The sequence below is a fragment of the Streptomyces sp. NPDC037054 genome, assembly GCF_055606745.1.
In genome coordinates this window covers 115343-172584 of record NZ_JBVJSJ010000006.1, presented here as the reverse complement: position 1 = coordinate 172584, position 57242 = coordinate 115343, and the positions used below count along the sequence as shown (strand labels likewise).

At 72.7% G+C, this 57242-nt stretch carries 49 protein-coding genes (2 of these 49 running past the window's edge); 17 read left to right on the top strand and 32 right to left on the bottom strand.

Annotated elements, in window-relative coordinates:
- From ACZ7D7_RS16475 to ACZ7D7_RS16420, 12 genes are all read right to left on the bottom strand, one after another.
- Positions 1-140 carry the 5' end (the start) of a polyprenyl synthetase family protein gene (locus ACZ7D7_RS16475; RefSeq protein ID WP_470825343.1) on the bottom strand. It extends 994 nt beyond the left edge of the window, so the window shows 140 of its 1134 coding nt (coding positions 1-140); it begins with the start codon at positions 138-140; the stop codon falls past the left edge of the window.
- On the bottom strand, positions 140-1567 hold the full coding sequence (hpnE, locus tag ACZ7D7_RS16470) for a hydroxysqualene dehydroxylase HpnE (protein ID WP_470824996.1): 1428 nt from the start codon (positions 1565-1567) through the stop codon (positions 140-142). Before hpnE ends, ACZ7D7_RS16475 begins: the two co-directional genes overlap by 1 nt.
- Positions 1564-1710, bottom strand: a complete 147-nt coding sequence (locus tag ACZ7D7_RS16465; RefSeq protein ID WP_470824995.1) for a DUF6380 family protein — start codon at positions 1708-1710, stop codon at positions 1564-1566. The genes hpnE and ACZ7D7_RS16465 overlap by 4 nt, the downstream gene beginning before the upstream one ends.
- Positions 1710-2660 (bottom strand): presqualene diphosphate synthase HpnD, encoded by a 951-nt coding sequence (gene hpnD, locus ACZ7D7_RS16460; protein ID WP_470824994.1) that lies wholly within the window; start codon positions 2658-2660, stop codon positions 1710-1712. Before hpnD ends, ACZ7D7_RS16465 begins: the two co-directional genes overlap by 1 nt.
- Complete coding sequence (hpnC, locus tag ACZ7D7_RS16455) at positions 2657-3580, bottom strand: squalene synthase HpnC (RefSeq protein WP_470824993.1); 924 nt, start codon at positions 3578-3580, stop codon at positions 2657-2659. The genes hpnD and hpnC overlap by 4 nt, the downstream gene beginning before the upstream one ends.
- A gap of 369 nt (positions 3581-3949) precedes the next feature.
- Positions 3950-4738: an ABC transporter ATP-binding protein gene (locus ACZ7D7_RS16450; RefSeq protein WP_470824992.1), complete on the bottom strand. Its 789-nt coding sequence runs from the start codon at positions 4736-4738 to the stop codon at positions 3950-3952.
- The gene (locus ACZ7D7_RS16445; protein WP_470824991.1) at positions 4731-5666 is read right to left on the bottom strand and encodes an ABC transporter permease; all 936 of its coding nucleotides are present in this window, start codon (positions 5664-5666) and stop codon (positions 4731-4733) included. The genes ACZ7D7_RS16450 and ACZ7D7_RS16445 overlap by 8 nt, the downstream gene beginning before the upstream one ends.
- A 96-nt stretch (positions 5667-5762) precedes the next feature.
- Positions 5763-6635, bottom strand: a complete 873-nt coding sequence (locus ACZ7D7_RS16440) for a glycosyltransferase family 2 protein (RefSeq protein ID WP_470825341.1) — start codon at positions 6633-6635, stop codon at positions 5763-5765.
- A 5-nt stretch (positions 6636-6640) separates the two neighbouring features.
- Positions 6641-7420, bottom strand: a complete 780-nt coding sequence (locus tag ACZ7D7_RS16435) for a CDP-alcohol phosphatidyltransferase family protein (protein ID WP_470824989.1) — start codon at positions 7418-7420, stop codon at positions 6641-6643.
- On the bottom strand, positions 7398-8459 hold the full coding sequence (locus tag ACZ7D7_RS16430; RefSeq protein ID WP_470824987.1) for an iron-containing alcohol dehydrogenase family protein: 1062 nt from the start codon (positions 8457-8459) through the stop codon (positions 7398-7400). Before ACZ7D7_RS16430 ends, ACZ7D7_RS16435 begins: the two co-directional genes overlap by 23 nt.
- Complete coding sequence (locus ACZ7D7_RS16425; RefSeq protein WP_470824986.1) at positions 8447-9199, bottom strand: phosphocholine cytidylyltransferase family protein; 753 nt, start codon at positions 9197-9199, stop codon at positions 8447-8449. The genes ACZ7D7_RS16430 and ACZ7D7_RS16425 overlap by 13 nt, the downstream gene beginning before the upstream one ends.
- Positions 9196-11010 (bottom strand): DUF5941 domain-containing protein, encoded by a 1815-nt coding sequence (locus tag ACZ7D7_RS16420; protein WP_470824984.1) that lies wholly within the window; start codon positions 11008-11010, stop codon positions 9196-9198. Before ACZ7D7_RS16420 ends, ACZ7D7_RS16425 begins: the two co-directional genes overlap by 4 nt.
- A gap of 439 nt (positions 11011-11449) precedes the next feature.
- Between ACZ7D7_RS16420 and ACZ7D7_RS16415 the strand changes: the two genes are divergently transcribed.
- Both ACZ7D7_RS16415 and idi read left to right on the top strand, forming a co-directional pair.
- Positions 11450-12388: a cation diffusion facilitator family transporter gene (locus ACZ7D7_RS16415; RefSeq protein ID WP_470824982.1), complete on the top strand. Its 939-nt coding sequence runs from the start codon at positions 11450-11452 to the stop codon at positions 12386-12388.
- 209 nt (positions 12389-12597) lie between these two features.
- A complete protein-coding gene (idi, locus tag ACZ7D7_RS16410) occupies positions 12598-13191 on the top strand; it encodes an isopentenyl-diphosphate Delta-isomerase (RefSeq protein WP_470824980.1) in 594 nt (197 codons plus the stop codon).
- 6 nt (positions 13192-13197) lie between these two features.
- On the opposite strand, the gene ACZ7D7_RS16405 is transcribed toward idi, so the two are convergent.
- Together ACZ7D7_RS16405 and ACZ7D7_RS16400 are read right to left on the bottom strand one after the other, a co-directional pair.
- Positions 13198-13704, bottom strand: a complete 507-nt coding sequence (locus tag ACZ7D7_RS16405) for an ATP-binding protein (protein WP_470825340.1) — start codon at positions 13702-13704, stop codon at positions 13198-13200.
- Positions 13705-13878: 174 nt separating this feature from the next.
- A complete protein-coding gene (locus ACZ7D7_RS16400; protein ID WP_470824979.1) occupies positions 13879-14538 on the bottom strand; it encodes an HdeD family acid-resistance protein in 660 nt (219 codons plus the stop codon).
- Between the two features lie 161 nt (positions 14539-14699).
- On the opposite strand from ACZ7D7_RS16400, the gene ACZ7D7_RS16395 reads away from it, so the two are divergent.
- Positions 14700-15446, top strand: a complete 747-nt coding sequence (locus tag ACZ7D7_RS16395) for an enoyl-CoA hydratase/isomerase family protein (RefSeq protein ID WP_470824977.1) — start codon at positions 14700-14702, stop codon at positions 15444-15446.
- Positions 15447-15465: 19 nt separating this feature from the next.
- On the opposite strand, the gene ACZ7D7_RS16390 is transcribed toward ACZ7D7_RS16395, so the two are convergent.
- The gene (locus ACZ7D7_RS16390) at positions 15466-16101 is read right to left on the bottom strand and encodes a DJ-1/PfpI family protein (protein ID WP_470824975.1); all 636 of its coding nucleotides are present in this window, start codon (positions 16099-16101) and stop codon (positions 15466-15468) included.
- Positions 16102-16127: 26 nt separating this feature from the next.
- Entirely contained in the window at positions 16128-17087 is a 960-nt protein-coding gene (locus tag ACZ7D7_RS16385; protein WP_470824973.1) for a GlxA family transcriptional regulator, read from the bottom strand.
- 124 nt (positions 17088-17211) lie between these two features.
- Between ACZ7D7_RS16385 and ACZ7D7_RS16380 the strand changes: the two genes are divergently transcribed.
- The 4 genes from ACZ7D7_RS16380 to ACZ7D7_RS16365 all read left to right on the top strand — a co-directional run bounded on the left by ACZ7D7_RS16380 (position 17212) and on the right by ACZ7D7_RS16365 (position 22227).
- The gene (locus ACZ7D7_RS16380; protein ID WP_470824972.1) at positions 17212-18078 is read left to right on the top strand and encodes an SCO6745 family protein; all 867 of its coding nucleotides are present in this window, start codon (positions 17212-17214) and stop codon (positions 18076-18078) included.
- A gap of 51 nt (positions 18079-18129) precedes the next feature.
- Entirely contained in the window at positions 18130-18261 is a 132-nt protein-coding gene (locus ACZ7D7_RS16375; RefSeq protein ID WP_010042827.1) for an LPFR motif small protein, read from the top strand.
- A 101-nt stretch (positions 18262-18362) separates the two neighbouring features.
- A complete protein-coding gene (locus tag ACZ7D7_RS16370) occupies positions 18363-20747 on the top strand; it encodes a Tex family protein (protein ID WP_470824970.1) in 2385 nt (794 codons plus the stop codon).
- Between the two features lie 289 nt (positions 20748-21036).
- Positions 21037-22227: a serine hydrolase domain-containing protein gene (locus tag ACZ7D7_RS16365; protein WP_470824969.1), complete on the top strand. Its 1191-nt coding sequence runs from the start codon at positions 21037-21039 to the stop codon at positions 22225-22227.
- Here ACZ7D7_RS16365 and ACZ7D7_RS16360 read toward each other — a convergent pair.
- Both ACZ7D7_RS16360 and ACZ7D7_RS16355 read right to left on the bottom strand, forming a co-directional pair.
- Positions 22224-23858: an ABC-F family ATP-binding cassette domain-containing protein gene (locus ACZ7D7_RS16360; RefSeq protein WP_470824968.1), complete on the bottom strand. Its 1635-nt coding sequence runs from the start codon at positions 23856-23858 to the stop codon at positions 22224-22226. The genes ACZ7D7_RS16365 and ACZ7D7_RS16360 overlap by 4 nt on opposite strands.
- A 13-nt stretch (positions 23859-23871) precedes the next feature.
- Positions 23872-24942, bottom strand: coding sequence for an oxidoreductase (locus ACZ7D7_RS16355; protein WP_470824967.1), 1071 nt, complete (start codon positions 24940-24942; stop codon positions 23872-23874).
- Between the two features lie 67 nt (positions 24943-25009).
- On the opposite strand from ACZ7D7_RS16355, the gene ACZ7D7_RS16350 reads away from it, so the two are divergent.
- Positions 25010-25963 (top strand): FAD-dependent oxidoreductase, encoded by a 954-nt coding sequence (locus ACZ7D7_RS16350; RefSeq protein ID WP_470824966.1) that lies wholly within the window; start codon positions 25010-25012, stop codon positions 25961-25963.
- A 76-nt stretch (positions 25964-26039) separates the two neighbouring features.
- Here the strand turns inward: ACZ7D7_RS16350 and ACZ7D7_RS16345 are convergent, their stop codons facing one another.
- The 4 genes from ACZ7D7_RS16345 to ACZ7D7_RS16330 all read right to left on the bottom strand — a co-directional run bounded on the left by ACZ7D7_RS16345 (position 26040) and on the right by ACZ7D7_RS16330 (position 32660).
- Positions 26040-27764 carry a BCCT family transporter gene (locus ACZ7D7_RS16345; protein WP_470824965.1) on the bottom strand — a complete coding sequence of 575 codons (1725 nt, stop codon included), beginning with the start codon at positions 27762-27764 and terminating at the stop codon, positions 26040-26042.
- 102 nt (positions 27765-27866) lie between these two features.
- Entirely contained in the window at positions 27867-29138 is a 1272-nt protein-coding gene (locus ACZ7D7_RS16340; protein WP_470824964.1) for a M14 family metallopeptidase, read from the bottom strand.
- Complete coding sequence (locus ACZ7D7_RS16335; protein ID WP_470824963.1) at positions 29135-31114, bottom strand: Xaa-Pro dipeptidyl-peptidase; 1980 nt, start codon at positions 31112-31114, stop codon at positions 29135-29137. The genes ACZ7D7_RS16340 and ACZ7D7_RS16335 overlap by 4 nt, the downstream gene beginning before the upstream one ends.
- A gap of 67 nt (positions 31115-31181) precedes the next feature.
- Entirely contained in the window at positions 31182-32660 is a 1479-nt protein-coding gene (locus ACZ7D7_RS16330) for an amino acid permease (RefSeq protein ID WP_470824962.1), read from the bottom strand.
- A 209-nt stretch (positions 32661-32869) separates the two neighbouring features.
- On the opposite strand from ACZ7D7_RS16330, the gene ACZ7D7_RS16325 reads away from it, so the two are divergent.
- Entirely contained in the window at positions 32870-33562 is a 693-nt protein-coding gene (locus ACZ7D7_RS16325) for a MerR family transcriptional regulator (protein ID WP_470824960.1), read from the top strand.
- Between the two features lie 42 nt (positions 33563-33604).
- Here ACZ7D7_RS16325 and ACZ7D7_RS16320 read toward each other — a convergent pair whose 3' ends face one another.
- Genes ACZ7D7_RS16320 through ACZ7D7_RS16310 form a run of 3 tightly spaced genes read right to left on the bottom strand, consistent with a single transcriptional unit; the run spans position 33605 to position 38213 of the window.
- On the bottom strand, positions 33605-35776 hold the full coding sequence (locus ACZ7D7_RS16320) for a 3-hydroxyacyl-CoA dehydrogenase NAD-binding domain-containing protein (RefSeq protein WP_470824958.1): 2172 nt from the start codon (positions 35774-35776) through the stop codon (positions 33605-33607).
- 50 nt (positions 35777-35826) lie between these two features.
- On the bottom strand, positions 35827-37041 hold the full coding sequence (locus ACZ7D7_RS16315; RefSeq protein WP_470824957.1) for an acetyl-CoA C-acetyltransferase: 1215 nt from the start codon (positions 37039-37041) through the stop codon (positions 35827-35829).
- A 35-nt stretch (positions 37042-37076) separates the two neighbouring features.
- Positions 37077-38213: a CaiB/BaiF CoA transferase family protein gene (locus ACZ7D7_RS16310; RefSeq protein WP_470824956.1), complete on the bottom strand. Its 1137-nt coding sequence runs from the start codon at positions 38211-38213 to the stop codon at positions 37077-37079.
- A 336-nt stretch (positions 38214-38549) separates the two neighbouring features.
- Between ACZ7D7_RS16310 and ACZ7D7_RS16305 the strand changes: the two genes are divergently transcribed.
- The gene (locus ACZ7D7_RS16305) at positions 38550-39728 is read left to right on the top strand and encodes a saccharopine dehydrogenase family protein (RefSeq protein WP_470824955.1); all 1179 of its coding nucleotides are present in this window, start codon (positions 38550-38552) and stop codon (positions 39726-39728) included.
- Between the two features lie 82 nt (positions 39729-39810).
- On the opposite strand, the gene mmpA is transcribed toward ACZ7D7_RS16305, so the two are convergent.
- Together mmpA and ACZ7D7_RS16295 are read right to left on the bottom strand one after the other, a co-directional pair.
- Positions 39811-39951 (bottom strand): morphogenic membrane protein MmpA, encoded by a 141-nt coding sequence (gene mmpA / locus ACZ7D7_RS16300; RefSeq protein WP_470824954.1) that lies wholly within the window; start codon positions 39949-39951, stop codon positions 39811-39813.
- Between the two features lie 62 nt (positions 39952-40013).
- On the bottom strand, positions 40014-40760 hold the full coding sequence (locus ACZ7D7_RS16295) for an endonuclease V (RefSeq protein ID WP_470824953.1): 747 nt from the start codon (positions 40758-40760) through the stop codon (positions 40014-40016).
- 205 nt (positions 40761-40965) lie between these two features.
- On the opposite strand from ACZ7D7_RS16295, the gene ssgD reads away from it, so the two are divergent.
- On the top strand, positions 40966-41379 hold the full coding sequence (ssgD, locus tag ACZ7D7_RS16290; protein ID WP_470824951.1) for a spore wall synthesis regulator SsgD: 414 nt from the start codon (positions 40966-40968) through the stop codon (positions 41377-41379).
- A 19-nt stretch (positions 41380-41398) separates the two neighbouring features.
- Here ssgD and ACZ7D7_RS16285 read toward each other — a convergent pair whose 3' ends face one another.
- Positions 41399-42040, bottom strand: coding sequence for a GOLPH3/VPS74 family protein (locus ACZ7D7_RS16285; RefSeq protein WP_470824950.1), 642 nt, complete (start codon positions 42038-42040; stop codon positions 41399-41401).
- Positions 42041-42340: 300 nt separating this feature from the next.
- On the opposite strand from ACZ7D7_RS16285, the gene ACZ7D7_RS16280 reads away from it, so the two are divergent.
- From ACZ7D7_RS16280 to ACZ7D7_RS16265, 4 genes are all read left to right on the top strand, one after another.
- On the top strand, positions 42341-43963 hold the full coding sequence (locus tag ACZ7D7_RS16280) for an ABC-F family ATP-binding cassette domain-containing protein (protein ID WP_470824949.1): 1623 nt from the start codon (positions 42341-42343) through the stop codon (positions 43961-43963).
- 10 nt (positions 43964-43973) lie between these two features.
- Positions 43974-46235: an ATP-binding cassette domain-containing protein gene (locus ACZ7D7_RS16275; RefSeq protein WP_470824947.1), complete on the top strand. Its 2262-nt coding sequence runs from the start codon at positions 43974-43976 to the stop codon at positions 46233-46235.
- 361 nt (positions 46236-46596) lie between these two features.
- Positions 46597-47373, top strand: coding sequence for a dimethylargininase (gene ddaH / locus ACZ7D7_RS16270; protein WP_470824946.1), 777 nt, complete (start codon positions 46597-46599; stop codon positions 47371-47373).
- A gap of 218 nt (positions 47374-47591) precedes the next feature.
- On the top strand, positions 47592-48569 hold the full coding sequence (locus ACZ7D7_RS16265) for an acyl-ACP desaturase (protein WP_470824945.1): 978 nt from the start codon (positions 47592-47594) through the stop codon (positions 48567-48569).
- A 43-nt stretch (positions 48570-48612) separates the two neighbouring features.
- Here the strand turns inward: ACZ7D7_RS16265 and ACZ7D7_RS16260 are convergent, their stop codons facing one another.
- The 3 genes from ACZ7D7_RS16260 to ACZ7D7_RS16250 all read right to left on the bottom strand — a co-directional run bounded on the left by ACZ7D7_RS16260 (position 48613) and on the right by ACZ7D7_RS16250 (position 51405).
- Positions 48613-48858, bottom strand: a complete 246-nt coding sequence (locus ACZ7D7_RS16260) for a WhiB family transcriptional regulator (protein WP_470825339.1) — start codon at positions 48856-48858, stop codon at positions 48613-48615.
- A 407-nt stretch (positions 48859-49265) separates the two neighbouring features.
- Positions 49266-50303 carry a LacI family DNA-binding transcriptional regulator gene (locus ACZ7D7_RS16255; protein ID WP_470824943.1) on the bottom strand — a complete coding sequence of 346 codons (1038 nt, stop codon included), beginning with the start codon at positions 50301-50303 and terminating at the stop codon, positions 49266-49268.
- Positions 50304-50454: 151 nt separating this feature from the next.
- Entirely contained in the window at positions 50455-51405 is a 951-nt protein-coding gene (locus tag ACZ7D7_RS16250) for a multicopper oxidase domain-containing protein (RefSeq protein WP_470824942.1), read from the bottom strand.
- Positions 51406-51639: 234 nt separating this feature from the next.
- On the opposite strand from ACZ7D7_RS16250, the gene ACZ7D7_RS16245 reads away from it, so the two are divergent.
- Both ACZ7D7_RS16245 and ACZ7D7_RS16240 read left to right on the top strand, forming a co-directional pair.
- The gene (locus tag ACZ7D7_RS16245) at positions 51640-54123 is read left to right on the top strand and encodes a ThuA domain-containing protein (RefSeq protein WP_470824940.1); all 2484 of its coding nucleotides are present in this window, start codon (positions 51640-51642) and stop codon (positions 54121-54123) included.
- 53 nt (positions 54124-54176) lie between these two features.
- Positions 54177-56327 (top strand): OmpL47-type beta-barrel domain-containing protein, encoded by a 2151-nt coding sequence (locus tag ACZ7D7_RS16240; protein ID WP_470825338.1) that lies wholly within the window; start codon positions 54177-54179, stop codon positions 56325-56327.
- A gap of 37 nt (positions 56328-56364) precedes the next feature.
- On the opposite strand, the gene ligD is transcribed toward ACZ7D7_RS16240, so the two are convergent.
- Positions 56365-57242, bottom strand: partial view of a non-homologous end-joining DNA ligase gene (gene ligD / locus ACZ7D7_RS16235; RefSeq protein ID WP_470824939.1) — the 3' portion only. Its footprint extends 151 nt past the window's final position; 878 of the gene's 1029 nt are visible here — the last part of the coding sequence; its start codon lies off the right edge, out of view — the gene reads right to left on this strand; its stop codon occupies positions 56365-56367.

Genomic DNA, 57242 nt, shown 5'->3' with positions numbered 1-57242 from the left:
GTGCGGCCGCGCTCCAGGAGCGCGGTCACGTCCACCGTGGTCCGTCGGGCGGCCGTGGAGGCCGGGGGCGCTGTGGGCACTGTCTCTCCTCTTGTTGCGGTACCGGGGGTGCGGGGGGCCGCGCCGTACTGTCCGGGCATCACGCCGCCTCCTCGAACGCGAAGAGACGACGGGGGCGGGGCCGTCCCAGGGCGCGCAGCGCGGCGTCCGCCGCACCCACTCCGCTGCGGACCGCACTCTCCATGGTCGCGGGCCACCCGGTGGCGGTCCACGCTCCGGCCAGGTACAGGCCGGGTGCCTTGGTGCGGGCGCCGGGCCGCAGACGCCCGACGCCGGGGGCGGGAGCGAACGTGGCGGCGCGCTCCCGGGTGACGAAGAAGTCCCGCACGCGCGCGCCGCGCGCGAGGGGCAGCAGCCGCTCCAGCTCGGGCAGGTACCGTTCGCGCAGCTCGGCCACGGGCCGGTCGATGTCGCCCTGCGCGGCGGACTGGGACACCGCCAGGTACTGGCCGTCCCGCAGCCCGGAGGCGTCGGTGCGGTCGAAGACCCACTGCACGGGGGTGCCGAGCGCCGCGAAGAACGGGCTGGTGAGCACCTGCCGGTCGTAGACGACATGGACGTTGAGGATCGGCGCCGTGCCGATGTCCAGCAGCCGCTCCGGTGCGTCGAGAGCGCCCGCGGGCAGCAGGTCGTACGCCTCGCGCTGCGGTACGGCGAGCACGACGGCGTCCGCCCGGAGGCTCTCGCCGGACAGGTCCACGGTCCATGGGCCGTCGCCGTCGGCGCGGACGGAGGTGACGCGGGCGCGGACCTCGGTGCGCACGCCCGCGGCGTCGAGCGCCTCGCGGGCCAGCCGGTCGTGCAGGTCGCCGAGCGGGACGCGCGCCCAGCCGATGTCGGCGGCGCCCGGGTCGGACAGCAGACCGGTCTTGAACACCATCGCGGCGAGCCCCAGGGAGGAGTCGCCCGCGACCGCGTTGAGGGTGGCGACGCCGACCAGGTCCCACAGGGCCTCGACGGCGCGCGCCGACTGGCCGTGCGCGGTCAGCCAGCTGCCGAAGTCCTGGTCGTCCAGGGCCGGATCGGCGAGGTCGAGCGCCTTGAGGGCGAGCGCGGCGCGGCCGACGCGGGCGCGGTCGGCGAGCGACAGGTGCGGATAGGTGGTGAGGCTGCGCCCCAGGTGCAGCGGCACGGGCAGCGCGTCGCGGCGCAGCCTGCCCAGCCGGCGTCCGGCGGGGCGGGCGGCGTCGACGACGGGCACGTCGAGGCGGTCCTGCAGCGGGGCGAGCGCGGCGGCGTCGATCCGGTCGAGGAACCAGCGGTAGGCGGTGCAGCAGCGCAGGTAGACGTGCTGGCCGTTGTCGACGGTCAGCTCGCCGCGCCGGAAGGAGAAGGCGAGCCCGCCGAGGCGCGGCCTGCCCTCCAGCAGGGTCACGCGCACGCCCGCGTCGGCGAGCGCGAGCGCGGCGGTGACGCCGGCCAGCCCTCCGCCGACCACGACGGCGTGCCGCGCGGCGCGGGCCGGGGTCTGCGCGTGCGGTCCGTGAGGCCGGGTGCCGTCGGTCATCGTGCAGCCTCCCCTGCGCGGCGGCCGTGCTGGAACGGTGCACGACCGACCGTCTCAGTCAGGGACGCGGACCGCCACCGGAGGGTTGCCCGCCGCTTCTGCCGGGTGTCGTCTCGGGTGACCGGTTCCTCCGCCGGGACCATCAGACGCGCCTCCTGACGGTCCGCCGGGACACGTGCCGGGCGTCGAGACCGGACAGGCCGCGCACGGCGACGTACGCCTTCTCGGGTCCGGGCAGCGAGACCCGGCCGCGCAGCACGACCTCCGGGTCGCGCTCGATGCGGTCCAGCAGCCGGCGGTAGATGCCGGCCATGGCGGCGACGCAGGCGCCGCTGCGCCGGTCGAGCATGGGCAGCAGGCGGTAGCCCTCGGCGAACAGGGCGCGGGCGCGGCGCACCTCGAAGTGGACCAGGCCCGCGAAGTCGGAGCCCTCGGGGGGCGTCGGACCGCTGAACCCGGCCGAGCAGCCGAACTTGGCGAGATCGTCGGCGGGCAGGTAGGTGCGCCCGCCCTCGGCGTCCTCCCGGACGTCCCGCAGGATGTTGGTGAGCTGGAGGGCGAGGCCGAGCGTGTCGGCGTACTCGGGTGCGCGCTCGGCGCCGCGCGCGCCGGGTTCGGTGCCGAACACGCCGAGCGAGAGGCGTCCGATGGCGCCCGCCACGCAGCGGCAGTAGGCCTTCAGGTCGTCCCAGGTCTCGTAGGTCTCGCCGCGGACGTCCATGAGGACGCCGTCGATCAGTTCGTCCAGGCCGCCGAGCGGGATCGGGAACCGCTCGGCCGCGTGGGTGAGGGCGACCGCGACCGGGTCGGTGTCGTCCTCGTCGACATCGCCCTCGCGGACCCGGGTGAGCAGCGCCCGGGTGTCCTCGAGGCGGGCGATCTTGACGTCGTCGCCGAGGGCGCCGTCGCCGATGTCGTCCACCCTGCGGGAGAACGCGTACAGCGCCGACATGGCGCGGCGCTTGGGCGTCGGCAGGAGCCGGATGCCGTAGGCGAAGTTCCGGGCCTGCTGTCCGGTGACGGCCTCGCAGTAGCTGTAGGCGGCGAGTACCGGCGCGGACACGTGCGGTGCGGCCTCCACGGTCCGGATCACCCCTCTCCTCGCAGGGTCACGCCCACCTCGCGCAGCAGCCGGAGCCTGCCGGACTTGGGCGGGCCGGGAAGGACGTCGTGGTGGGCCGCGGCGATCGCGTGCAGGGCGGCGCGTCCGCCGGCCACGAATCCGGCGAGCAGCAGCCGCAGTCTGCCGTGGACGCTGCTCACCAGGGGCGCGCCGTCGTCCAGGAGGGCGCGGGCGCGGGCCGCCTCGAAGGCGACCAGGGCGCGCACCGACGCGCCCGCGCTCCGCGCGGCGAGGTCCGTCTCGGTGACGTGGAAGCGCGCCATGTCCTCGGCGGGCAGGTAGACGCGGTCGCGGGCGAGGTCCTCGGCGACGTCCTGGAGGTGCTCGACGATCTGCAGGGCCGTGCAGATCGCGTCGGAGCGGCGGATCCGCTCGGGTGTCGCGGTGCCGGTGACGGCGAGGACCAGGCGGCCGACCGGGTTGGCGGACAGTTCGCAGTACGCGAGGAGGTCGTCGTAGGTCTCGTAGCGCTTGACGAGCTGGTCCTGGCGGTTGGCGGCGATCAGGCCGAGGAACGGCTCGGGGGTCAGCGAGCGGCGGCGGACGGTGGGCTGGAGGCGGCGCAGCAGCGGATGACGGGGCGTCGATTCGAACACCCTGTGAAGGTCGGCCTCGAAGGCGTCGAGGAGCAGCAGCCGGTCCCCGGCCCGCTCCGGGTCGACGCCGAGCAGGCGGGCGTCGGCGCCGCCGGGGGCCAGGTCGCCGTCGCCGATGTCGTCGACGAGGCGGGCGAATCCGTAGACGGCCATGAGGTCGGCGCGCCAGGCCCGGGGCAGGAAGAAGGGGGCGACGGGGAAGTTCTCGCCCGCGGCCTTGTCGAGCGTGCCGCGCTCCGTGTCGAGGGTGCCGCGCCCGGTGTCGCGGACGCGCGCCGTACCGGTCACCGTCACCGCCGGACGCCCTCCGCGCGGACGGCACACGCGTCCCGGAGCTGGGGAGTTTCCGTAACCATTGCCGTCACATCTCCCGTTCTACACTGCCGACCTGAAGCACACTATTTCGGACACGCCGCCCGGACTCCCGCGCCACTGCCCTTATGGAGGGTGTCGGGCATTATCGCCCCACTTGCCGCGTTTAGGGGACCGGTACAGCTTACGTTGTACAGCGCACACCGGCCCGCGGGGGTGTCCGGCGCATCACAACAACGCACCGATCGGTCCCAAGCTTCCTGCGGGCGAACGGAGTTGGCGTTTCCTTTGCAGACGCGGGGCCCCGCCGGGAAGTTCCGGCAGGGCCCGGCAGGTTCCGGCAAGTCCCGGCTACTTGCCGCTGAACTTCTCGTACTCCTTCAGGACCTCGTCCGTCGGGCCGTCCATGCGCAGTTCACCGCGCTCCAGCCACAGGACGCGGTTGCAGGTGTCGCGGATCGACTTGTTGTTGTGGCTGACCAGAAACACCGTGCCGGCTTCCTTGCGCAGCTCCCGGATCCGTGCCTCGGAGCGCTTCTGGAACTTGCGGTCGCCGGTCGCCAGCGCCTCGTCGATCATCAGGACGTCGTGGTCCTTCGCGGCGGCGATGGAGAAGCGGAGCCGGGCCGCCATGCCGGAGGAGTAGGTGCGCATCGGCAGGGTGATGAAGTCGCCCTTCTCGTTGATGCCCGAGAAGTCGACGATCTCCTGGTAGCGCTCCTTGATCTCCTCGCGGGACATGCCCATGGCGAGCCCGCCCAATATGACGTTCCGTTCGCCCGTGAGGTCGTTCATCAGGGCCGCGTTGACACCGAGCAGCGAGGGCTGGCCGTCGGTGTAGACCTTGCCCTCCTCGGCGGGGAGCAGACCGGCGATGGCGCGCAGCAGCGTCGACTTGCCGGAGCCGTTGGAGCCGATCAGGCCGATGGCCTCGCCCCGGTAGGCGACGAAGGAGACGCCCCGCACGGCGTGCACCTTGCGCACGCCCCGCGCCGCGTCGTCGGAGCCCCGCTTCAGGATGCGGCTGAGGGCGGCGGTGGCGCTGCCCTTGCCGGACTTGGCGCCGTTGACGCGGTAGACGATGTGCAGGTCGTCCGCGATGACGGTGGGGACCCGTGCCCCGGTGTTCTGGTCAGCCACGGCCGTACCTCTCCTCCGCCTTCCAGAAGTACACGAAGCCGAAGACACCGGCCAGCAGCGCCCAGCCCGCGGCGAACGCCCACACGTGCGGCGGCAGGTACGAGGAGCCGTAGCCGTCGATCATCGCGAAGCGGACCAGGTCCATGTAGATGGCGGCCGGGTTCCACTGCAGGACGTCGGAGACCCAGCCGGGCACGTCCTTGTCGGCGAGCATCGCCGGGATGCTGAACATCACGCCCGACGCGTACATCCAGGTACGCAGCACGAACGGCATGAGCTGGGCGAGGTCCGGGGTCTTGCTGCCCATGCGCGCGAACAGCAGCGCGAGCCCGGTGTTGAAGACGAACTGGAGCAGCAGCGCCGGCAGGACCAGCAGCCAGGACAGGTCGGGCATGGAGCCGAACGCCATCGTGATCACGACGAGCACGATCATCGAGAACAGCAGCTGCTGGAGCTGCTGGAGCGCGAAGGAGATCGGCAGTGAGGCCCGCGGGAAGTGCAGGGCGCGCACCAGGCCCAGGTTCCCGGAGATGGCGCGCACCCCGGCGAGCACCGAGCTCTGGGTGAACGTGAACACGAACACGCCGGTCACCAGGAACGGCACGTAGATGTCGTGCGGGATGCCCTCGCGGGCGCCGAGCAGCAGACCGAAGATGAAGAAGTACACGGCCGCGTTGAGCAGCGGCGTCGCGACCTGCCAGAGCTGGCCCAGCTTGGCCTGGCTGTACTGGGCGGTCAGCTTCGCCTGGGAGAAGGCGAAGATGAAGTGCCGCCGTCCCCAGAGCTGACGGACGTACTCGGGCAGGGACGGCCGGGCGCCGCTCACGGTCAGCCCGTACTTCGCGGCGAGCTGCGCCGCCGGGAGGCCCTCGTCGGGCGACGGAGGCGCGCTCACCGCGATTCCGCCGTCGTGCGTTGTCTCACTCACCAGTTGAAACTTTCGTCTTCGAGATGCGCAGCCTGTGCGGGCATGGCATGGCTCCGGGACCTCGGTGCGGCCCGGACACTCGTCGGAACGAGCTTGTCAGATCACCGGAGGCCGGCCCAGTCGGGTCAGCCGCCACACCGTACGCCACTTCATCGGACGGCGGGGTCCGCACGGGGTCGACCAGCCTTCCCTGAATCCACCGAACCACGCCTTCAGGGCGGGGCGCGAGGGCCGGCGCAGCAGGGTGAGGAGCAGCCACGTGCCGAGGTAGACGGGGACGAGGGGTGCGGGAAGGTTCCGCCTGGCCAGCCAGACGCGGTTGCGGGCGACCATGCGGTGGTAGACCGCGTGCCGGGACGGCGCGGTCGTGGGGTGGTACAGCACCATGTCGGACCGGTAGTCGATCATCCAGCCCGCGTCGAGGGCCCGCCACGCCAGGTCGGTTTCCTCGTGCGCGTAGAAGAACTCGTCCGGCAGGGTGCCCGCGTCGGCGAACACCTCGGTGCGTACGGCGTTGGCGCCGCCGAGGAAGGTGGTGACCCGGGAGGAGCGCATCGGGTCGGAGGCCCGCAGCCGCGGCACGTGGCGCCGCTGGGTGACGCCGGTGTCCGGGTCGGCGATGCGGAAGCTGATGATGCCGAGCTCGGGGTCGGCGGCGAACGCCTCCCGGCACAGCTCGGCGGTGTCGGTCCGGGCGAGCAGGCCGTCGTCGTCGAGGAAGAGCAGCACGTCGACGTCCCGGCCGGCGGGGCCGAAGGCCTCGATGCCGACGTTGCGGCCGCCGGGGATGCCGAGGTTCTCGGGCAGCTCGATCGTGCGGACGCCCTCGGGGACGTCGGGCACCGGGGAGCCGTTGCCGACGACGACCACCTCGACCCGGTCGCCGTCCTGCTTGGCGACCGAGTCGAGGAGGGCGCGCAGCTCGTCGGGGCGGTTGCCCATGGTGATGACGACCGCGCCGACCTTCATGCCGCTCACTTCAGCCTGCTGGAGGCGAGGATGGACACGAGGTGCAGCACGGTCTGGAGCAGCGCGATGCCGGCCAGCACCGCGACGCCCAGCCGGGTGAAGAACAGGTCGCCGCGGACCTGGTCGGCGAGGGCCAGGACCAGGATCAGCAGCGACGCCTCGATGCCGAGGATCAGCCGGTGGAACTTGAGCGCGGCGGCGGCCCGGCGGGCCAGCGCCATGCCGGAGGAGCGCATCTCGGCGGCGGCCTCCTTCACCGGCGGCTTGCCGGCCTGGTGGCGGGCGACGCCGACCAGGTCCGTCTCGGCCTTGATCAGGATCGCGCCGAGGGCGGCCAGGGTGCCGAGGAACGCCCACAGCCAGTCGACGCGGCCCGTGCCCCACAGGTCGGCGGCGCGCAGGCCGAGGCCGACGAGGACGGCGGCGTCGGTGAGGTAGGCGCCGACCCGGTCCAGGTAGACGCCGCCCAGGGAGTACTGCTTCTTCCACCGCGCGACCTCGCCGTCGACGCAGTCCAGCAGCAGGTACAGCTGGACGCAGACGACGCCGAGCACGGCGCCCGTGATCCCCGGCACCAGCAGGGCCGGGGCCGCGAGCACGCCGAAGACGGTCATCAGGTACGTGAGCTGGTTGGGCGTGACCCTGGTGTTCACCAGATAGCGGTCCACCCGCAGGGACACCTCGCGCATGTAGAGGCGTCCCATCCAGTGCTCACCGCTGCGCCGGTCCTTGACCCCCGCGGGGTGCACGACCGGACGGAGTTCAGCTACCGATGGCCTTGACATAGTCGGCGTAGATGTCCTTGATCTGGTCGGTTTTCAGGTCGAGGTGTTCGAGGATGGTGAAGCGGCCGGGCCGGGTCTGCGGGGCGAACTCCACGGCCGCGACGAACTCGTCCGTCGTGAAGCCGATCTCGTCCGGCAGCACCGGAAGTCCGTGCCGGCGCAGCACCTCGGCCATGAACGCCGACTCCTCGTGCGCGCCCCGCAGGTACATCGCGAAGGCCGCGCCCAGTCCGCACTGCTCGCCGTGGGCGGCGGCCCGCTTGGGGTAGAGCAGGTCGAAGGCGTGGTTGATCTCGTGGCAGGCCCCGGAGGACGGGCGGGAGTCGCCCGACACGGACATGGCGATGCCGCTGAGGACCAGCGACTCGGCGAGCACCTGGAGGAAGTCGTTGTCGCCGATGCCGCCGGGGTGGCGCAGTACGGCCTCGCCTGCCTGGCGGGCCATGGCGGCGGCGAGGCCGTCGATCTTCTCGCCGTTGACGCGGTTGGCCAACTCCCAGTCCGCGATCGCGGAGACGTTGGAGACGGCGTCGCCGATGCCGGCGCGCACGTAGCGGACCGGTGCCTCGCGGATCACGTCGAGGTCGATGACGACCGCGATCGGGTTCGGCACGCCGTACGAGCCGCGGCCCGCGTCGTTGTCGAGGGTGGCGACCGGGGAGCACAGGCCGTCGTGCGCGAGGTTCGTCGGCACGGCGACCAGGGGCAGGCCGACGCGGGCCGCGGCGAACTTGGCACAGTCGATGATCTTGCCGCCGCCGAGGCCGACGACCGCGTCGAAGTGGCCGCTCTTCATCTCGCCGGCCAGCCGGATCGCGTCGTCCAGGGTGCCGCCGCCGACCTCGTACCAGGTGGCGCCGGGCAGCAGCGGGGCGATGCGCTCGCGCAGCCGGGCGCCGGAGCCGCCGCTGACGGCGACGGCCAGCTTGCCGGAGTGCGAGACGCGTTCGTCGGCGAGGACGCAGCCGAGGTCGTCCAGGGCGCCCGGGCGGATGTCGACGACGACGGGCGCGGGGATGAGCCGGGTCAGTAGCGGCACGCGATCTCCCGTCCCTTGGCGAGGTCGTCGTGGTTGTCGATCTCGACCCACTGGACGTCGCCGATCGGCGCCACGTCGATGCGGAAGCCGCGGTTGACGAGCTCCTGGTAGCCGTGCTCGTAGAACTGCTGCGGGTCCTTCTCCCAGACGGTGCGCAGCGCGTCGGCCAGCTCCGGGGCCGCGTCGCCCTCGATGAGGGTGACGCCGATGTACTCGCCGGTGGCCTCGGCCGGGTCCATCAGCTTGGTGATCTTCGTCATGCCCCTGTCGGGGTCGACGACGACCTTCATCTCCTCGTCGGCCAGCGACTTCACGGTGTCGAGGGCGAGGATGATCTTCTTGCCGTCGCCGCGGGCGGCGAGCAGCGTCTTCTCGACGGAGACCGGGTGGACGGTGTCGCCGTTGGCGAGGATCACGCCGTCCTTGAGGGCGTCACGGCCGCACCACAGGGAGTAGGCGTTGTTCCACTCCTCGGCCTTGTCGTTGTCGATGAGGGTGAGCTTGAGGCCGTACTTCTTCTCGAGGGCCTCCTTGCGCGCGTACACGGCCTCCTTGCGGTAGCCGACGATGATCGCGACCTCGGTCAGGCCGATCTCGGCGAAGTTGCCGAGGGTCAGGTCGAGGACCGTGGGCTCCCCCTCTATGCCGGCGGGCCCCACCGGCACCAGTGCCTTGGGAAGGCTGTCGGTGTAGGGGCGCAGTCGCCGTCCGGCGCCTGCGGCCAGCACGAGGCCGATCATGCGGGTTCTCCTTCGTCGTGTACGGCGGGTGCGCCCCCGAGGTGGGAGGCGACCCAGAAGCGGATGCTCTCGGCGAGCACCACGAGGGCCACGGCCACGGCGAGCACCGTGAGCGCGACCGTGAACTGCGGGGCGGTGAGCAGGACCGCCAGGACGGCGACGGCCAGTGTGCGGCCCTCGTGCCCCCCGATGACCCGCACCAGCAGGCGCGGAGGTGCCCCCGCGTCGCCGCGGATGCGGTACACCGTGTCGTAGTGATGGTAGGCGACGGCCGCCACCAGCCCGAAAGCCGCCGGAAGGGCTCCGTTCACCTCCGCTTTCGCGGCCAGCGCGAGCAGGGTGCCGTACTCGGCGGCGCGCAGGAAGGGCGGGACGAGCCAGTCGAGGGCGCCCTTGAGAGGGCGGGCGACGGCGAGCGCCGAGGTCAGTACGTGGAACAGGGCGCCCACGACGGGCCAGGGGCCGCCGAAGTCGGTGAACAGGGCCGTGGCGACCACCGCGAGGCCGCCGAGCAGGGCGAGCGCGGGGGGCGCGAAGCCGGGCAGCCGGGCGGCGACGCCGCGCAGCGCGTGCGCGAGGCCCTCGCCGATCGCCCCGGTGTCCGCGAGGTCGGCCAGCGCCCGGGCGGCGCGGTCGGTGCGGCGGGCCCGGCGGGTGACGGAGCGCAGCACGCGGCCCGCCGTGGTGTACGCGGCGGCGAAGGCGCAGCCGACGAGCAGCACCCAGAAGGTGACGCGCGGGGTGGTGACGGCCGTGAGGACGGCGATCAGCGCCCAGCGTTCGCCGATGGGCAGCACGATCATGCGGCGCAGCCAGACCGTCCAGCCGACGCTGTCGAGCCTGTCGGAGAGGGCGGCGGTGGGGCTGGTGTTGGCGGTGGCGTCGTGGTTGGCCTCGTTGAAGGAGAAGTCGACCACGTGCCGGCAGGTCTGCAGGACCATCGCGCCGAGGGCGAGCGCCCACACGTCGTCGCCGCCGCGGGCGGCCCCGAGGGCTAGGCCGGCGTAGTAGGCGTACTCCTTGGCGCGGTCGAAGGTGGCGTCGAGCCAGGCGCCGAGCGTGGAGTACTGCAGGGAGTAGCGGGCGAGCTGTCCGTCGGTGCAGTCCAGCACGAACGAGGCGACGAGCAGCACGCCGGCGGCGACGAACCCGCCGCGGGTGCCGGTCGCCGCGCAGGCCGCCGCGATCAGCGCGGTGAGCAGCGAGGCGGTGGTGACCTGGTTCGGGGTCAGCCCGCGCCGGGCGCACCAGCGGGCGAGGTAGCGGGAGTACGGGCTGATGCAGAAGGTGGTGAAGAAGCCGTCGCGGGCCTTCACTGCCGACTTCAGGCGTACGGCCTCGTCGTCGACGGCGGCGACGGCCTGCCGGGTCTCCTCGCGGGCCTGCGGGTCGGCCGGGACGGCGGCGACGAGACTGCCGAGGTCGGGTCGGTGCAGGGGCGCGCCGTCGGCCTCGAGAGCGGTGGCGACGCGGTCGGCGAGGCTGCCGACGAGGGTGGTGCCGCCGGCGGCGGAGTTCTCCCGGGCCATGGCGCGGGTCAGTGCCTGGCGGCCGGCGGGCTGCGCGGTGACGGCGCCGGGGATCGCGGCGAGCGGGAAGCGGGGGTCTGTCAGACCGAGGCGCAGGGCGTGCTCGTGGCCTATGAAGCGGGCGTCGACCACGGCGACGCGCTCGTCACCGGGGACCTGGGCGAGCAGGGTCTCGGCGGTCGCGGCGTCGGCAGCGGTCCGGACGTCGAAGCCGAGGGACCGCAGGTCGGCCTCGATCGACGAACCGGGTACCGGCCGGCCGGTGAGGATGGCGGTCGACAACCGTTGCTCACTCCCTGGGTGCCGGCACGTCCGCGCCGGTGGTGTGCATGTTGGGGGCGCCCGTGCCGGTGGCTCCCGGGCGGCATGTCGGCAGAGGCTATCGGATGACCGGAAGCCCGTGTTCACCGGCCGTTAACGGTCCGGTCGACGCGGTCTGCTCGCCTCCGTGGCGATCATCTTGCGGGATTCGGCGCCCGGCCGACAAACCACGGCACCCAGACCCGGGCATCGGGGACATTGCGCCGGGGCGGGGCCGCGGGCCGGCCGCACCCGGCGTGCGCCGCCCGCGCCACCGCCCGGCCGGACCGCTCGCGACTGCCTGACCTGCGCACCGTTTACGCAGGTCAGGGCACATGACAACGGTGTTCAGTGCCGCGTTGCCCGATACCCCCTGCCCGTTGTTCACTGTGAGCCGGGCGGAACACGGGAGGCTGCTGCCATGGGGGCTGGGCACGATCACGGTCACGCGCACGGGGCGCCGGCGGGAGGCACGGCCACCGCGGCGTACCGGGGCAGGCTGCGCGTCGCGCTGGCGATCACGCTCGGCGTCATGGTCGTGGAGATCGTCGGTGGTGTGCTCGCCGACTCGCTCGCCCTCGTCGCGGACGCGGCGCACATGGCGACGGACGCCGTGGGCCTCGGGATGGCGCTGCTGGCGGTGCACTTCGCGAACCGGCCGCCGGCCGGCAACCGCACCTTCGGGTACGCGCGTGCCGAGATCCTCGCCGCGCTCGCCAACTGTCTGCTGCTGCTCGGCGTCGGCGGCTACGTCCTGTACGAGGCGATAGAGCGGTTCGTCACGCCGGCCGGCACCGAGGGCGGGCTGACCGTGGTGTTCGGCCTGATCGGTCTGGCGGCGAACTCGGTGTCGCTGACGCTGCTGATGCGCGGCCAGAAGGAGAGCCTGAACGTACGGGGTGCCTTCCTGGAGGTGGCCGCGGACGCGCTGGGCTCGGTCGCGGTGATCGTCTCGGCGCTGGTGATCCTCACCACGGGCTGGCAGGCCGCCGACCCGATCGCGTCGCTGGTGATCGGGCTGATGATCGTGCCGCGCACCTGGAAGCTGCTGCGGGAGACGGTGGACGTCCTGCTGGAGGCGGCGCCGAAGGGCGTCGACATGGCGGAGGTGCGGGCGCACATCCTGGCGCTGGACGGGGTCGAGGACGTCCACGACCTGCACGCCTGGACGATCACCTCCGGGATGCCGGTGCTGTCCGCGCACGTGGTGGTGCGCGGCGACGTCCTGACCGGGCTGGGCCACGAGAAGATGCTGCACGAGCTGCAGGGCTGCCTGGGCGACCACTTCGACGTGGAGCACTGCACCTTCCAGCTGGAGCCGAGCGGGCACGCCGAGCACGAGGCGCGGCTCTGCCACTGAACCGCGCGCGAGGGCGCCCCGAGGCGGCGCGCCGGACCGGCGCGCGCCGGTGGCGTTCACCCCGCGACCCCGGTCCGGACGCATTTCCGCCAGGCGCCCCGGGCATGATCATCAACTGGCGCACGGGACTCGCGGGCGCCGTGAGGAATTGCCGGGAGTGCCGGACACGTGCGGCACACTGGGCGCGACGACCGATGTGAAGGATGGGTATGCCGACCACACCTGCCACCGCGACGCAGAGCGCGTCGAACGGCACCGCTGACGCGATTCTGCTGGAACTGGTCGACGAGAACGGTGTGACGATCGGCACCGCGGAGAAGCTCGACGCGCACCGGGCGCCGGGCCGGCTGCACCGCGCGTTCTCGGTGTTCCTGTTCGACGAGCGCGGGCGGCTGCTGCTCCAGCGGCGGGCCCTGGGCAAGTACCACTCCCCCGGCGTCTGGTCGAACACCTGCTGCGGGCACCCCTACCCGGGCGAGGCCCCGTTCGCGGCGGCGGCCCGGCGCACGTTCGAGGAGCTCGGCGTCTCCCCGTCGCTCCTCGCGGAGGCCGGCACCGTCCGCTACAACCACCCGGACCCCGCCTCGGGCCTGGTGGAGCAGGAGTACAACCACCTGTTCGTCGGCCTGGTGCAGTCCCCGCTGCGCCCGGACCCGGAGGAGATCGGCGACACCGCCTTCGTCACCCCGGGCGAGCTGATGGAGCGGCACGCGAAGGACACGTTCTCCGCGTGGTTCATGACGGTGCTGGACGCGGCCCGCCCCGCGATCAGGGAGCTGACGGGCCCCTCCGCCGGCTGGTGAGGCCCGTCAGGGCAGATGTTCGGGCTTGAGCGGCAGGGCGGCCCAGATCACCTTGCCGCCGCTCGCCGTGTGCTCGACGTCGCACACGCCGCCCGCCTCCCTGGTGATCTCGCGCACCAGCAGCAGGCCCCGGCCGCCGGTGCGGCCGTGGTCGGTCTCCAGGGCCGTCGGGCGGTAGGGGTGGTTGTCCTCCACGGACACCCGGATCCACTCCGCGCCGACGGCGACCTCCACGGCGAGCATCGGCGACAGCAGCGCCGCGTGCTTGACGGCGTTCGTCACCAGCTCCGAGACGATCAGGAGCAGGCCCTGGACGACGTCGTCCGCGACCGGCACGCCCTGTCGCTGGAGCAGGTCCCGCACGGCGTGCCGGGCCTGCGGGACCGACGCGTCGACGGCTGGGGCGGTGAACCGCCAGACTCCTTCGTACGGCAGTGGGCCGGGAGGTCTCCGGTCGACGGGTACGCCTGTGCCCTCTGGGCGTGGACCGGGCCCGCGCCCGTGGTTCTCCATCGTCCGGTCGCCACCCTCGCGCTCGATTGTCACCACATGTCGAGTGTTGGTAACGACCCGCTCCGCCCCCTATGGCTGACCAGAAGTCAGCGACTATCGAATGCTTCTGACCAAAATCGCCCGCCCCGGCCGGGCAGATGACCGATCCCGTCCCGGTTGTGCCATGTTGGCGAACTATTCGGGTTGTACGGGTTTGGCGGTGGACTCGCCCGTTTCGTTCCGCGCCCCCGCGGCCCGCCCGGGCGGCCCGTCCTCGGCGGCCAGCCGGTCGGAGACCATGCCCACGATCCGGCGCCCGCCGAACCCGGTGGCGATCAGTCCGAGGCCGTCGAAGAGCAGGGCCAGCGAGAAGAACGTGCCGATGACGTACTGGCTGCTGCTCGGCCAGTCGACCAGCACCAGGATGCCCAGCAGCAGGCCGAAGGCGCCCTGCACGAGCGTCCAGCCGAACTGCGGGCCGCGCACCACCAGGCTGCCGACCAGCCGGAACACCCCGCCGGTGAGGAACAGCAGCGCCGCGAACATGGTCAGCGCCTCGGCCGCCGCCTCCGGCCTGCGGATGATCACGACGCCGGCCGCGAGGTTGAGCGCGGCGACGACCACGCCGAGCCAGAAGAAGTTGGTGCCGCGCGCCTGCACCGCGTGCAGCAGTCCCACGGCGCCGCCGATCAGCAGCAGCCAGCCGAACAGCAGCATCGACGTCAGGGTGGCGACGCCGGTGTAGACGAGGCCCACGAGGCCCGCGAGGACCAGGATCACGCCGAGCGCGGCGAGCCAGCCGAAGCCCCGGCTCAGTTTCGCCGCCTCGTCGGCGGACCTGCTGGACTGCACCATCTGCGCCTCCTCGTTCCGCCCCCCTTCGGTCCCCTCCCCCTTGAGTCCCCGCTGCCCGGCGGTCCGTAACAGGCGCGGGCCGCGCACGGCACCGAGCGGTGGGTCGCGCCCGCCGACCCTTCCCGGCCGGCCGCGGGACCGGGCCGGATAGCATCCGGCGCATGGAGCCGCAGCTGCAGCACAGCGTCACCGACTCGGTCGCCACGGTCGTCATCGCCCACCCCGCGAAGCGGAACGCCATGACGGCCGCGATGTGGCGGGCGCTGCCGCCGCTGCTCGACCTGCTCGCGGCCGACCCGGCCGTGCGGGCGCTGGTGCTGACCGGCGAGGGCGGCACGTTCTGCGCGGGCGCCGACATCTCGACGCTGCGGAACTCGCCGGAGGAGGCGCAGGGGCTCGCCGTGCGGGCCGAGGAGGCGCTCGCCGCGTTCCCGAAGCCGACGCTGGCCGCGATCCGCGGGCACTGCGTGGGCGGCGGGTCCCAGCTGGCGGCGGCCTGCGACCTGCGGTTCGCCGCCGAGGGGGCGCTGTTCGGGGTGACGCCGGCCAAGCTGGGCATCGTGTACCCGGCGTCCTCCACCCGGCGGCTGGTGTCCCTGGTGGGCCCGGCCACGGCGAAGTACCTGCTCTTCTCCGGCGAGTTGATCGACGCCGGGCGGGCGCTGCGCACCGGCCTGGTGGACGAGGTGCTGCCGGACGGCGAACTCGACGCCCGGGTGGCCGGGTTCACCCGGATCCTGGCCTCGCGCTCGCAGCTGACGCAGGCCGCGGCGAAGGAGTTCGCGAACGGCCGGACCGACCGGGACGCCCACTGGGCCCAGCAGGCGCGCGGCAGCGCGGACACCGCGGAGGGGGTCGCGGCGTTCCTGGAGCGCAGGCGGCCGGACTTCGCGTGGACGGTGTCCTGACGGCCGCCGGACCGGCCGGTCAGTCGAGGACGAGGCCCGGGTTGTCCCGGAACATCTCCACCAGGTGCGCGGGCGCCTTCTCCGGGGAGCCCGCGTCGTGCGGCGGCTGCGGGTCGTACTCCGTGGCCAGCTGGACGGCCTTGGCGTAGTCGTCGCCGGCGATGCGGCCCAGCAGGGCGAGGCCCATGTCGATGCCGGAGGAGACGCCCGCGGCGGTGACGTACTTGCCGTCGAAGACGACCCGTTCCCCGGTGGGCTCGGCGCCGAACGGGGCCAGTTGCCCGGTGGCCAGCCAGTGGGACGTGGCACGGCGGCCCCGCAGCAGCCCGGCGGCGGCCAGCAGCAGGGAGCCGGTGCACACGGAGGCCGTCCAGGTGCTGGTGGCGTCGGCGGCGCGCAGCCAGTCCAGCAGGGCCCCGTTCGCCATCTGGGCCTGCTGGCCGGGCCCGCCGGGCACCACCACGACGTCGGGGGCCGGCACGTCGGCCAGGCTCTTGTCGGCGGTCAGGGCGAGGGAGCCCATGTCGGTGCGGACGGGGCCGGGCCGTTCGGCGACGAAGACGGTCTCGGCGTCCATGAGGCGGCCGAGGGTCTCGTAGGGGCCGACGGCGTCGAGGGCGGTGAAGCGGTCGTAGAGGACGACGGCGATCTGCACGGCGTTTGTCCCTTCGCGAGGGCGGATCAGGGCGTGGGTGCGGGGCGGAAGCGTCGCCGGTACTCGGCGGGCGCCGTCCCGAGGGCGCGGACGAACGCGCGGCGCATGGCCTCGGGGGTGCCGTAGCCGGCGGCGCGGGAGATCTCCTCGACGCCGTCGGAGGTGTCCTCCAGCAGGCGGCGGGCGTGTTCGAGCCGCACCCGGTCGACGTAGCGGCCGGGGGTCGTGCCGGTCTCGGCGAGGAAGGCGCGGGCGAAGTGGCGCGGGGAGAGCCGGGCGCGGGCGGCGAGCGCCTCGACGCCGAGGTCGGCGTCCGGATGCTCGGTGATCCACTGCTGGACCTCGCGCAGCGGTTCGCGCCGTGCCGTCTGGGCGGCGAGCTGCGCGCTGAACTGGGCCTGGTTGCCCGGCCTGCGCAGGAACACCACCAGGTGCCGGGCGACGGTGAGCGCGGCCTCGCGGCCCAGGTCCTCCTCGACGAGGGCGAGCGCCAGGTCGATGCCCGCGGTGACGCCGGCGGACGTGGAGATCCGGCCGTCGCGCACGTAGACCGGGTCGGGGTCGACGTCGACCGCGGGGTGGTCGCGGGCGAGCTTGTCGCAGTACGCCCAGTGGGTCGTCGCCCGGCGGCCGTCCAGGAGGCCGGCGCGGGCCAGCAGGATCGCCCCGGTGCACACCGACACCAGGCGCGTCGCGCGCGGCCCGCGCTCGCGCAGCCAGTCCGTCAGGCGCGGGTCGGGGACGCGGGTGCCCTGTCCGCCGGGGACGACGAGGGTGTGCGGGTCGTCCGCCTCGGCGAGGGCCCGGTCCGGTACGAGGGTCAGGCCGGCGGAGGTGCGCACGGGGGCGCCGTCCAGGGACGCCGTACGGATGCGGTAGGTGCCGGGGACGCCCTTCTCCGCACCCGCGAAGACCTCGAGCGGGCCGGAGACGTCCAGGCTCTGGACGTCGTCGAAGAGGACGAAGAGGACGGTTCGGCGGCTCATGTCACCGATTGTTCGCCGCCCCGGAGGCGACCGCAACGACGAGTTTCCCACCTTTTCTGCCATCGCGGGACGGGGGTCCGCCCGCCCCTTCAAAGGCGTACCAACCAGTCGGTAACGTTCGGTCATGACTTCCTCTCTGCCGCCCCGCGCGGGACGCCGCTGCCACAACGTCCTCAACCCGCTGCACTCCGCCCACTACTTCTCGCCCGACCTCGGCTCGGAGCTCGCCGCGATCGGCGTGACCGACCAGCGCGCCGTCTACTTCGCGGTGCGCGCGGCGGCGATGGGCCCCGTGGGCGCCGGCACGGTGACGGCGACGTTCTACAACTTCAACCACGAGCTCGTCGCCCGGCACGTGCCCGAGGTGTGGCGCACCGCGTCCCCCGAGGCCGTGCTCGCGGCACGCACGCGTGCCGTCGACACGACGCTGCGCCGGCTGCTCGGCGCCGACACCCTCGGCTCCAAGGAGGTCGCGGAGGCCGCCGAACTCGCCCTGCGGGCCGCCGAGGCGTGCGCGCGGACCGCGCGCCCGCTGTACGCCGCGCACGCCGACCTGCCGGTGCCCGAGGCGCCGCACCTCGCCCTCTGGCACGCGGCGACACTGCTGCGCGAGCACCGCGGCGACGGCCACCTCGCGGTGCTGCTCGACGCCGAACTCGACCCGCTGGAGGCCCTGGTGAGCCACACCGCCACCGGCAAGGGCATGGCGCCCAAGTGGGTCCTCGGCACCCGCGGCTGGCGCCAGGAGGACTGGACGGCCGCCTGCGACCGGCTGCGCGAGCGCGGGCTGCTGACCGCCGAAGGGGAGCTGACCGAGGCGGGCACCGCGCTGCGCCGGGACGTCGAGGAGGCCACCGACCGGCTCGACCGGGCGCCCTACGAGCACCTCGGCGAGGCGGGCGTGGCCCGGCTGACGGAGCTGGCCACCGGGCTGGTGACCACCGCGCTGGCAGCGGGTGCCTTCCCGGAAGGCATGTTCGGCAAGGGCTGAGGTACCCGCCCTCTCCCGGCCAGGGCGGCCGGGAGAGGAAAGGGGAAACTCGTGTTCCGAGCCATAGCGGACGTCCTGCGCCAGATCGGCGGCGCCATCGCGACCGTCGTGACGCTGCCCTTCCGGGCCCTGGCCCGGCTGTTCGGCGGCGCCTCCTCCTCGACGCGGAGCCGCCGGGTCTGACCCGGCCCGCCCGCCTCGCCGGGGTGCCGCCCTGATCCCCGGCTGTCGGTGTCGCCTGCCACAATTGCCGCGCAACCTCAGTGAGAAGGCGGTACGGGATCGTGACGACACCCGCGTCCATGACAGCAGGGTCCATCGAAGGCAGGATCGCCGAGGAGCTCGGCGTACGGGAGCGGCAGGTCAAGGCCGCCGTCGAACTGCTCGACGGCGGTTCGACGGTGCCCTTCATCGCCCGCTACCGCAAGGAAGCGACCGAGATGCTCGACGACGCGCAACTGCGCACGATCGAGGAGCGGCTGCGCTACCTGCGGGAGCTGGAGGACCGTCGCACGGCGATCCTGGAATCGGTGCGCGAGCAGGGCAGGCTCACCGAGGAACTGGAGGCCCGCATCCGGGGCGCGGAGACCAAGGCGCGCCTGGAGGACATCTACCTGCCGTTCAAGCCGAAGCGGCGGACGAAGGCGCAGATCGCCCGCGAGGCGGGGCTGGAGCCGCTCGCCGACGGCCTGCTGGCCGACCCGACGGTCGACCCGCAGGCCGCGGCGGCGGCCTTCGTCGACGCCGGCAAGGGCGTCGCGGACGCGCAGGCCGCGCTCGACGGGGCCCGCGCGATCCTCACGGAGAAGTTCTCGGAGGACGCCGACCTGATCGGCGAGCTGCGCGAGCGGATGTGGACGCGCGGGCGGCTGGCGGCCAAGGTGCGGGAGGGCAAGGAGGAGGCGGGCGCGAAGTTCGCCGACTACTTCGACTTCGCCGAGCCGTTCACCGAGCTGCCCTCGCACCGCGTCCTCGCGATGCTGCGCGGCGAGAAGGAGGAGGTCCTCGACCTCGTCCTGGAGCCCGAGGAGCCGACCGACGGCCCGTCCTCGTACGAGGGGATGATCGCGCACCGCTTCGGGATCGCCGACCGCGGCCGGCCGGCCGACAAGTGGCTGAAGGACACGGTGCGCTGGGCCTGGCGCACCCGTGTTCTGGTGCACCTCGGCATCGACCTGCGGCTCAGGCTGCGCACGGCCGCCGAGGACGAGGCGGTCAACGTGTTCGCGGCGAACCTGCGGGACCTGCTGCTCGCCGCCCCCGCGGGCACGCGCGCCACGCTCGGACTGGACCCCGGTTTCCGTACGGGCGTCAAGGTCGCCGTGGTCGACGCGACCGGCAAGGTCGTGGCGACGGACGTGATTCACCCGCACGTGCCGGCCAACAAGTGGGACGAGGCGATCGCCAGGCTGGCGCGGCTGGCCAAGGAGCACGCGGTCGAGCTGATCGCCATCGGCAACGGCACGGCGTCCCGCGAGACGGACAAGCTCGCCGGTGAACTCATCGCCAAGCACCCCGAGTTGAACCTGACGAAGGTGATGGTGTCGGAGGCCGGCGCCTCGGTGTACTCGGCGTCCGCGTTCGCCTCGCAGGAGTTGCCGGACATGGACGTCTCGCTGCGCGGCGCCGTGTCGATCGCCCGCCGGCTCCAGGACCCGCTGGCCGAGCTGGTGAAGATCGACCCGAAGTCGATCGGCGTCGGCCAGTACCAGCACGACCTGTCCGAGGTGAAGCTGTCGCGCTCGCTGGACGCGGTGGTGGAGGACTGTGTGAACGGCGTGGGCGTGGACGTCAACACGGCGTCGGCGCCGCTGCTCGCCCGTGTCTCCGGCATCACCTCCGGCCTCGCGGAGAACATCGTGGCGCACCGCGACGCCAACGGCCCGTTCACGTCCCGCTCCGAGCTGAAGAAGGTGCCCCGGCTCGGCCCCAAGGCGTACGAGCAGTGCGCGGGCTTCCTGCGGATCCGCGGCGGCAGCGACCCGCTCGACGCGTCCAGCGTGCACCCCGAGGCGTACCCGGTCGTGCGGCGCATGGTGAAGACCAGCGGGCAGGAGGTCGCGTCCCTGGTCGGCAACACGGCGGTGCTGCGCTCGCTGCGGCCGCAGGACTTCGTGGACGAGACGTTCGGTCTGCCGACGGTGACCGACATCCTCAAGGAGCTGGAGAAGCCGGGCCGCGACCCGCGCCCCGCGTTCAAGACGGCCAGCTTCAAGGAGGGCGTCGAGAAGATCTCCGACCTCTCCTCCGGGATGATCCTGGAGGGCGTCGTGACGAACGTGGCGGCGTTCGGCGCGTTCGTGGACGTCGGTGTCCACCAGGACGGTCTGGTGCACGTCTCCGCGATGTCGAAGACGTTCGTGAAGGACCCGCGGGACGTGGTCAAGCCCGGTGACATCGTCAAGGTGAAGGTCCTCGACGTGGACATCCCGCGCAAGCGGATCTCGCTCACGCTGCGGCTGGACGACGAGGCCGCGCCGCAGGAGCGGCAGGGCGGCGGCGGGCGGCAGCAGCGGGGCGGCAGGCCGCCGCAGCAGCGCCAGGGCCGGGGTGGCGGCGGAGGCGGTGGCGGCGGCGGTTCGCGTCAGGCGACTCCGCCCGCCAACAGCGCCATGGCGGACGCCCTGCGCCGCGCGGGCCTGCTGAACGGGGGCAACGGCAAGCGCTGACCACACACGCCGGGCCTCCCCGGCCCCACCACGAGGCCCGGGCCGGCCACGTGGAGCGCCGGGGACCGGACTCGCTGGCGGTTCGGGCCCGCCGCGTGGGAGGGGCGGGCCAGGCCAGGGCCGGATGCTCGGCAGCTCGGGCTGCGGGGCGATGCTCGGCAGTTCGGGCTGCGGGGGCGTGTGCTGGTGCTCGCGGGCTTGGGCCGGATGCAGCAGTGCGGGCCGCGGGGGCGGCGGGGGTGAGGGGAAGCTGGATTCCCCGTCCGGTTCCGTCCCCCTCGGAGAGCCGATGCCGTACCGTCCCGCCGTCCCGCGTCGCCGCCGCCCGCTCGGCCCTCGTACCGGCGCGGTCGCGCTGATCGCGACCTGCTTGGCCCTCGTCACCCCGGCCGCCGCCGCGCCGCCCGCGCCGGGCACCGGGGACCCGCTGCGCCACCGGCTGGAGGCGCTGGTCCGCGCGCCCGGCGGGCCTCCCGGTGTCGTCGCCGTGCTGCGCGACGGCCGAGACACCCGGATCGTCCGGGCCGGCGTCGCCGACCTGGAGTCCGGCCGCCCGCCCCGCGTGCACGACCACATGCGCATCGCCAGCGCCGCCAAGGCGTTCAGCGGCGCCGTCGCGCTCAGCCTCGTCCGGCTGGGCGACCTGCGCCTCGACGACACCCTGCGCGAGCGGCTGCCCCGGCTGCCGAAGGCGTGGGGGAAGGTGACGCTCCGTCAGCTCCTCAACCACACCAGCGGGCTGCCCGACTTCAGCGCGGACCCCGAGTTCGTCGCCGCCATCCGCGCGAACCCCCTGCACCGCTTCGACTCCCGCCGGCTCCTCGACTTCGTCGCCGACGAGCCGCTGCGCTTCACGCCGGGCTCGCGCTACCAGTACTCCAACTCCGACAACATCGCCGTCGCCCTGATGGCGGAGGCCGTGACCCGCACTCCGTACGAGCGACTGCTGGAGGAGCTGGTGTACCGGCCGCTCGGGCTGCGGAACACGAGTCTGCCGCAGGGCAACCGGATGCCGAGGCCGTATCTGCACGGCTACGACGTGAGCCCGCCCGCTCCGCCGGAGGACGTCAGCGAGGCGCTGGGCATGTCCGGGGTGTGGGCCTCGGGCGGCATCGTCTCCACGCCCGCCGACGTCACCCGTTTCGTCCGCGGCTACGTCGGCGGCGCGCTGTACGGCCGCGACGTCCTGCGGGAGCAGCGCCGCTGGGTCGCCGGCGCGTCCGAGCCGGCCGGGCCCGGGCACAACCGGGCCGGGCTCGCCCTCTTCCGCTACGGCACCCGCTGCGGCGTGGTCCTGGGGCACACCGGGAACACCCCCGGATACACGCAGTTGCTCGCGGCGACGCCGGACGGGCGCAAGTCGCTGACCTTCTCGGCCACGACCCAGATCAACCGGAGCCTCAAGCCGGACCTGCTGCGCGAACTGCGCGCCGTGCAGGAGGACTTCGTCTGCGCCCTCCTGCGCGGCGGGAAGCGCTAGGTCACCTTGCCGTCCGTGACCTCCAGGCGGCGGGTCACGTGGACCGCGTCGAGCATGCGGCGGTCGTGGGTGACCAGCAGCAGGGTGCCCTCGTACGCGTCCAGGGCGGACTCCAGCTGTTCGATGGCGGGCAGGTCGAGGTGGTTCGTGGGCTCGTCCAGCACGAGGAGGTTGACGCCCCGGCCCTGGAGGAGGGCGAGGGCCGCGCGGGTGCGTTCGCCCGGTGAGAGCGTCGCCGCCGGCCTCAGCACGTGCTCCGACTTCAGGCCGAACTTGGCGAGCAGCGTGCGGACCTCGACCGGTTCGGTGTCCGGGACCGCCGCGCGGAACGCGTCGAGCAACGACTGCGAGCCGTGGAACAGCTTGCGGGCCTGGTCGACCTCGCCGACCAGGACGCCGGAGCCGAGCGCGGCGTGCCCGGCGTCGAGCGGGACACGGCCGAGCAGCGCCGCGAGCAGCGTCGACTTGCCGGAGCCGTTCGCGCCGGTGACGGCCACCCGGTCCGCCCAGTCGATCTGCAGTGTCACCGGGCCGAGGGTGAACGGGCCGCGCCGCACCTCGGCGTCGCGGAGGGCGGCCACGACGGCGCCGGAGCGCGGGGCCGCCGCGATCTCCATGCGCAGCTCCCACTCCTTGCGGGGCTCCTCGACGACGTCGAGGCGCTCGATCATGCGCTGGGTCTGCCGGGCCTTCGCGGCCTGCTTCTCGCTGGCCTCGCTGCGGAACTTGCGGCCGATCTTGTCGTTGTCGTTGCCGGCCTTGCGGCGGGCGTTCTTCACGCCCTTGTCCATCCAGGAACGCTGCATCTGCGCCCGGTCCTGGAGCGCCGCCTTCTTGTCGGCGTACTCCTCGAACTCCTCGCGGGCGTGCCGGCGGGCCACCTCGCGTTCCTCCAGGTAGGCCTCGTAGCCGCCGCCGTAGAGGGTGATCTGCTGCTGGACCAGGTCGAGTTCGAGGACCTTGGTGGCGGTGCGGGCGAGGAACTCGCGGTCGTGGCTGACGACGACGGTGCCGGCGCGCAGGCCGGAGACGAACCGCTCCAGGCGTTCCAGGCCGTCCAGATCGAGGTCGTTGGTGGGCTCGTCCAGCAGGAAGACGTCGTAGCGGGACAGCAGCAGGGACGCCAGTGAGGCGCGGGCCGCCTGGCCGCCGGACAGGGACGTCATCGGCTGGTCCAGGTCGACGGCGAGGCCGAGGGAGTCGGCGACCTCCTCGGCGCGCTCGTCGAGGTCCGCGCCGCCGAGGGCCAGCCAGCGCTCCAGGGCCGTCGCGTAGGCGTCGTCGGCGCCGGGCGCGCCCTCGACCAGTGCCTGTGTCGCCTCGTCCATGGTGCGCTGGGCCTCGGCGACGCCGGTGCGGCGGGCGAGGAACTCCCGCACCGTCTCGCCGGGCCTGCGCTCCGGCTCCTGCGGGAGGTGTCCCACGCTCGCCTCGGGCGGGGACAGGCGCAGCTCGCCCTCCTCGGGTGCGGTGAGCCCGGCGAGCATCCTGAGCAGGGTGGACTTGCCCGCGCCGTTGGCCCCGACGAGTCCGATGACGTCGCCGGGCGCGACGACGAGGTCGAGGCCGGTGAACAGGGAGCGGTCGCCGTGGCCGGCGGCGAGGTTCTTCGCGACGAGGGTGGCAGTCATCAGACCGCAGATCCTAGCCGCCGGCGCGCGTGGCCCGCCTGCCCGGCCTTCTGCCGCCGGTGCGCGGGGTCACGGCCGTCACCAGCACCGTTCCCGCCGTGCGCGCCACCACGAAGGACTGTCCCCGCGCCGCCTTCGAGTCCAGGGCGACGGCGTGCCGGCCGGTGTCCAGGACGCCGTCGAAGACCTCGCGGGTGTGGCCGCGGTACAGCCGGTCCAGGCGGTACGCGGTGAGCGTGACCCGGCAGGGCGAGGCGACCTCGACGACCGCCTCGCCGCCGGTGACGGTCAGCGCGGTCAGGCGGTGCCCGCCGGCCGGGCCGGCGTCCAGGGCCTGCTCGATCTGGGCGACCAGCAGCGGCACGATCGGGGCGAGTCCGTCGACGTACGCCACGTCCACGCCGGCCCGGTCGAAGGCGCCGCGCACGGCGGCGCGTTCGCGCTCGCCGACGGCGCGCCCGAAGGCGACGGCGCCGTACGACCGCAGTTCCTCGGCGGTCACCCCGCTGACGTCGTGGGCGATGTCGGCGCCGATGCCGATGGTGCGCAGCGCGGCGGCGAGTCCGGCGAGCACGGCGACGCGGGCGCCGATCAGGAGCACCCGGCGCCGGGGCGGGTCGGCGGGGTCCGCCAGCAGGGCGGCCAGCGCGGCGCGGTACTCGGCGCCGCGGAACCGGAACGGGCCCATGCCGTGGTAACCGCCCAGTTCCAGGTCGGCCCGCTCGGTGGTCTGCCAGGCGAAGTCCCGCCAGACGTAGTCGTCGCCGTCGGCCTCGATGACGGCGGTGACAGCGCCGCAGGCCAGGTCCGCGCACTCGGGGCAGCCGTAGACGACGTGGCGGCCGTCCGGCAGCGGCGGGTCCGTCTCCAGCAGCAGGCCCCGCACCTGCGCGGTGAAGATGGCGGGCGGCACGTCGGAGGCGAGCGGGGACACGGCGTCGAGGTCGGCGAGCCGGAACAGCAACGGGCGTCCGTCGACGATGAAGTCCACGAAGTCCCGGTGGACCTGGTACTCACCGTCCGCGCGGACTCCGCCGGCCCGCATCGCCGGCGCCAGGGCGAAGGTCGCGTACGCGGCAGACATGCTGTGAGTATCCCCAGCGCGGGGCCGCCGTGAGCACGGCACGGCGCATTCCGCTAACGTCCCCGCCGTGGCATACGAACAGGATGGCGACGTCGTCGTGATCGGCGGCGGGGTGATCGGCCTGACCACGGCCGTGGTCCTCGCCGAGAGCGGCAGGCGGGTGCGCGTGTGGACGCGGGAGCCGGCCGAGCTGACCACCTCGGCGGTCGCGGGCGCCCTGTGGTGGCCCTACCGGATCGAGCCGCTCGCGCGGGCGCGCGCGTGGGCGCTGCGTTCCCTCGACGTGTACGAGGAGTTGGCGGCGGACCCGGGGTCGACCGGCGTACGGATGGTCGAAGGGGTACTGGGCGAGACCGGCCTGGACGCGTTCGACTCGTGGGCGACGGCCCGGCTGCCGGGGCTGCGCGCGGCCACGGCCGAGGAGTACGGCGGGGGCGGGCTGTGGGCGCGCCTGCCGCTTGTCGACATGTCGGTTCATCTCCCTTGGCTGCGGGAGCGGTTGGGCCGGGCCGGCGGGGTCGTCGAGGAGCGCGCGGTGGCGGACCTGGCGGAGGCGGAGGCGCCCGTCGTGGTCAACTGCACGGGCCTGGGCGCCCGTGAGCTGGTGCCGGACCCGTCCGTGCGGCCGGTGCGCGGGCAGTTGGTCGTCGTGGAGAACCCGGGCATCCGCACCTGGCTGGTGTCGACCGGCCCGGACGGCGCGATGGCGTACTTCTTCCCGCAGCCCGGCCGGCTGGTGCTGGGCGGCACGGCCGAGGAGGACGCCTGGTCGCGGGAGCCGGACCCGGCGGTGGCCGAGGCGATCGTGCGGCGGTGCGCCGCGCTGCGGCCGGAGATCGCGCACGCGCGCGTGCTGGCGCACCGGGTGGGGCTCAGGCCCGCCCGGGACGCGGTCCGGCTGGAACGCGAACCGCTCGCGGACGGGCGGGTGCTGGTGCACAACTACGGCCACGGCGGCGCGGGCGTCACCGTGGCCTGGGGCTGCGCGCGGGAGGCGGCCGAACTGACCGCCTCCCGCTAGTGCTGCGACCGGCAGCACTGGCCGGAGCGCGTCCCGGTGCGTGTCCCGGAGTGCGTCGCGGAGTGCGTCCCGGTCGTCAGTGCTTGCCGATCGGGTCGCCCTCCACCTCCGTGCCGGGGCCGGGGCCGACCCGGATCTGGAACTCGCCGTCGTACTTGGTGTGGCCCTCGATGACGGCCATCTCGACGGCCTCGCCCGCCATTTCGCCGCGCACGATGAGCGGGTCCCGGCGCAGGTCCCGCATCAGCGCGACGCACATCAGGATCATCACGACGACGAACGGCGCCGCCGCGAGGATCGTCAGGTTCTGCAGACCTTGCAGCGCGTCGCCCTGGCCGCTGCCGACCAGCAGCATGATGGCCGCCACGGCACCGGTGACCACACCCCAGAACACCACGACCAGACGGCCCGGTTCGAGCGCGCCCTTCTGCGACAGGCTGCCCATCACGATGGACGCCGCGTCGGCGCCCGACACGAAGAAGATGCCGACGAGGATCATCACCAGCAGGCTCGTAGCGGTCGCGATCGGGTACTCCTGGAGCACGGCGAACAGCTGCCCCTCGGGCGTGGCCTCCTCGCCGAGCCTGCGCTGCTCCTGGAGCTTCATCGCCGAGCCGCCGAAGATCGCGAACCAGATCAGGCTGACCGTGCTGGGCACGAGGATGACGCCGCCGATGAACTGCCGGATCGTCCGGCCCCGGCTGATGCGGGCGATGAACATGCCGACGAACGGCGTCCAGGAGATCCACCACGCCCAGTAGAAGACCGTCCAGCTGCTCAGCCAGTCGGCGACGCCCTCGCCGCCGCTGGCCTCGGTGCGCCCGGCGAGCTCCGGCAGCTCGCCGAGGTAGGCGAAGACGGACGACGGCAGCAGGTCGAGGACGATGATGGTCGGCCCCGCCACGAACACGAACAGGGCGAGGACCAGCGCCAGCACCATGTTGATGTTGGACAGCCACTGGATGCCCCGTTCGACACCGGACACGGCGGACGCCACGAACGCCAGCGTCAGCACCGCGATGATGGTGACGAGCAGCCCGGTGCTGACCTTGTCCATCCAGTCCAGCTCCTGCACGCCGGAGCCGATCTGCAGCGCGCCGAGGCCCAGCGAGGCCGCCGAGCCGAACACGGTCGCGACGATGGCGAGGATGTCGATGACCCGGCCGCCGACGCCGTTCGCGTGCCGCTTGCCGATGAGCGGGGTGAAGACGGCGCTGATGGTCTGGCGGCGCCGCCTGCGGAAGGTGCTGTAGGCGATGGCGAGTCCGACCACCGCGTAGATCGCCCACGGGTGCAGCGTCCAGTGGAACAGGGTGGTGGCCATGGCCACCTCCATGCGGTCACCGGAGTCGGCCGGGTCGGTGCCCGGCGGCGGGGTCGTGTAGTGCGACAGCGGTTCGCTCACGCCGTAGAACATCAGGCCGATGCCCATGCCGGCGCTGAACATCATCGCGACCCACGACACGGTGCGGAACTCGGGCTCCTCGCCCTCGGCACCGAGGTGGATGCGGCCGTACCGGCTGGCCGCGAGCCACAGCGCGAACACGACGAAGCCGGAGGCGGCCAGCATGAACGCCCAGCCGCCGTTGTGCATCAGGCCGCTGAGCATGCTGGTGGAGACGTCTTCGAGGGAGTCGGTCGCCGCGGCGCCCCAGATCACGAAGGCCAGGGTGAGCACGGCGGTGACGCCGAACACGACCCGGTCGGTCCTGGGCCGGTCCCTGCCGGGGAGGCCCGCTTCCGAACCGGGCAGCGAGCCTCCCGCATGTCGTTCCTTGTCGCTTGCCTCGTCGTGCGTCACGGGCGGCACCTTTCACCGAGTCGATGGGACGGAGGGTGGCGGAAGCAAATCCGCCGACGCGCTCGATACGCTGCTACCACAAGTGCCGCCGTTCTCACCTCTTCAGCAGTTCGTGTCCGGTTCACCGGTCGTCAAGTGATACGCCGCCCTCCCGTCCAGCAGCAGGGGGACGAGCGCGCGCATCGGCTGACGCAGCGGTACCCGGGCGCCTTCCCCGTCCTGCGTCGCGCGAACACCGTGAAGTGCCAGTTCGTCGCCGAATTCCGCGTACTGGGCGGCGTCGAGGCGGTAGGCGCAGGGCGGGTCCTGGATCACCTCGGCCGGTTCGGCGGGGTCGTTGTCGGCGCCGCCGAGGTACACGGGGCCGGTGTCGGCGAGGCCCGCTGTCCGGGCCGCGCCCGTGGCCGCCTCGACCCGGCCGCGCCGTTCGTTCGCGAACCCGAACAGGCCGTCGAGGGCGGCGAGCTGGGACGTCACGCGGCGCCGGTTGTTGAGCGCCTCGTCGGCCCGCTCGGCCTCCGTGAGGGCGTCGACGCGGCTCTCGATGAGCAGGCCCACCGCATGCTTGATGCCGGACATATTGCGAAGAATACGTTCTTGTCCGTCACCTGCGACCTGGCGGATCGGGTCGCCGGTGGCCGGGTCGGTCCAGATCCCGTAGGTGCCGGTGGAGTGGCCGGCGGCCCCGGCGGCGGGACGGACGTACTCCTGGGAGAGCGTGGCGGCCTCGTCGTGCACGGCCGGGTGCGCGTTCAGGTTGCGCGGCCACAGGTCGAAGAGGTCCTTGTCGTAGTACGGGGGTGTGGCGCCGTACTCGTGCAGGTCGTACACGATGTCGGGGGCGTGGTCCCGGACGACGGCGGCCAGGGCCCGGCCCTCGGCCGTCCGCAGCGCGACGTGGTCGCGGTTGACGTCCACGCCGTCGCCGTTGCCCCGGGTGCCGGCGGCGCGGCCGTCGGGGTTGGCGGTGGGCACGACGAGCACCGTGGTGCGCTCCAGGAAACGGCGGGTGCCCGTGTCCCGCGCGAACGCCAGGTCGCGGACGGTCGTCAGGCACGCCTCGCGGCCGGAGGGCTCGTCGCCGTGCTGGCTGCACACGAGCAGCACCGTGTTCGGCGCGGGGCTCGTGCCGATCCGGACGAGCTGGACCGGGCGGCCCTGCTCGGTCGTGCCGGCGCGGTCGACGGACACGCGGGCGCTCGCCCGGTCTACGGCGGCGAGGAACTCCCACTCCTCGGGCTGGGTCGTCCAGCGGGCGCCGTCGGTGCGCTCGAAACCGGTGCGGGGCGGGGTGCCGTTCGCGGTCGCCGGTGTCGCCACCAGGGACGCGGCGAGGGCCGCCGTGATCAGGGTCAGGGCGCGGAGACGGTTCACCGGGCTCCCTCCGGGACGCGGTGGGTGGTGCGGGGTTCGGGCACGCCGTCCAGGGCGGTGGGCGCGGGTGCGGCGGCCGGCCCGCCGGCGGTGGCGCGGGCGAAGGCCGCCGCGCCGCCGGTGAACGGTACGCGCGCCGAGGTGCGGGACAGGTCCACCGTCAGCGTCGGGGTGTCGGCGGGCGGGTCGATGAGGCCCTGGTCCGTGCCGCCGACGATCAGCGCGAGGCGGTGGCCCGCGGGGACGACGTGGTCGGTGGCGGCCAGGTCGAGGGTGAGGGTGTAGGGGCGGCCCGGGGTGAGCGGGGCGCCCCGGTCGGAGGCGTGGTTGCCGAGGTCGGCCCAGCCGCGGCTGACGATCGTGTAGTCGACGTCGGCGGTCTTCGCGCGGGTCTCCTTGAAGCAGGCGCTGTCGCCGGTGGTGCTCGCGCCCCAGCAGGTGCGGTCGGTGAGCGTGGTGATGCCCTCGCCGTCGGAGGCGTAGTCGCGGATCGTGTCGGGGCCGAGGTCCACGAGAACGGCGGACAGGTGGGCGGTCGGCGTGCTCGGGGTCACGGTGACGGTGAGCCGGGAGGAACCCGCGACGCGCAGGTCACGGGAGAGGGGCGCGGTGGTGAAGCCGGCCTTGTCGGGCGTGGACCGGTCGATGTGCGCGGCCCAGTCGGTCTCGCCGTGCGCCGGGTCGTCGGTGAACGTCTCGGTGCCGGTGGCCGGGGCGAGGCCGAGGGTGCCGACGCCGGGGCGGTCGCCGGGGGCAGGGCGCAGGTTCACGGCGTCGGTGCCGCGCGGGGGCCACTGCTTCGAGGTGACCCACTGGTCGGGGCTCCGCTCGATGTCGGCCATCGGCTCGCGGTCGATGCCGTTGTCGTGGCCGAGGAGTTGGTGGTCGAACCAGCGGTGCAGGGTCTCGACCCAGGTGGCGCGGCGGAAGTCGAACGGGTCGACGTGGCCGGTCTGGGAGAGCCAGATCTTGCGCTCGACGCCGTGCCGGGCGAGGGCGTCCCACCAGGGACCGACGTGCTGCATACGGACGTTGAGATCCTGCATACCGTGGACGAGGAACACGCTGGCCTTCACCTTGCTCGCGGCCCGCGTGTAGTCGCGTTCGGTCCACAGCGGCGTCCAGTCGCCCGTGCGGGGCGCGCCTTCGACGAGGCCGCGCTGCACGGCGGCGCACTTGGCGCGCGCGTCGGGGCTGTTGACGTAGTGCGACAGCCAGTCGGGGCCGGAGTCGTACAGCGGGGCGCCCTTGGCGAAGTAGTAGTCGTACCAGGAGGAGATGGCGGCGATCGGGACGATCGTCTCCAGGCCCTCCACGCCGGTCGCGGCGACGCCGTTGGCGATGGTGCCGTCCCAGCTCTTGCCGATCATGCCGGTGCGGCCGTTGGTCCAGGAGGCCTTGGCACGGTCGGTGCCGGTGCGGGTGGTGTACGCCCTGCCGCGGCCGTTGAGCCAGTCGACGACCGCCTTCGCGGACTGGATGTCGGAGCGGCCGCCGACGTCGACGCAGCCGTCGGAGCGGTTGGTGCCGGCGAGGTCGACCCCGACGACGGCGTAGCCGCGCGGCACGAAGTAGTTGTCGTAGTACAGAGGCATCTGCACGACGTCGCCGTCCGCGTCGTACGTCTTCTTCTGGCTCTCGTTGCCGCGTCCGCAACAGGCGTAGTACGGGCTGGCGTCCATGATGACGGGGACCTTGCGGCCCTGCCGGGCGGGTTCCCGGGGCCGGACGATGTCGACGGCGACGCGGTCGCCGCGCCCGTCGCCGTCCCCGTCCAGGCCGGTGTCGACCCAGACGGCCTCGCGGACAGCGTTGTCGTACGAGTGGACGGGGCGGCTCTCGGGCGGGGTGGAGGCGAGCGCCGGTGCGGGGGCGGCCGAGGCGGTGGTGGGGGTGGTCAGGGCGGTGGCCAGCAGCGCGGCCGTGGCCGCCGTCGCGAGCGTTCTCCAGATCGTGAAGCGCGTGCGTATCGGCATGCGCGGACGGTACATCGGTCAACTGGCGCAAAGAAGAGGGCCGATGGACAGCCGCCCTGACGTTACGTCAGGAAACGTCCCGTTTCGTCAGTTCCGTCAGCTCGCGGTCCGCCGTCCTGGCGACGCGTCGCCGCACCCCGTACCAGCCGACGACCAGCATCACCGCGATCACCGGCACGAGCAGCAAAGTCTTGCGGCCGACCTCGGGGTCGTTCCCCATCAGGCCGAGGACCGCCACCAGGAACGCGATCGTCACGATCTCCGTGACCGGGCTGCCCGGCAGGCGGAACGCCGGGCGGGTGAGCTCGCCCGCCCGGGCGCGGCGGACGAAGACGAGGTGGCAGATCATGATGATCACCCACGTGCTGATGATGCCGAGCGAGGCGACGTTCAGCACGATCTCGAAGGCCTGGGCCGGCATGAGGTAGTTGAGGCCGACGCCGAGCACGCACACCGCGCAGGTGAGCAGGATGCCGCCGTAGGGGACCTGGCTGCGGTTCATCACGGCGGTGAACCTCGGGGCCGAGCCGGCCATCGCCATGGAGCGCAGGATGCGGCCTGTGGAGTACAGGCCCGAGTTCAGCGACGACATGGCCGCGGTCAGCACCACCAGGTTCATCACGTCGCCGGCCGCCGGGACGCCGATCTTCGACAGGACCGTCACGAAGGGGCTCTGGTCGGCCGAGTACACCGACCCCGGGAGCAGCAGCGCGAGGAGGACCACGGAGCCGACGTAGAACAGGCCCACGCGCCACATGATCGAGTTCACCGCGCGCGGGACGACCTTCTCCGGCTCGGCGGTCTCGCCCGCCGCGACGCCGACCAGCTCCAGCGCGGCGTAGGCGAAGATCACGCCCTGCATGACGAGGACGACCGGCATCACGCCGTGCGGGAAGACCCCGCCGTTGTCGGTGATGACGCTCAGGCCGGGGGTGCCGCCGCCCACCTCGTGCCGGGTCGCCAGCAGGAAGACGCCGATCAGCATGAACGCGACGAGTGTGGCCACCTTGATGATCGCGAACCAGAACTCCAGCTCGCCGAAGATCTTCACGGAGATCAGGTTCACGGCGAGCACGACCGCGAGGGCGGCCAGCGCCAGCACCCATTGCGGGATGTCGGTGAACAGGCTCCAGTAGTGCGTGTACAGCGCGATCGCGGTGATGTCGGCGATGCCCGTCGTCGACCAGTTCAGGAAGTACATCCAGCCGGCGACGTACGCGCCCTTCTCGCCGAGGAACTCGCGCGCGTACGACACGAAGGAGCCCGAGGAGGGGCGGTACAGGACGAGTTCGCCGAGGGCGCGGACCACGAAGAACGCGAAGACGCCGCACACGAGGTAGGCGAGCGCGAGCGCCGGGCCCGCGGAGTGGAGGCGTCCTCCGGCGCCCAGGAAGAGGCCGGTGCCGATCGCGCCTCCGATGGCGATCATGTTGACGTGGCGGGCCTTGAGGTCCTTGCTGTAACCGGCGTCGCCCGCGTCCGCGGGCGTTCGGGCCGCCCCGGTGCGGGTCGCGGCCTGTGCCGTGTCCACGGCGTCCTTGCTCACGGGTGGTTCTGCTCTCTGGTGCCGCCCGGGCGGGTCTCCCCCGGGTTTCCTGACGTGTCATGGCCGGCGCCCCTGGGTGCGGGCACAGACCACGGGGCCACCTTCCCCGACAAACGCCCTGGTAGGCGGTGGGGTACGTCATAGAGCGGGACATCTCACACGGCGCCGGAGGGTTTCACAGTTCTGGTGAGACAGTGATACTGCTGCACATGACGACCGACACCGAGCAGCCGACCCTCACGATCGACGAGCTGGCCGCGCGGTCCGGCGTCACGGTCCGCACCGTCCGCTTCTACGGCACGCGCGGCCTCCTGCCGCCGCCGGTCCTCGGCCCGCGCCGGGTGGGGCGCTACGGCAGGGAGCACCTGGCGCGGCTCGCCCTCATCGAGGAGTTGCAGGCGCAGGGCATGACCCTGGCCGGGATCGAACGCTATCTGGAGCAGTTGCCGGCGGACCTGAGCGCCGACGACCTCGCCATCCACCGGGCGGTGGTGGCCTCGTGGGCGCCCGACTCGGTGGCGACCGTGTCGCTGGAGGAGTTGCGGCGGCGGGCCGGACGGCCGCTGGACGACGGCGACGTGGAGCGGCTGGTGGCGATGGACGTCGTCACGCGCGACGGCGACGACTTCCGCGTCGACTCGGGCCTGCTGCGCCTCGGCGTGCAGTTGCTGGACGTACCGCTGTCGCAGGAGTCGATCCTCGCCGCGCGGACCGTTCTCACGGAGCACGCGCGTGCCGCCGCGCACGAGCTGTCGCAGTTGCTGCGCGGCGAGACGTCGGAGCGGGCCGCGCGGGACGTGCGGTCGCTGTCGGCCCACATGCAGCCGATCGTGGTGCAGGCGCTGCTCACCGCGTTCCAGCGGTCGCTGCGGGAGGAGCTGCGGGCCTGGGTGGACCGGTGACCGGCCCGCGGGACGGCCGAGAGCCGTCCCGCGGGTGGCGGGTCAGTCGGAGAACGTCTCGCCCTTGTCCGCCTTCTCCACCAGCAGCGCGGGCGGCGTGAACCGCTCGCCGTACCGGTCGGCGAGTTCACGCGCGCGTGCCACGAAGCCGGGCAGGCCGCCCTCGTAGCCGTTGATGTACTGCAGGACGCCGCCGGTCCAGCCGGGGAAGCCGATGCCCAGGATGGAGCCGATGTTGGCGTCGGCGACCGACGTGAGCACCCCCTCCTCCAGCAGGCGGACGGTGTCCAGGGCCTCCGAGAACAGCATGCGTTCCTGCATGTCCTCGAAGGGGATGGTGTGGCCGGGCTTCGTGAAGTGCTCACGCAGGCCGGGCCACAGGCCGGCGCGCTTTCCGCTGTCGTCGTAGTCGTAGAAGCCGGCGCCGCCGCTGCGGCCGGTGCGGCCGAACTCGTCGACCATGCGGTCCACGACCGCCTCGGCGGGGTGCGTCTGCCAGGTGCCGCCCGCCTCCTCGACGGCCCGCTTGGACTCGGCGCGGATCTTGCGCGGCAGGGTGAGCGTCAGCTCGTCCATGAGGGAGAGGACCTTGGCCGGGTAGCCGGCCTGGGCGGCGGCCTGCTCGACGGAGGCCGGTTCGATGCCCTCGCCGACCATGGCGACGCCCTCGTTGATGAAGTGGCCGATGACGCGGGAGGTGAAGAAGCCGCGCGAGTCGTTGACCACGATCGGCGTCTTGTTGATCTGCCGGACCAGGTCGAAGGCGCGGGCGAGGGCCTCGTCGCCGGTGCGCTCGCCCTTGATGATCTCCACGAGCGGCATCTTGTCGACGGGCGAGAAGAAGTGCAGCCCGATGAAGTCGCCCTGCCGCTCGACGCCTTCGGCGAGGACGGTGATGGGCAGCGTGGAGGTGTTGGAGCACAGCAGCGCGTCGGGGGCGACGACGTGCTGGATCTCCTGGAACACCTTGTGCTTGAGGGCGGTGTCCTCGAACACGGCCTCGATGACGGCGTCGCAGCCGGCGAGGTCCTGCGGGTCCGCGGTGGGCGTGATGCGGGCGAGGAGCGCGTCGGCCTTCGCTTGCGTGGTGCGGCCCTTGGCGACGGCCTTGGCGCAGAGCTTCTCCGAGTAGCCCTTGCCCTTGGCGGCGGCCTCGGCGGAGACGTCCTTGAGGACGACGTCGATGCCGGCGCGGGCGCACGAGTAGGCGATGCCGGCGCCCATCATCCCGGCGCCGAGGACGGCGACCTTGCTGACCTTGCGGGGCTCGACGCCCTTCGGGCGGTTGGCGCCGGAGTTGACGGCCTGGAGGTCGAAGAAGAACGCCTGGATCATGTTCTTCGACGTCTGCCCGGCGGCGAGTTCGACGAAGTAGCGGGCCTCGATGACCTGCGCGGTCTCGAAGTCGACCTGGGCGCCCTCGACGGCGGCGGCCATGATGTTGCGCGGTGCCGGGTAGGGCGCGCCGTTGGTCTGCTTGCGCAGGTTGGCCGGGAACGCGGGCAGGTTGGCGGCGAACTTCGGGTTCGACGGGGTGCCGCCGGGGATGCGGTGGCCCGGCCTGTCCCAGGGCTGCTGGGACTCGGGGTTGGCGTCGATGAACGCGCGGGCCTTGGCGAGGAGTTCGTCGCGGGTCTCGGCGACGTCGTCCACGAGACCGTTGTCGAGGGCACGGCGCGGGTTGTACTGGGTGCCCTGGAGGAGCACCTTCAGCAGCGCGTCGGTGATGCCGAGCATGCGCACGGTGCGGACGACGCCGCCGCCTCCGGGCAGCAGGCCGAGGGTGACCTCGGGGCAGCCGATCTTGGAGCCGGGCGCGTCGAGGGCGATCCGGTGGTGGCAGGCGAGGGCGATCTCGTAACCGCCGCCGAGGGCCGCGCCGTTGATGGCGGCGACGACGGGCTTGCCGAGGGTCTCGATGCGGCGCAGGTTGCGCTTGATGGCCATGCCGCCGTCGAAGAGGTCCTGGGCGGTCTCGGGGGTGACGCGGATCAGGTCGCGCAGGTCGCCGCCGGCGAAGAAGGTCTTCTTGGCGGAGGTGACGATGACGCCCCGGACGGAGTCCTTCTCGGCCTCCAGGCGGTCGGTGATCGCGGCGAGCGACTCCCGGAACGCCTGGTTCATGGTGTTCGCGGACTGGTTCGGGTCGTCGAGGACGAGGGTGACGACACCCGTGTCGTCCTGTTCCCAGCGGATCGTGGTGCTCTCGGTCATGGCAGGGGTCTCCGTAGAGGTCTCGGAAGTCTCGTGGTCCGCGGGGAGGTTCAGACGCGCTCGACGATGGTGGCGATGCCCATGCCGCCGCCGACGCACAGCGTGGCGAGGCCGAACCGCTTGTCCTGGCGCTCCAGTTCGTCCACGAGCGTGCCGAGGATCATGGCGCCGGTCGCGCCGAGCGGGTGACCGAGGGCGATGGCGCCGCCGTTGACGTTGACCTTGTCCAGGGGCAGGTCCATGTCCTTCACGAACCGCAGCACGACCGCGGCGAACGCCTCGTTGATTTCCACCAGGTCGATGTCGTCCATGGTGAGGCCGGCCTTGGCGAGCGCCTTGCGGGCGGCGGGGGCGGGTCCGGTGAGCATGATGGTGGGCTCGGATCCGGACACGGCGGCGGAGACGATCCGCGCGCGCGGCGTGAGGCCGTTCCGCTCCCCCGCCTCCTTGGAGCCGATGGCGACGAGGGCGGCGCCGTCCACGATGCCGGAGGAGTTGCCCGCGTGGTGGACGTGGTCGATCCTCTCCACCCAGTGGTACTTCTGCAGCGCGACGGCGTCGAAGCCGCCGAGTTCGCCGATGTCCGCGAAGGACGGCTTGAGCTTCCCGAGGGAGTCGGCGGTGGTGCCGGGCCGCATGTGCTCGTCGTGGTCGAGGACGACGAGGCCGCTGCGGTCCTTCACCGGGACGACGGACCGCTCGAAGCGGTTCTCCTTCCAGGCGGTGGCCGCGCGCTCCTGCGACAGCGCCGCGTACTCGTCCACGTCGCGCCGGGAGAAGCCCTCGATGGTGGCGATCAGGTCGGCGCCGATGCCCTGCGGCACGAAGTTGGTGGCGAGGTTCGTCATCGGGTCGTTGAACCAGGCGCCGCCGTCGGAGGCCATCGGCACGCGCGACATCGACTCGACGCCGCCCGCGAGGACGAGGTCCTCCCAGCCCGAACGGACCTTGGCGGCAGCCATGTTGACGGCTTCGAGGCCCGACGCGCAGAAGCGGTTCTCCTGCACGCCGGCGACCGTGTCGGGCAGTCCGGCGGCGATCGCGGCGATGCGGGCGATGTCGGAGCCCTGGTCGCCGACCGGGCCGACGACACCGAGCACGACGTCGTCGATGGCCGCCGGGTCCAGGTCCGGGAAGCGGGCGCGGATCTCGTGCATGAGGCCCACGACGAGGTCCACGGGCTTCGTGCCGTGCAGGGCGCCGTTCGCCTTGCCGCGACCGCGCGGGGTGCGGATCGCGTCGTACACGTACGCTTCGGTGCTCACAGGTACGCCTTTCCAGGAGGGTTTGGCCGAGCGGGTCAGGGGCGGTCGGGGTCGACTGAGGGCACGTCCCAGTCGCGGGCCACCTCCGCCGCGCCGTCGCCCGGCCGGGCGGGTCCGGAGCGGACGGTGGTGGGGGTGGCGGAGAAGCGGGGCGCGGGGGCGGGCTGGGTGATGCCGCCGTGGCCGGTGAACGTGCCGCGGGCCGCCAGGTGCGGGTGGTGCGGGGCCTCCCGCAGTGACAGCACCGGCGCCACGCACGCGTCGGAGCCCTCGAAGACGGCCGTCCACTCGTCGCGGGTACGGCTCTTGAAGCGGGCCGCGACCGCCTCGCGCAGTTCACCCCAGCGGGTGACGTCCGTCCGGTCCGGGGCGGTGTCCGGCAGGCCGAGCAGCTCGCGGAACTCGTCGTAGAACCGGTCCTCCAGGGCGCCGACCGCCATGTAGCGGCCGTCGGCCGTCTCGTACGTGCCGTAGAAGGGGGCCGCGCCGTCCAGGAGGTTGGCCGAGCGGCGGTCCTGCCAGGCGCCGGCGGCGAGCATGCCGTGCAGCATCGTGGACAGGTGGGCGGTGCCGTCGACGATGGCGGCGTCCACGACCTGCCCGGCGCCGGTCGCGCGCGCGTGGTGCAGGGCGGCGAGGGCGCCGACGGCGAGGTAGAGGGCGCCGCCCGCGTAGTCCCCGAGGAGGTTGGCCGCGACGGGCGGCGGGCTGCCGGGGGCGCCGGTCATGCCGAGGGCCCCGGTGAGCGCGATGTAGCCGATGTCGTGCCCGGCGCGGTGCGCGAGGGGGCCCTGCTGGCCCCAGCCGGTCATCCGGCCGTAGACCAGCGCGGGGTTGCGGGCGTGGCAGTCGGCGGGGCCGACGCCGAGCCGTTCGGCGACGCCGGGGCGGTAGCCCTCTATGAGGATGTCGGCGCGTTCGGCGAGGTCGAGGACGCGGGCCGGGCCGTCGGGCGCCTTCAGGTCGACGACGACCGAGCGCTTGTTGCGGTTGGTGACGTCGTGGTCGGGGTCGAGGGCGAGTCCGGGCCCGCCGGGGCGGTCCACGCGTACGACGTCGGCGCCGAGGTCGCCGAGGAGCATCGCGGCGAACGGGCCGGGCCCGATGCCGGCCAGCTCGACCACGCGCACGCCGGTGAGCGGGCCGTGCGCGGGTGATGGTGCGGCGGTCATCGCGCCCCCTGGTCGACTGTGACACAAGTGATGTAACACCGGCGATGCTATGGACGTCCGTCGGTTGGCACAAGGGGTGGGCAAGCGGGCGCTTAGCTGTTTGTAGTGAGCGTACTCCGGGTGGCCGTCCGGGGGCTGTGCCCCCCGAACCCCCCTTCGGCGCTTCGCGCCTCGTCCTCAAACGCCGGACGGGCTGGGATGCCGGGCAGGCCGGGATGCCGGGCGGGCTGGGGTGCCGGGCGGACCGGGATCGCCAAGCAGGGTGGGATTGCGAAGCGGGCTGGGATTGCTAACCTCGGCCGGCGGCCAACGGTGTGCTGCGGAGCGAGGGGTGTCATGAGCAGGCTGAACAGGGCCGAGCGGCCGTACGACGTCGTGCTCTTCGGGGCCACCGGATTCGTCGGGACGCTCACCGCGGAGTATCTCGCCGCGCACGCTCCCGAAGGGCTGCGGTGGGCGATCGCCGGGCGTGACGAGGAGCGGTTGCGGCGGCTGCGGGAGCGGCTGGGCGGCGGCTCGGAACCGGGTGTGCTGCGCGCCGACGTATCGGACCCGGGCTCGCTGCGCCGGCTCGCCGAGCACGCGCGCGTGGTGGCGACGACCGTGGGCCCGTACGTGACGTACGGGGAGGAACTGGTCGCCGCCTGCGCGGACACCGGCGCCGACTATCTGGACCTCTCGGGCGAGCCGGAGTTCGTGGACCTGATGTACGTCCGGCACGACGCACGCGCGCGGGAGACCGGTGCGCGTCTCGTGCACGCGTGCGGGTTCGACTCCGTGCCGCACGACCTGGGCGTGTACTTCACCGTGCGGCAGTTGCCGCAGGGCGTGCCGCTGAGCGTGGAGGGCTTCGTGACCGCCGACGCGGCGTTCTCCGGCGGCACGTTCGCCTCCGCCCTCAACCAGTTCGCGCGCGTGCGCGGCATGCGCGGCGCCGCGCTGGAGCGGCGCCGCCACGAGCCGCGGCTGGTGGGGCGGCGGGCGTCGGCGCCGACGGGCACGCCGCACTTCGCCCCGTCGGTCGGCGCGTGGGCACTGCCGCTGCCGACGATCGACCCGCAGATCGTGCGGCGTTCGGCGAGGGCTCTGGAGCGCTACGGCCCCGACTTCCGCTACCGGCACTACGCGGCGGTGCGGCACCTGCCCGTCGCAGTGGGCGGCGTGGCGGCCGTCGGCGGACTGTTCGCGGCGGCCCAACTGCCGCCCGCCCGGCGCTGGTTGTCCGACCGGATCAAGCCGGGCGAGGGCCCGGGGCCTCAGAAGCGGGCCAAGAGCTGGTTCACCGTGCGGTTCGTCGGCGAGGGCGGCGGCCGGCGGGTGTTCACGGAGGTCGCGGGCGGTGACCCCGGGTACGGGGAGACCGCGAAGATGTTCGCCGAGTCGGCGCTGTCCCTGGCGTTCGACGATCTGCCGCCGACCTCCGGTCAGGTCACGACGGCGGTGGCGATGGGCGACGCGCTGACCGAGCGGCTGCGCGCGGCCGGGATCCGCTTCCGGGTCGTCGCCGAGCGGTGACGGGCGGTGGCGGGCGGTGGCGGGGCCCGTGCCGAGCGGTGACGGGCGTCAAGCCCGAGAGGTCACCGGCGGGCCGCCCCCGTCACCACACCGCGACGGTGTAGATCATCCCCGCGATCCAGGCGAGTCCGGCCAGCGCGGCGAGGACCAGCGCGGCGCTGACCGCCCGCTCGACGGTCTGGCTGGGGTGGGCAACGGGCTTGGGGGCGCGGTGCGTTGTCATGCCCGCAAGCCTGCCGGGCGGGCCCCCGCCGCCGTATCCGCGCGGGTACTCAGAGGACGTACTCAGATCCCGGACGCCCCGGGCGCACCGGTCGCCCCGGACGCCTCCGTCGCCCCGGTCGCCCCGGTCGCCCGCCGCAGTGCCGCGCGGCACAGGGCGTCCGCCCTGCGGGTGGTCTCCGGCAGGCGGTAGGACGGGGTGAGCGCCAGGGTGTGGGCGCAGGCGTTGTCGAGGCTCGTGCGGTGGCCGACGGAGACGAAGACCGGCTTCACGCCGTCCCGGGTGCGCAGCGCGCTGCCGACCTCCTCGGCTCCGGCGAGCAGCGCGGACCGGCTGCCGCGCGGCGCGGCCGGGTCGTCGTACGTGAAGGCGAAGGGGTTCTTGGCGACGCCGATGGTGGGCAGCCCCGTGAGGACGCCGAGGTGGCTCGCGAGGCCGAAGCGGCGCGGGTGGGCGAGCCCGTAGCCGTCGCAGACGACCAGGCCGGGCGGGCGGGGCAGGGCGTCGAGGGCGGCCAGCACGGTGGGGATCTCGCGGAAGGCGAGCAGGCCCGGCACGTACGGGAAGGAGATCCGGCCGACGGCGGTGGCCTCGCCGACGACGTCGAGGGTGGCCGCGTCGAGGACGACGGCCGCCGCGGCGACGACGTCCCGTTCGTCGTCGTAGGCGACGTCGACTCCGGTGACGTGACCCGTGCCGGGCGGCGGGCCCGGCTCGTCGAGCACCACCCGCTCGCGCAGTTCGTCCTGCACGGCGCGGGCCTCTTCCTCGGTCGCGGGCCACCCCGCGGGAATGCGTACGGTCGTCATGGTGACGACGAGCGTACGGGCAGCTCGCGGGCGGGGCCCAACTGCCGTGCGGGGCGGGCCGGAAGAGGACGGCGGACGCCGCGCATGAAGGCGGTGACAGAGGTCACTCGCCCACCCTGTGCACGGATTGAAGCATTCCGTCGTCTCATCCAGTGCACGGCCCGTCCGCCCGGGAGTCCTGCCAGCCGTCACAAGGAGCAAGGCGTTGTCCATCGTCATCGAGCAGCTCGTGGAGGCCCGTCTCGTGGCCGCCGCGCCCCGCATGCCGAGCATTCCCGCCACGCTGCACTACGACCGGCGCGACCCGTTCGCCGTCCGCATGACGTTCCCGGCCCCGGCCACCCTGGAGGGCGTGGAGGTCTGCTGGACCTTCGCGCGCGAGCTGCTCGCCGCCGGGCTGTGCGCGCCCGAGGGCCACGGCGACGTCCGGGTCCGCCCCTACGGCTACGACCGCACCGTGCTGGAGTTCCACGCCCCCGAGGGAACGGCCGTCGTGCACGTCCGTTCGGGTGACGTGCGCCGGTTCCTGGACGCGACGGGCGAACTCGTCCCCGTCGGCCTGGAGCACCGCCATCTCGGCCTGGACGAGGACCTGGCGGAGCTGATGCGCGACGCCTGACCCGTCGCTGCCGGTGCCGTCAGCGCGCCGACGGCACCGGCTGTGACGTCAGGGCCGCGCACAGTTCGGGCAGTACGGGCCGCAGGCCGGGCGCCGAGGCCGCCCGCCCGGTCAGCTCCCGGAGCCGGTGCGCGTGGCGGGTGAGGTCACCGTCCGGCACGAGGACGCGCGGCTGCGCGGCGGCGGCGAGGGCGACGAGCGCCGCGTCCGTCTCGGGGACCTCCGCGGCCGGCAGGCCACCCTCGAGGAGCCGGCGGGCGTGGTCGCGCAGCGCGGCCACGTCGGCGGCCCTGGCAGACGTGTACTCCACGGACGGGAACAGCCCCAGCACCCGGTGCCGTTCCGCGCGCACGAACCCCTCCGCGACCAGCTGCTCCCGTACGGCGTCCGCGGTGATCCGGGCGTGCAGCGTCACCCAGGCGCGCCATCCGTGCGGCAGGGACTCGCGGACGAGTTCCAGCAGGCCGTCGAGGACGGCGTCGCCGGTGGCGGAGTCCAGGTCGGCCGGGGTGGCGATGCCGTCGTCGTCGACGAGGAGCCGGCGACGGGCCAGCTCGGTGAGGGCGCCGGCCCGCACCAGGTGCCGCGCGGGCCGCGGTTCCGTGACGTCGCGCGCCAGGAGCTGGAGCCGGGCGGGCAGGGCGAGCGATCCGTGGAACACGGGGCCTCCTCGGGCCGTGCGGCCGACGGCGTGAAATCGCGTTGACACCCCGACGGCCCCCTTCGTACGGTTGCAGCGGTCCTGTTGCCGCCGATTGGAGAAGGACGTTGCTCGTCTGAGGTCCTGAGACACCGTGTCACACCCCGCGGGGTGTGCGTCGTGTGCGACCTCGGCGTTCGAGCCGTCCTTGCGGAACAGGGCTTTTCCCATGCCCTCGTCTTCCCTCCCGGCTGCCGGTCGTGCCTCGCGGTGTCTCGATACGCGATTGCCCCTGACCGCACCAAGCAACCGCGAGGCCGCATGTCCACTTTCGTCACCTGTACCTCCCTGTCCTTCGCCTGGCCCGACGGCACGCCCGTCTTCGAGGGCCTCGACGTCGCGTTCGGCGCCGGCCGCACCGGCCTCGTCGGCGTCAACGGCTCGGGAAAATCCACCCTGTTGAAGCTGATCGCCGGGGAGCTCACTCCGGCCGACGGCACCGTCCGCGTCACCGGCGAGGTCGGCCACCTGCCGCAGAACGTCACGCTCGACACGGCGCAGCGCGTCGACGAGACGCTCGGCATCGCGGCGAAGCGGGCCGCGCTGCACGCCATCGAGGCGGGCGACGTCGCCGAGGAACACTTCGAGACCGTCGGCGACGACTGGGACGTCGAGGAGCGCGCCCTGGCCACGCTCGGCGAGCTCGGCCTCGGCCGCATCGGGCTCGACCGCACCGTCGGCGAGGTGTCCGGCGGCGAGTCCGTGCTGCTCAGGCTGGCCGCGCTCCTGCTGCGCCGACCGGACGTGCTGCTGCTGGACGAGCCGACGAACAACCTCGACCTGTACGCCCGCCGGCGGCTGTACGCGGCCGTCCAGTCCTGGCCGGGCGTGCTGATCGTGGTCAGCCACGATCGCGAGCTGCTGGAACTCGTCGACCAGATCGCCGACCTGCGCGCCGGGGAGGTCGCCTGGTACGGCGGGAACTACTCCGCGTACGAGGCCGCCCTCGCCGCCGAGCAGGACGCCGCCGAACGCAAGGTGCGCGTCGCCGAGGCCGACCTGCGCAAGCAGAAGCGCGAACTGGCCGACGCCCAGGTCAAACTGGCCCGCCGCAAGCGGTACGGACAGAAGATGTGGGACCAGAAACGCGAGCCGAAAATCGTCATGGGGGCGCGCAAGCGCGCGGCGCAGGAATCCGCGGGCAAGCACCGCATCATGCACGAGGAGAGACTCGCCGAGGCCAAGGAGCGGCTCGACGAGGCGGCGGAGGCCGTGCGCGACGACGACGAGATCCGTGTCGACCTGCCGTACACGGCCGTGCCGCCGGGCCGCGACGTCCTCGCGCTCAGGGACCTGGAGCTGGTGTACGGGGCACGGGTGGCGGGCGCCTTCGAGCTGCGTGGCCCGGAGCGGGTCGCGCTGATCGGGCGCAACGGCGCGGGCAAGACCACGCTGCTGCGCACGATCGCCGGGGAACTGGAACCGGTGTCGGGCGAGGCGGTCGCGCACGTCCCGCTGCGGTTCCTGCCGCAGCGCCTCGACGTGCTCGACGGCGGGCTGACCGTCGCGGAGAACGTGGCGCGGTTCGCGCCGGGCGCCACCAACAACCGGATCAGGGCGCGCCTCGCCCGCTTCCTGTTCCGGGGCGCCCGCGCCGACCAGCAGGCCGGCACGCTGTCCGGCGGCGAACGCTTCCGGGCGACGCTGGCCGCGCTGATGCTGGCCGAGCCCGCGCCGCAACTGCTGATGCTGGACGAGCCGACGAACAACCTCGACATGGCGAGCGTCCGGCAGCTCACCACGGCCCTGGAGTCCTACGAGGGCGCACTGGTGGTGGCCAGTCACGACCTGCCGTTCCTGGCGTCGCTCGGCATCACGCGCTGGCTGGAACTGGACGGTGAGCTCACAGAAATCACGCCAGAGGCTGTCGGGATTACCTCCTAACGTCCCCGGCATGAGCGAGTTCATCACCATCACCGGAGCCCGGGAGAACAACCTGAAGGACGTCTCCCTGCGCATCCCGAAGGGCCGGCTGACCGTGTTCACCGGCGTTTCGGGGTCGGGGAAGTCCTCGGTCGTGTTCGACACGATCGCGGTGGAGTCGCGGCGCCAGCTGAACGAGACGTTCACCTGGTTCGTGCGCAACCGGCTGCCCAAGTACGAGCGGCCGCACGCGGAGTCCCTGGAGGACCTCTCCCCCGCGATCGTCGTCGACCAGCGGCCGGTCGGCGGCCACTCCCGGTCCACGGTCGGCACGATGACGGACGTCCACCCGGTGCTCAGGGTGCTGTTCTCGCGGCACGGCACCCCGAGCGCCGGCCCGGCGACCGCGTACTCCTTCAACGACCCCTCGGGCATGTGCCCCGAGTGCGACGGGCTCGGCCGGACGGTGCGCCCCGACTGGGGCCGCATCCTGGACGAGGACCTCTCCCTGGCCGAGGGGGCGGTCCGCTTCCCGCCGTTCGCGCCGGGCACCTGGCAGGGACAGGCGTACACCGGCACCACCGACCTGGACCCGCACAAGCCGGTGCGCGAGTTCACCGCCGCCGAACGGGAGTTCCTCATGCGGGGGCGGCCCGGCAGCAAGGTCACCGTCCACGCCACCGGGGGCACCTGGACCACCGAGTACGAGGGCCTCGCCGACCGCTTCGAACGGCTCTACCTCAAGCGGGACCTGTCCGCGATGAGCGAGAAGACCCGCGACCTGGTGCGCGCCCACCTCCTGGAGGGCGTCTGCCCGGGCTGCCGGGGCGCCCGCCTGAACGCGGCGGCGCTCGCGACCCGCATCCGCGGGCTGTCCATCGCCGACTGCACCCGCATGCAGGTCACGGACTTGATCGAGGTGCTGCGCGGCATCGACGACCCGGTGGCCCGGCCGATCGCCGGGGCGGCCGTCGCGGCGCTGGAGCGCATCGACGCGATCGGCCTCGGCTACCTCAGCCTGGACCGCGAGACCACCACCCTGTCGGGCGGCGAGGGGCAGCGGCTGAAGACGGTGCGGCACCTGGGCTCCAGCCTGACCGGGATGACGTACATCTTCGACGAGCCCAGCGTCGGACTGCACCCGCGCGACGTGGGCCGCCTCGGCGAACTCCTGCTCCGGCTGCGCGACAAGGGCAACACCGTGCTGGTGGTCGAGCACGACCCCGACGTGATCGCGCTCGCCGACCACGTCGTCGACATGGGCCCCGGCGCCGGCACGGACGGCGGCCGCGTCGTCTTCGAGGGCACCCCACGCGAACTGGCCGCGTCCGGCACCCCGACCGGGCGGTGCCTGGGCCGCCGCACCACCGTCAAGGACGAGGTCCGCACCCCCACCGGCGGGCTGTGGGTCAAGGGCGCCGACCGGCACAACCTGCGGGACGTCACCGTCGAGTTCCCGGCCGGCGTGCTCACCGCGGTGACCGGGGTCGCCGGGTCGGGCAAGTCCACGCTGGTCGCCGAATTCACCGACGCCCACCCGGACGCCGTGGTCGTGGACCAGTCCTCGGTCGGGATCTCCGCGCGGTCCACCCCGGCGACGTACGTCGGGATCATGGACACGGTGCGGAAGATCTTCGCGCGGGAGACCGGCGCCGCGCCCGGACTCTTCAGCTTCAACTCCACCGGCGCCTGCGCCACCTGCGGGGGCCGCGGGGTCATCCACACCGACCTCGCCTTCATGGACCCCGTCACCACGACCTGCCACGACTGCGAGGGACGGCGCTTCAGGGAGGAGGTGCTGCGGCTCACCGTCGACGGGCACTCCGTCGCCGACGTGCTGGAGATGACCGCGGCACGGGCCCTCGACGTTCTCGACGACGAGGCCGTACGGCGTCGGCTGGGCGCCCTGTGCGACGTCGGGCTGACCTACCTCACGCTCGGGCAGCCGCTGTCGACGCTGTCCGGCGGGGAGCGCCAGCGGATCAAGCTCGCCACCCGGCTGCACCGCACCGGCGCCGTGTACGTGCTGGACGAGCCGACGACCGGGCTGCACATGTCGGACGTCGACGCGCTGCTCGCCCTGCTGGACCGGCTCGTCGACGCCGGCAACACCGTCGTGGTCGTCGAGCACAACCTCGACGTGGTCGCGCACGCCGACCACGTGATCGACCTGGGGCCGGACGGCGGGCGCGACGGCGGGCGGGTGGTCTTCGAGGGGACACCGCGGCAGTTGCTCGCCTGCCGGGACTCGTTCACCGCGGAGCACCTCAGGAGGGCCACGGCCCGGTCGTGAGGGTTTGCCCGGCCCGGCCACGAGGGTTTGCCCTGCCCGGCCCGGTCCCGAGGGTTTCGTCCGACCCAGTCCCGAGGGTTTCGTCCGACCCAGTCCCGAGGGTCTCGTCCGACCCGGCCCCAAGGGTTTTGCCCCACCCGGTCCCAAGGGTTTCGTCCCACCCGGTCCCGAGGGTTTTGTCCCACCCGGTCGGCGGGCATGATGGCCGCCAATGGCGCACAGGGCGCACGCGCGGCGCACGACGGCCTCGCGGGCGCCCCCGTGACCGCCGGCGGCGCCCGACGGCAGGCCGGGTGCGCCCCGCTGCCGCCGGTGCCGCATGATGGCCCCACCAGCAAGTCCTCGATCCGGAGATGCCCCCGTGCCCAGCAAGAAGGCCCTCGTCCGCCGCCCCGGCCCGCGCCTCGCCGAAGGTCTGGTGACGCACATCGACCGGGAGAAGATCGACGTCGATCTCGCCGTCGAGCAGTGGGAGGGATACACGCGGGCGCTGCGCGACAACGGCTGGGAGACGATCGAGGTCGACCCGGCCGACGACTGCCCCGACGCCGTCTTCGTCGAGGACACGGTCGTCATGTACAAGAACGTCGCGCTGATCGCCCGTTCCGGCGCCGAGTCCCGGCGCGCCGAGACCGCCGGCGTCGAGGAGGCCGTGGCCCGCCTGGGCTGCTCGGTCAACTGGGTCTGGGAGCCCGGCACGCTGGACGGCGGCGACGTGCTGAAGATCGGCGACACGATCTACGTCGGCCGCGGCGGGCGCACCAACGCCGCCGGGGTGCAGCAGCTGCGGGCCGCCTTCGAACCGCTGGGGGCGCGGGTCGTCGCCGTGCCCGTGACCAAGGTGCTGCACCTGAAGTCGGCGGTCACGGCGCTGCCGGACGGCACGGTCGTCGGGCACATCCCGAAGATGGACGTGCCGTCGCTGTTCCCGCGGTTCCTGCCGGTGCCCGAGGAGTCCGGCGCGCACGTCGTGCTGCTCGGCGGCGGCAAACTGCTGATGGCCGCGAGCGCCCCGAAGACGGCGGAGCTGTTCGCCGACCTCGGCCACGAGCCGGTCGTGGTGGACATCGGCGAGTTCGAGAAGCTGGAGGGCTGTGTGACATGCCTCTCGGTGCGACTGCGGGAGCTGTACGCCTGACCCGGTGAGCGGAACGTGCGGTTCGGCCCCCGGCCTGCGGGTCGGGGGCCGTGCCGTACCCGGGAACGGCCGGGCGGCGGCCATCCGTATGCCGGGACACGACCCGGTTGATCAGCGGCCTTTACGCCACACTTAACCTACGGCCTCGTAACCTACGGAAACGTAGCCTACGATTGCGTAGGTTCCCGTATTCCGCTCAGCAGTCCCATGGAGCCTTCATGACGATCACCACTCCCCATCTCGGCAGCCCCGCCGGCGCCTGGACCGACGCCCAGCTGTTGTACGCCCTGGAGGAAGTGGTCGAGAAGGAACTCAACCGGCATCTCCAGGTCGCCAAGGACTGGATGCCGCACGAGTACGTCCCGTGGACCGACGGCCGCAACTTCCCCGGCCTCTTCGAGGACGGCGAGGCCTGGGAGAAGGAGCAGTCGAAGGTCACCGAGATCGGCCGCATCGCCCTCGTGGTCAACCTGCTCACCGAGGACAACCTGCCCAGCTACCACCACGAGATCGCCTCGCTGTTCGGCCGCGACGGCGCCTGGGGCACCTGGGTGCACCGCTGGACCGCCGAGGAGGGCCGGCACGGCATCGTGATGCGGGACTACCTGCTCACCTCGCGCGCCGTCGACCCCGACAAGCTGGAAGAGTTCCGCATGGCGCACATGAGCGAGGGCTTCGAGTCCGACAACCGCCACTCCATGCTGCACTCGGTCGCCTACGTAGCCTTCCAGGAACTCGCGACCCGCATCTCGCACCGCAACACCGGCCACCAGTCCGGCGACCCGGTCTGCGACCGCATGCTGGCGCGCATCGCGACCGACGAGAACCTGCACATGGTCTTCTACCGCAACCTGCTGAAGGCCGCCTTCGAGCTCGCCCCCGACCTGACGATGCAGGCCGTGCGGGACGTCGTGGTCGACTTCCGCATGCCCGGCCACGGCATCCCCGGCTTCGAGCGGGCGGCGGCGCAGATGGCGATCGGCGAGGTCTACAACCTGCGGATCCACCACGACGACGTGCTGCAGCCGGTGCTGCGCTTCCTGAAGATCATGGAGATCGACGGGCTCGGCCCCGAGGGCCTCAAGGCGCAGGAGGAGCTGGGTCTGTACATGGACGGCCTGGACTCCGAGGCGTCCAAGTTCGACGAGAAGCTCGCCGCCCGCAAGGCCCGCATGGCAGCCCGCGCGAGCGCCTGACACGACCGTACGGCGGCGTACGGGGCGGGGCCGGCCCGGCGGGTCAGCGGCCGGTGCGCCTGAGTTCCAGGCGTTCCTTCTCCGACAGGCCGCCCCACACGCCGAAGCGTTCGTCGTTGTTCAGCGCGTAGTCCAGGCACGCGGAGCGCATCTCGCACATGCCGCAGATGCGCTTCGCCTCGCGCACGGAACTGCCCGGCTCGGGAAAGAAGAAGTCGGCCCCCGTCTGCGCGCACAGAGCCCGCTCCTGCCAGGCGGTGTCGGCCGGGGTGATCGTCTCGATGTGCATGAGGGCGATCGTGCCGTGCCGCGAAAAACGTTCGATCAACGACCGCTCAACGCCGGACACAGGGCCTCCGGCCACCCCGATCGTCGCGCGGCGCGCAAGCCGAAGCACGGCGGCGCGCCGCACCACGCGACTTCTGGCGGCATGTGCCAACCGCAGCTTCCCGATCGGCATTTGACACCCACCCGACAGGCGCACCCCGCCCGGAAGGCATCGCCCCGCCTGGCAGGCGCCACTCCATCCGGCAGGCGTCGCCCGCCTGGTACACGCCACCCCACCCGGCAGACATCGCCCCCCCCCCGGCAGGCGTCACTCCATCCGGCAGGCATCGCCCCACCCGGTACGCGCCACCCCACCCGGCAGGCGTCACTCCGGCCGCTCCGCCCGTTGGAGGCCCCGCCCGGCAACGCCTACGCGGAAGCGCGCCGTACCAGCGTCGTCGGCAGGATCACGCTCGACGGCGCGCCGCCCACGGACCCGGCCGACTCGTCGCGGTCCAGGCCGCGCAGCAGCAGCCGCGCCATCAACCGGCCCATCTCCTCTATGTCCTGACGCACCGTCGTAAGCGCCGGATCGGCCTGTTCGGCGACCGCCAGCATGTCGTCGAAGCCGATCACCGCGACGTCGTCGGGCACCCTCCGCCCGTGCTCGCGCAGCACCCGCAGGGCACCGGCGGCGGTCAGGTCGTTCGCTGCGAACACCGCGTCCAGGTCCGGGCAGCGCTCCAGCAGGTCCCGCATGGCCCGCTCGCCGCCCGCCGGCGTGAAGTCGGCCTCGGCGATCAGCCGCGGGTCGGCGTCGACCATCACGTCCCGGAACCCGGCGAGCCGGTCGACCGCCGACGTCTGGTCGAGCGGGCCCGTGATGTGGGCGACGCGGCTGCGGCCCAGCCCGATCAGGTGGCGCACGGCCTCCCGGGCACCGCCCCGGTTGTCGCTGTCGACGTACACGACCGCGCCGCTGCCGTCGCTCCAGCCGGGCCGGCCGCCGAACACGGTCGGGATCCCGGCGCGCTGGATCAGCCCGGGCAGGGGGTCGTCGAGGTGCAGCGAGAAGACCAGCGCCCCGTCCACGTGCCCGCCGGAGAGGTAGCGCGCCACCCGTGCGTGGTCGTCGCGGCCCTCGGTGAGCAGCAGCACCAGCTGGTTGTCCTGGGCCGTCAACTCCTTGCTGATGCCGCGCAGTTGCAGGGCGAAGTAGGGGTCGGCGAAGACCCGGGCCTCCGGTTCGGCGATGACGACGGCGACGGCGTCGTGCCGCCGGGTCACCAGGCTGCGGGCGGCCTGGTTCGGGACGTAGCCGAGTTCCTCCACGGCCCGCCGGACCCGCTCCACCAGGCTTTCCCGTACTCCCGCCGCGCCGTTGACCACCCGGGACACGGTGGCCCGCGAGACCCCGGCCCGCGCGGCCACGGCCTCCAGCGTAGGACGCGGCGCTGTCTCGCTCACTTCGGGGCTCCTGCTCGTTCTCGGCGGCTGCCGCTCAGGATAGCGCCGGGCGGACGGCGACGTGAGAGCGCTCTCCGGGAACGGAAACGCGCGGCCACGCCACCGCCGCCCGCCGAAGCGGATCACCGGTGCGGAAACGAGAAGGAGCCGGTCAGTGCTCGTGCGGATCATGGCCCGGGATCGTGCCGTCCGGCTTCTTCACCAGGAACATCCCGACCATGCCCATGTCGGAGTGGCTCTGCACGTGGCAGTGGTACATCCACGCCCCGGCGCCGACCCCCTCCCCCGCGATCACCTGGAAGCCGAAGGAGTCCGCCGGGCCGACGATCTTGTTGTCGATCACCTGACTCGGGTCGTCGGGTCCGGTGAGCATGCCGGTACGGTTGTCCGCCCAGCGGTGACCGTGCATGTGGAACGTGTGGTAGTACTCGCCGTGCGTGATCATCACGAACTCGACGCGGTCCCCCACCGTGGCCTCGAAGTCGGGGCCGGTGTGCGCGGGCCTGTTGTTGATCGTCATGTCGTTGAAGACGATCGTGTACGTCTTGTCGGGCAGCACGTCTCCCTTGCGGCGCACGATCACCGGCCCGTACAGGCCCTTGCGGATGCCGCCGGTGCCGTGCTCGGTGCCCACCACGTGGTCGTGGTAGTGCCAGTAGCCCGCGCTGCCGGCCCGCCAGGTGCCGTCCTTGCGGCGGCCCGGGGCGTGCGTACGCCAGGTGTAGGTGCGGGTGCCGCCGGGCTCCACGTGGCTGTTGTTCATCTTCGTGCCGTCGCTGGAGATCTCGTAGTCCAGCCCGTGGACGTGGAGGCTCACCGGCACGTCCATCGTGTTCTCGAACTCGATGTGGAGCGTGTCGCCCTCGTTGAGCTCGATCAGCGGACCCGGGATCGTCGCCCCGCCCTTCTCGAGGCCGTAGCCCATCTGCCCGTCGGCGAGCTTCTCCGCGTACAGCTTGACGCGTCTCACCTCGCCGCCGGCCGGTGCCGTCCCGGCCAGTGCCTCGGGCGCGCCGACAGCGGACTCGGGACCGAGAGACAACGATGTCGCGACGGCCGCGCCGCCCAGCATCACACGGCGGTTGAAGCTGCGTCTGTCCATGCCGAACTCCCCATCCGGATGCGGAATGTGACGGTCTGCAAGGGGGCGTAGCTGTGAGGAACCTGTGCGACGGTACCGACCCGGCGCGGGTTTATCCACACTCAGGACAAAGTTCGTTGAATCACGGTCATACCTATTGGCGAACCACGCAAAGACGTCTAGCTTCCTTGGCGCTGTTGCCGCGACCGAGGAGGGGTGGGTGACCACATGCGATTCACCTCGCATCAACGGCCCATGCACCAACGAGGATTGAGCGCGAGAAGCACCGGGCGGAGAACCCGGGCGGCGTCCCTGACCGCGGGATTCGTCGCCGCGGGGCTGCTGTCCGCCCCCGCCGCCGACGCGGGCCCGCTGCCGGAACCGTCCGTGACAACGATGTCCGTGAAGTCGCCGCCCGGTGGCGCGAATGTGCGGGTGCTGCTGTTCCACGGCTCAGCGGCCGGGGAGGAGTCCCCGGCCGTGAACGCCGGGATCGAGGCCCTCGAACGGATCGGCCTGTCGGGTCCGTCGGCCGAACGTTTCCGGGTCGAGGCGACGGACGACGCCTCGGTCTTCACCGATGAGGCGGAGCTGGGGCGTTACAACGCCATCGTGTTCCTGACCGGCGGCGGCGACGTCCTCGACCCCGACCAGGAGGCCGGCCTGGAGGCGTACATGGAGGCCGGCGGCGGATTCGTCGGCATCCACGACGCGGCCCGCGCCGAGCCGTACTCGGACTGGTTCACCGGACTCATCGGGGCCCGCCCGGCCGCGTCGTCGCCGACGACCGCGCAGCGGGCCACCGTCGAGGTCGGCGACCGCCGGCATCCGGCCACCAAGGACCTGCCGGTGGAGTGGAAGCGACCGGACCGGTGGCTGAACTGGACGAAGAACCCCTCCGGTGAGGTGCATACAGTCGCCCGCGTACGGGAGTCGACATACCAGCCGGGGTCGTCCGCGAACGGCTGGGACCATCCGATCAGCTGGTGCCGGGACTACGACGGCGGGCGGTCGTTCTACACCGGCATGGGCGGCACGGTCTCCTCCTACGACGAGACCGACTTCCGCGCCCATCTGCGCGGCGCCCTGCTGTGGACGACCCGCATCGCGCAGGCCGACTGCAAGGCCACCATCAGCGGCAACTACAAGGCCGAACGCCTCACCCGGCCCAACCAGCCCGGGCAGAACGACCAGATCGGCGAGCCGCACGGCCTGGTCACCGCCCCCGACGGCCGGGTGTTCTACATCGGCCGCGGCGGCGCCGACGCCTCGCAGCCGGTCATCACGGACTGGAACAACCCCGACATCGGCAAGGGCAAGGGCGAGATCCACGTCTACGACCCGAAGACGAGGCAGGTCACCCTGGCCGGCGAGCTGACCGTCTTCGGCAACAAGGGCGGCGGCGACGAGCTCACCAAGGTCGAGGAGGGGCTGCTCGGTATCGAGCTCGACCCGCGCTTCGCGGACAACGGCTGGGTGTACCTGCACTACACCCCGCACTCGGAGATCGACCGCGAGACGCACATGGCCGAGCGGCGCGTCTCCCGGTTCACCTTCGACCACGCGTCCGGCAGGCTCGACCCCGGCAGCGAGAAGGTGCTGCTGAAGTGGCCCGTACAGATCCACAGTTGCTGCCACTCGGGCGGCGGCATGGCCTGGGACTCCAAGGGCAACCTGTACATCGCCACCGGCGACAACAACTCCAGCGGCTTCAGCGGCGGTTACTCGGGCAACAACCCGGAGCCGAACTTCAAGGGCGTCTCGTTCGCCGACGCCCGCCGCACCGCCGGCAACACCAACAACCTCAACGGCAAGATCCTGCGCATCCACCCGGAACCGGACGGGACCTACACCCTCCCCGACGGCAACCTCTTCACCGGCCGGGAGACCGACGAGGGCGGCGGCAAAACACGCGGCGAGATCTACGTGATGGGCGTGCGCAACCCGGCGCGCATCTTCGTCGACAAGACGACCGACACCCTCTACGCGGGCTGGGTCGGGCCGGACGCCGGCCAGCCGTCACCGGTGTGGGGACCGGCGAAGTACGACACGTTCGCCGTCATCACCGAGGCGGGCAACCGGGGCTGGCCGTACTGCATGGGCAACAAGCAGCCCTACCGGGACCGCAATCTGCCCGATCCGAGCAAGCCCCTCGGCTGGTACGACTGCGACCACCCCAAGAACGAGTCGCCGCACAACGACGGCCTGGTCGACGTGCCGCCGGTGACCGGCAACAACATCTGGTACTCGCCGCAGGGCGGGGCGCCGGACTTCCCGCGCGACGCGAACGGCGTCCCCTCCTACAAGGCGGAGGAGGCCACCTACCGGCTGCCGTGGCTCAAGGGCGGCGGGCAGGCCGCGATGAACGGCCCCGTCTACCGCTACGACGCGACGAGCACGAGCGCGGCCAAGTGGCCGTCGTACTGGGACGGCAAGTGGTTCGTCGGCGACTTCTACGACGCCGACCAGCCCCGCAACGCCGTGCTCATGGATCCGCGCACCCAGGGAGACGGCGGTCTTCCGGTGCACTCGGAGTCGCTGAAGAAGATCGTGCCGGTCGGCAACGACGGCATCAAGAACCTCATGGACTGGAAGTTCGGTCCCGACGGCGCCCTGTACGTCCTCGACTACGGGCGCGGCTTCTTCACCTCGGACGCCAAGTCGGCGCTGTGGAAGGTGACTTACACCGGCGGCGGGCCGACGCCCGCGGCCGACCAGCTCGCGAGGAGGAGCCGGTGACACGGCTGACACGGCAACGAAGAGTCTGGGCAGCCCTGTTGGCCGCCCTGCTGATGACGCTGGGCCTGCAGACGACGGCCACCGGGCAGGACACCCCGTCCGCGCGGGCCGCGCAGGTCCTCACCTGGACCGCCGGCGACGACATCACCAAGTACACGTCGGCACCGGCGACGGCGGTGGCGGGCCCGGCGACGATCGTCTTCGAGAACAGCGCGGCGACCGGCAACACCACCGGCATGCCGCACACCCTGACGTTCGTCACGAGCGACCCCGAGTACAACAGCGACGTGCGGCTGAACATCCTGGCCAGTCCCAACGACGACCAGGGCGGCAAGCACACCGCCGAGGTCACCCTGACGCCCGGCCGGTACCTGTACCACTGCACGATCCCCGGCCACGGCGAGATGCGGGGCGTCCTCGTGGTGACCGACGGCGGCGGGGACGACACCACGGCGCCCGAGGCGACGGCCGAGGTGCGCGGCACGCAGAACGCCGAGGGCCAGTACGTGGGTTCGGCGAGCGTGGCGATCGCCGCGACCGACGCGGGCGGGTCCGGCGTGGACCGGATCGAGTACGCGCTCGGGGCGGACGGCGCCTGGCAGCCGTACACCGCGCCGGTCGTGGTCGACCGGGTCGGCGAGCACACGGTGCGCTACCGGGCGCTGGACAAGGCGGGCAACGTGTCGGCGGAGAAGAGCGTCACGTTCGCCGTCGTCGCCCCGCCGTCGGACGACACCACGCCGCCGGAGACCTCGGCGACGGTCAGCGGTGAACGCAATCCCGACGGGACGTACGTCGACATGGCGACGGTCACCGTCACCGCGTCCGACACCGGGTCCGGCGTGAACGGCATCGAGTACGCGATCGGCAGCGACGGCGCGTGGCGGGCGTACACCGGGCCCGTGATGGTGCACGAGGCCGGCACGCACACCGTGCGGTACCGCGCCACCGACAAGGCGGGCAACGCGGCGGCCGAGAAGAGCGTCGAGTTCACGGTGGTCTCCGCGCCCCCGCAGGACACCACGCCGCCGGTGACGGGCGTGACCGTGGCGGGCACGAAGAACGCCGACGGCGCGTACGTCGGCAGGGCCGAGGTGACGATCGCGGCGACGGACGACGGCGGGTCGGGTGTGGCCGGTGTCGAGTATTCACTCGACAGCGGACCGTACATCGCATACAGCGCACCGCTGATTGTCGACCGCATCGGTACCCACACCGTCGCCTACCGGGCGACCGACAAGGCCGGCAACACCTCCGAGCCGCGCACGGTGAGCTTCACGGTGGTGGCCGGCGGCGGGGTCCCCGCGCCGGACTGCCCCGAGTACGACGAGCGGCTGACGGTGATCGTCGGCACGGTCGACTCGGGTGTCCCGAACCGGGTCACCGACAACCGGTGCCGGATCAACGAGCTGATCGAGGACGAGAAGGAGTGGACCTCGCACGCCCTCTTCCTCAAGCACGTGAAGTCCGTCCTGGACGCGCTGCTGAAGGAAGGCGTCGTCGACCAGCGCGAGTACAACGCCGTCCAGCGCGCCGCCCGGCAGTCCGGGATCGGCAAGCCCGGGCAGACGGAGGGCTACCGCAAGATCCTGGACGGCAGCGCGGAGTCGTTCGCGCGGTGGCAGCAGGTGGGCGGCGGTTCGTTCGCGCTGAACGCGGACGGGTCGATCACGTCCGGCACCACCAAGGCGGGCCTGGGCATGCTGTGGTTCCCGGAGCGCAAGTACGGCGACTTCTCGCTGCGTCTGCAGTGGCGTGACGACGCGCCGGGCACGGGCAACGCCAACTCCGGTGTCTTCGTGCGGTTCCCGTGGATCCACGACCACCCGGAGGAGCCGCGGCCGGAGTGGGCGGCCATCAAGTACGGGCACGAGGTGCAGGTGTTCGACCGGCCCGACGGCGACATGTACAAGACGGGTTCGGTCTACGGCTTCGACCGCGTGGGCCTGTCCGGCGCGGGCGTGACCCCGAAGGGCACCTGGAACGACTACGAGATCCGGGTGGTCGACCAGCACTACTCGGTGTACCGCAACGGCGTGCTGATCAACGAGTTCGACAACACCGGCGGGCAGGTCTTCGTGCCGCCGCGCTCGGACGACCCGGGCACGGACGGCCGGCGCTTCGCCTCCGGCTACATCGGGCTCCAGGTGCACGGCACGACGGACGTGGTCTCGTACCGGGACGTCCGTATCCGGGAGTTGTAGGGGCGAGCGCCCCGGCCCCCACCGGCCGGGCCGGGTGTCAGGAAGCGGCCGGGGGCCGGTCCTTCCTGGCCCGGCTCGGCTGGACCCGGGTCGGCTCGCCCGGCATCTTCGGGTACTCGGGCGGGTACGGCAGATCGCCCAGCCCGTGGTCGTGCTCGTCCTTCCGCGCCAGCTCCAGCAGCGCGTCGAGGGAGTAGGCGTGGTCGTCCATGTCCGCGTGCACGTCGCCGAGTTCGGCGAAGCGCGCGGGCATGGTCGCGATGTCGAAGTCCTGCGGATGCGCCTGCCCGACCTCCTCCCAGCGCAGCGGCGCGGAGACGGGGGCGTGCGGGCGGGGCCGTACCGAGTAGGCGGAGGCGATGGTGCGGTCGCGGGCGGTCTGGTTGTAGTCGATGAAGATCCGCTCGCCGCGTTCCTCCTTCCACCACTTGATGGTCACGCGGTCGGGCATGCGGCGTTCCATCTCGCGTCCGACGGCGATGGCGGCGCGCCGCACCTGGGTGAAGGTCCAGCGCGGTTCGATGGGCACGAAGACGTGCAGTCCCCGGCCGCCGGAGGTCTTGGGCCAGCCACGCAGTCCGCCGAACTCGTCGAGGACGGCGCGCAGTTCGTGGGCGGCGCGAGCGGCGTCGTCGTAGTCGGTGCCGGGCTGCGGGTCGAGGTCGATGCGGAGTTCGTCGGGGCGGTCGACGTCGGCACGGCGGACCGGCCAGGGGTGGAAGGTGAGGGTGCCGTACTGGGCGGCCCACAGCACGGCGGCCTCCTCGGTGGGGCACATCTCGTCGGCGCTGCGGCCGCTGGGGAAGGTGATGTGGGCGGTCGGGATCCAGTCGGGCATGTTCTTGGGGGCCCGCTTCTGGAAGAACGACTCGCCGCTCACTCCGTCGGGGTAGCGCTCCAGCGTGGTGGGGCGGT

Excerpts from the sequence above, each read along its gene's own strand:
- ACZ7D7_RS16360 (WP_470824968.1), bottom strand. The coding sequence starts at position 23,858 with ATGACTGCCACCCTCGTCGCGAAGAACCTCGCCGCCGGCCACGGCGAC.
- idi (WP_470824980.1), top strand. The coding sequence starts at position 12,598 with ATGCCGACCACACCTGCCACCGCGACGCAGAGCGCGTCGAACGGCACC.
- ACZ7D7_RS16280 (WP_470824949.1), top strand. The coding sequence starts at position 42,341 with ATGTCCACTTTCGTCACCTGTACCTCCCTGTCCTTCGCCTGGCCCGAC.
- hpnE (WP_470824996.1), bottom strand. The coding sequence starts at position 1,567 with ATGACCGACGGCACCCGGCCTCACGGACCGCACGCGCAGACCCCGGCC.
- ACZ7D7_RS16380 (WP_470824972.1), top strand. The coding sequence starts at position 17,212 with ATGACTTCCTCTCTGCCGCCCCGCGCGGGACGCCGCTGCCACAACGTC.
- ACZ7D7_RS16355 (WP_470824967.1), bottom strand. The coding sequence starts at position 24,942 with ATGTCTGCCGCGTACGCGACCTTCGCCCTGGCGCCGGCGATGCGGGCC.
- ACZ7D7_RS16325 (WP_470824960.1), top strand. The coding sequence starts at position 32,870 with ATGACGACCGACACCGAGCAGCCGACCCTCACGATCGACGAGCTGGCC.
- ACZ7D7_RS16395 (WP_470824977.1), top strand. The coding sequence starts at position 14,700 with ATGGAGCCGCAGCTGCAGCACAGCGTCACCGACTCGGTCGCCACGGTC.
- ACZ7D7_RS16335 (WP_470824963.1), bottom strand. The coding sequence starts at position 31,114 with ATGCCGATACGCACGCGCTTCACGATCTGGAGAACGCTCGCGACGGCG.
- ACZ7D7_RS16405 (WP_470825340.1), bottom strand. The coding sequence starts at position 13,704 with ATGGAGAACCACGGGCGCGGGCCCGGTCCACGCCCAGAGGGCACAGGC.
- ACZ7D7_RS16245 (WP_470824940.1), top strand. The coding sequence starts at position 51,640 with ATGCACCAACGAGGATTGAGCGCGAGAAGCACCGGGCGGAGAACCCGG.
- ACZ7D7_RS16435 (WP_470824989.1), bottom strand. The coding sequence starts at position 7,420 with ATGTCAAGGCCATCGGTAGCTGAACTCCGTCCGGTCGTGCACCCCGCG.
- ACZ7D7_RS16310 (WP_470824956.1), bottom strand. The coding sequence starts at position 38,213 with ATGACCGCCGCACCATCACCCGCGCACGGCCCGCTCACCGGCGTGCGC.
- ACZ7D7_RS16250 (WP_470824942.1), bottom strand. The coding sequence starts at position 51,405 with ATGGACAGACGCAGCTTCAACCGCCGTGTGATGCTGGGCGGCGCGGCC.
- ACZ7D7_RS16400 (WP_470824979.1), bottom strand. The coding sequence starts at position 14,538 with ATGGTGCAGTCCAGCAGGTCCGCCGACGAGGCGGCGAAACTGAGCCGG.
- ACZ7D7_RS16295 (WP_470824953.1), bottom strand. The coding sequence starts at position 40,760 with ATGACGACCGTACGCATTCCCGCGGGGTGGCCCGCGACCGAGGAAGAG.
- mmpA (WP_470824954.1), bottom strand. The coding sequence starts at position 39,951 with ATGACAACGCACCGCGCCCCCAAGCCCGTTGCCCACCCCAGCCAGACC.
- ACZ7D7_RS16275 (WP_470824947.1), top strand. The coding sequence starts at position 43,974 with ATGAGCGAGTTCATCACCATCACCGGAGCCCGGGAGAACAACCTGAAG.
- ACZ7D7_RS16260 (WP_470825339.1), bottom strand. The coding sequence starts at position 48,858 with ATGCACATCGAGACGATCACCCCGGCCGACACCGCCTGGCAGGAGCGG.
- ACZ7D7_RS16415 (WP_470824982.1), top strand. The coding sequence starts at position 11,450 with ATGGGGGCTGGGCACGATCACGGTCACGCGCACGGGGCGCCGGCGGGA.
- ACZ7D7_RS16425 (WP_470824986.1), bottom strand. The coding sequence starts at position 9,199 with ATGATCGGCCTCGTGCTGGCCGCAGGCGCCGGACGGCGACTGCGCCCC.
- ACZ7D7_RS16320 (WP_470824958.1), bottom strand. The coding sequence starts at position 35,776 with ATGACCGAGAGCACCACGATCCGCTGGGAACAGGACGACACGGGTGTC.
- ACZ7D7_RS16305 (WP_470824955.1), top strand. The coding sequence starts at position 38,550 with ATGAGCAGGCTGAACAGGGCCGAGCGGCCGTACGACGTCGTGCTCTTC.
- ACZ7D7_RS16440 (WP_470825341.1), bottom strand. The coding sequence starts at position 6,635 with ATGAAGGTCGGCGCGGTCGTCATCACCATGGGCAACCGCCCCGACGAG.
- ACZ7D7_RS16465 (WP_470824995.1), bottom strand. The coding sequence starts at position 1,710 with ATGGTCCCGGCGGAGGAACCGGTCACCCGAGACGACACCCGGCAGAAG.
- ACZ7D7_RS16265 (WP_470824945.1), top strand. The coding sequence starts at position 47,592 with ATGACGATCACCACTCCCCATCTCGGCAGCCCCGCCGGCGCCTGGACC.
- ACZ7D7_RS16385 (WP_470824973.1), bottom strand. The coding sequence starts at position 17,087 with ATGAGCCGCCGAACCGTCCTCTTCGTCCTCTTCGACGACGTCCAGAGC.
- ACZ7D7_RS16365 (WP_470824969.1), top strand. The coding sequence starts at position 21,037 with ATGCCGTACCGTCCCGCCGTCCCGCGTCGCCGCCGCCCGCTCGGCCCT.
- ACZ7D7_RS16240 (WP_470825338.1), top strand. The coding sequence starts at position 54,177 with ATGACGCTGGGCCTGCAGACGACGGCCACCGGGCAGGACACCCCGTCC.